Source organism: Citrobacter sp. wls717, assembly GCF_005280955.1.
GTDB lineage: Bacteria > Pseudomonadota > Gammaproteobacteria > Enterobacterales > Enterobacteriaceae > Citrobacter > Citrobacter werkmanii.
This window is the reverse complement of sequence record NZ_SZWW01000001.1, coordinates 115,344-172,140: the sequence shown is the minus strand read 5'-3', so window position 1 is coordinate 172,140 and position 56,797 is coordinate 115,344. Positions and strand designations below refer to the sequence as shown.

57 protein-coding genes and 1 tRNA gene (2 of these 58 only partly in view) are annotated in these 56,797 nt (G+C 50.8%); 27 read left to right on the top strand and 31 right to left on the bottom strand.

Annotation, left to right across the window (positions count from 1 at the left end):
- The 3 genes in view from secB to FDX09_RS00825 are tightly spaced (at most 52 nt apart) and all read right to left on the bottom strand, a layout consistent with a single transcriptional unit that may run on beyond the window.
- Positions 1-256, bottom strand: partial view of a protein-export chaperone SecB gene (secB, locus tag FDX09_RS00835; protein WP_038635313.1) — the 5' portion only. Its footprint begins 212 nt before the window's first position; the window shows 256 of its 468 coding nt (coding positions 1-256); it begins with the start codon at positions 254-256; the stop codon falls past the left edge of the window.
- Between the two features lie 46 nt (positions 257-302).
- Positions 303-554: a glutaredoxin 3 gene (grxC, locus tag FDX09_RS00830; protein ID WP_003024152.1), complete on the bottom strand. Its 252-nt coding sequence runs from the start codon at positions 552-554 to the stop codon at positions 303-305.
- 52 nt (positions 555-606) lie between these two features.
- On the bottom strand, positions 607-1,038 hold the full coding sequence (locus tag FDX09_RS00825) for a rhodanese-like domain-containing protein (protein WP_003024148.1): 432 nt from the start codon (positions 1,036-1,038) through the stop codon (positions 607-609).
- Positions 1,039-1,286: 248 nt separating this feature from the next.
- On the opposite strand from FDX09_RS00825, the gene gpmM reads away from it, so the two are divergent.
- The 3 genes from gpmM to FDX09_RS00810 are packed head-to-tail and all read left to right on the top strand — an operon-like array spanning position 1,287 to position 5,054.
- Positions 1,287-2,831, top strand: a complete 1,545-nt coding sequence (gene gpmM, locus FDX09_RS00820) for a 2,3-bisphosphoglycerate-independent phosphoglycerate mutase (protein WP_137346653.1) — start codon at positions 1,287-1,289, stop codon at positions 2,829-2,831.
- A gap of 33 nt (positions 2,832-2,864) precedes the next feature.
- The gene (gene envC / locus FDX09_RS00815; protein WP_233638112.1) at positions 2,865-4,124 is read left to right on the top strand and encodes a murein hydrolase activator EnvC; all 1,260 of its coding nucleotides are present in this window, start codon (positions 2,865-2,867) and stop codon (positions 4,122-4,124) included.
- 3 nt (positions 4,125-4,127) lie between these two features.
- Positions 4,128-5,054, top strand: coding sequence for a divergent polysaccharide deacetylase family protein (locus FDX09_RS00810; RefSeq protein WP_137346652.1), 927 nt, complete (start codon positions 4,128-4,130; stop codon positions 5,052-5,054).
- Here FDX09_RS00810 and FDX09_RS00805 read toward each other — a convergent pair whose 3' ends face one another.
- From FDX09_RS00805 to kbl, 3 genes are all read right to left on the bottom strand, one after another.
- On the bottom strand, positions 5,055-6,092 hold the full coding sequence (locus FDX09_RS00805; RefSeq protein ID WP_137346651.1) for a glycosyltransferase: 1,038 nt from the start codon (positions 6,090-6,092) through the stop codon (positions 5,055-5,057).
- Positions 6,093-6,285: 193 nt separating this feature from the next.
- A complete protein-coding gene (gene tdh / locus FDX09_RS00800) occupies positions 6,286-7,311 on the bottom strand; it encodes an L-threonine 3-dehydrogenase (protein ID WP_110496513.1) in 1,026 nt (341 codons plus the stop codon).
- A 9-nt stretch (positions 7,312-7,320) separates the two neighbouring features.
- On the bottom strand, positions 7,321-8,517 hold the full coding sequence (kbl, locus tag FDX09_RS00795; protein ID WP_121529704.1) for a glycine C-acetyltransferase: 1,197 nt from the start codon (positions 8,515-8,517) through the stop codon (positions 7,321-7,323).
- Between the two features lie 214 nt (positions 8,518-8,731).
- Here kbl and rfaD point away from each other — a divergent pair, with 214 nt between their 5' ends.
- The 7 genes from rfaD to FDX09_RS00760 are packed head-to-tail and all read left to right on the top strand — an operon-like array spanning position 8,732 to position 16,001.
- Positions 8,732-9,664 (top strand): ADP-glyceromanno-heptose 6-epimerase, encoded by a 933-nt coding sequence (gene rfaD / locus FDX09_RS00790; protein WP_003827312.1) that lies wholly within the window; start codon positions 8,732-8,734, stop codon positions 9,662-9,664.
- 9 nt (positions 9,665-9,673) lie between these two features.
- A complete protein-coding gene (gene rfaF, locus FDX09_RS00785) occupies positions 9,674-10,720 on the top strand; it encodes an ADP-heptose--LPS heptosyltransferase RfaF (RefSeq protein ID WP_069323713.1) in 1,047 nt (348 codons plus the stop codon).
- A 3-nt stretch (positions 10,721-10,723) separates the two neighbouring features.
- Entirely contained in the window at positions 10,724-11,692 is a 969-nt protein-coding gene (rfaC, locus tag FDX09_RS00780; RefSeq protein WP_137346650.1) for a lipopolysaccharide heptosyltransferase RfaC, read from the top strand.
- A gap of 16 nt (positions 11,693-11,708) precedes the next feature.
- Positions 11,709-12,989, top strand: coding sequence for an O-antigen ligase family protein (locus FDX09_RS00775; protein ID WP_137346649.1), 1,281 nt, complete (start codon positions 11,709-11,711; stop codon positions 12,987-12,989).
- Complete coding sequence (locus FDX09_RS00770; protein ID WP_137346648.1) at positions 12,986-13,999, top strand: glycosyltransferase family 2 protein; 1,014 nt, start codon at positions 12,986-12,988, stop codon at positions 13,997-13,999. The genes FDX09_RS00775 and FDX09_RS00770 overlap by 4 nt, the downstream gene beginning before the upstream one ends.
- 1 nt (position 14,000) lies before the next feature.
- The gene (gene rfaQ / locus FDX09_RS00765) at positions 14,001-15,056 is read left to right on the top strand and encodes a lipopolysaccharide core heptosyltransferase RfaQ (RefSeq protein ID WP_121529708.1); all 1,056 of its coding nucleotides are present in this window, start codon (positions 14,001-14,003) and stop codon (positions 15,054-15,056) included.
- A complete protein-coding gene (locus tag FDX09_RS00760) occupies positions 15,057-16,001 on the top strand; it encodes a glycosyltransferase (protein WP_069323710.1) in 945 nt (314 codons plus the stop codon).
- A gap of 27 nt (positions 16,002-16,028) precedes the next feature.
- On the opposite strand, the gene FDX09_RS00755 is transcribed toward FDX09_RS00760, so the two are convergent.
- The 4 genes from FDX09_RS00755 to FDX09_RS00740 are packed head-to-tail and all read right to left on the bottom strand — an operon-like array spanning position 16,029 to position 20,050.
- Positions 16,029-17,039 (bottom strand): glycosyltransferase, encoded by a 1,011-nt coding sequence (locus tag FDX09_RS00755; protein WP_137346647.1) that lies wholly within the window; start codon positions 17,037-17,039, stop codon positions 16,029-16,031.
- A 46-nt stretch (positions 17,040-17,085) separates the two neighbouring features.
- Positions 17,086-18,105 (bottom strand): glycosyltransferase, encoded by a 1,020-nt coding sequence (locus FDX09_RS00750; protein ID WP_087857219.1) that lies wholly within the window; start codon positions 18,103-18,105, stop codon positions 17,086-17,088.
- A 30-nt stretch (positions 18,106-18,135) separates the two neighbouring features.
- Entirely contained in the window at positions 18,136-18,933 is a 798-nt protein-coding gene (rfaP, locus tag FDX09_RS00745; protein ID WP_038635354.1) for a lipopolysaccharide core heptose(I) kinase RfaP, read from the bottom strand.
- Positions 18,926-20,050: a glycosyltransferase family 4 protein gene (locus FDX09_RS00740; protein WP_069323707.1), complete on the bottom strand. Its 1,125-nt coding sequence runs from the start codon at positions 20,048-20,050 to the stop codon at positions 18,926-18,928. The genes rfaP and FDX09_RS00740 overlap by 8 nt, the downstream gene beginning before the upstream one ends.
- Before the next feature lie 396 nt (positions 20,051-20,446).
- Here FDX09_RS00740 and waaA point away from each other — a divergent pair, with 396 nt between their 5' ends.
- Entirely contained in the window at positions 20,447-21,724 is a 1,278-nt protein-coding gene (gene waaA, locus FDX09_RS00735; protein WP_137346646.1) for a lipid IV(A) 3-deoxy-D-manno-octulosonic acid transferase, read from the top strand.
- Positions 21,725-21,732: 8 nt separating this feature from the next.
- Positions 21,733-22,212: a pantetheine-phosphate adenylyltransferase gene (gene coaD, locus FDX09_RS00730; RefSeq protein ID WP_003024099.1), complete on the top strand. Its 480-nt coding sequence runs from the start codon at positions 21,733-21,735 to the stop codon at positions 22,210-22,212.
- Between the two features lie 48 nt (positions 22,213-22,260).
- Here the strand turns inward: coaD and mutM are convergent, their stop codons facing one another.
- The 4 genes from mutM to radC all read right to left on the bottom strand — a co-directional run bounded on the left by mutM (position 22,261) and on the right by radC (position 24,477).
- Positions 22,261-23,070 (bottom strand): bifunctional DNA-formamidopyrimidine glycosylase/DNA-(apurinic or apyrimidinic site) lyase, encoded by an 810-nt coding sequence (mutM, locus tag FDX09_RS00725; protein ID WP_038635364.1) that lies wholly within the window; start codon positions 23,068-23,070, stop codon positions 22,261-22,263.
- A gap of 98 nt (positions 23,071-23,168) precedes the next feature.
- Positions 23,169-23,336 carry a 50S ribosomal protein L33 gene (gene rpmG, locus FDX09_RS00720; RefSeq protein WP_003024094.1) on the bottom strand — a complete coding sequence of 56 codons (168 nt, stop codon included), beginning with the start codon at positions 23,334-23,336 and terminating at the stop codon, positions 23,169-23,171.
- Positions 23,337-23,356: 20 nt separating this feature from the next.
- Positions 23,357-23,593: a 50S ribosomal protein L28 gene (gene rpmB / locus FDX09_RS00715; protein ID WP_003024071.1), complete on the bottom strand. Its 237-nt coding sequence runs from the start codon at positions 23,591-23,593 to the stop codon at positions 23,357-23,359.
- A 218-nt stretch (positions 23,594-23,811) separates the two neighbouring features.
- Entirely contained in the window at positions 23,812-24,477 is a 666-nt protein-coding gene (gene radC, locus FDX09_RS00710; RefSeq protein ID WP_038635368.1) for a DNA repair protein RadC, read from the bottom strand.
- A 171-nt stretch (positions 24,478-24,648) separates the two neighbouring features.
- On the opposite strand from radC, the gene coaBC reads away from it, so the two are divergent.
- From coaBC to slmA, 3 genes are all read left to right on the top strand, one after another.
- On the top strand, positions 24,649-25,869 hold the full coding sequence (coaBC, locus tag FDX09_RS00705; protein WP_121530042.1) for a bifunctional phosphopantothenoylcysteine decarboxylase/phosphopantothenate--cysteine ligase CoaBC: 1,221 nt from the start codon (positions 24,649-24,651) through the stop codon (positions 25,867-25,869).
- Complete coding sequence (gene dut / locus FDX09_RS00700; protein WP_006687626.1) at positions 25,847-26,305, top strand: dUTP diphosphatase; 459 nt, start codon at positions 25,847-25,849, stop codon at positions 26,303-26,305. The genes coaBC and dut overlap by 23 nt, the downstream gene beginning before the upstream one ends.
- Before the next feature lie 116 nt (positions 26,306-26,421).
- Positions 26,422-27,018 (top strand): nucleoid occlusion factor SlmA, encoded by a 597-nt coding sequence (slmA, locus tag FDX09_RS00695; RefSeq protein ID WP_003024060.1) that lies wholly within the window; start codon positions 26,422-26,424, stop codon positions 27,016-27,018.
- An 89-nt stretch (positions 27,019-27,107) separates the two neighbouring features.
- Here the strand turns inward: slmA and pyrE are convergent, their stop codons facing one another.
- Positions 27,108-27,749, bottom strand: coding sequence for an orotate phosphoribosyltransferase (pyrE, locus tag FDX09_RS00690; RefSeq protein WP_061066836.1), 642 nt, complete (start codon positions 27,747-27,749; stop codon positions 27,108-27,110).
- A 65-nt stretch (positions 27,750-27,814) separates the two neighbouring features.
- Positions 27,815-28,531 (bottom strand): ribonuclease PH, encoded by a 717-nt coding sequence (rph, locus tag FDX09_RS00685; RefSeq protein ID WP_003024054.1) that lies wholly within the window; start codon positions 28,529-28,531, stop codon positions 27,815-27,817.
- A 125-nt stretch (positions 28,532-28,656) separates the two neighbouring features.
- On the opposite strand from rph, the gene FDX09_RS00680 reads away from it, so the two are divergent.
- Positions 28,657-29,520, top strand: a complete 864-nt coding sequence (locus FDX09_RS00680) for a YicC/YloC family endoribonuclease (RefSeq protein WP_006687630.1) — start codon at positions 28,657-28,659, stop codon at positions 29,518-29,520.
- A 101-nt stretch (positions 29,521-29,621) separates the two neighbouring features.
- Here the strand turns inward: FDX09_RS00680 and FDX09_RS00675 are convergent, their stop codons facing one another.
- Together FDX09_RS00675 and FDX09_RS00670 are read right to left on the bottom strand one after the other, a co-directional pair.
- Positions 29,622-30,062: a hypothetical protein gene (locus tag FDX09_RS00675; protein ID WP_085049109.1), complete on the bottom strand. Its 441-nt coding sequence runs from the start codon at positions 30,060-30,062 to the stop codon at positions 29,622-29,624.
- Between the two features lie 13 nt (positions 30,063-30,075).
- The gene (locus FDX09_RS00670; RefSeq protein ID WP_137346645.1) at positions 30,076-30,747 is read right to left on the bottom strand and encodes a hypothetical protein; all 672 of its coding nucleotides are present in this window, start codon (positions 30,745-30,747) and stop codon (positions 30,076-30,078) included.
- A 443-nt stretch (positions 30,748-31,190) separates the two neighbouring features.
- On the opposite strand from FDX09_RS00670, the gene FDX09_RS00665 reads away from it, so the two are divergent.
- Entirely contained in the window at positions 31,191-31,808 is a 618-nt protein-coding gene (locus tag FDX09_RS00665; protein WP_038635410.1) for a trimeric intracellular cation channel family protein, read from the top strand.
- Here the strand turns inward: FDX09_RS00665 and ligB are convergent.
- A complete protein-coding gene (gene ligB / locus FDX09_RS00660; RefSeq protein WP_137346644.1) occupies positions 31,805-33,484 on the bottom strand; it encodes an NAD-dependent DNA ligase LigB in 1,680 nt (559 codons plus the stop codon). The two genes, FDX09_RS00665 and ligB, sit on opposite strands and share 4 nt — an antisense overlap.
- A 261-nt stretch (positions 33,485-33,745) precedes the next feature.
- On the opposite strand from ligB, the gene gmk reads away from it, so the two are divergent.
- The 5 genes from gmk to recG are packed head-to-tail and all read left to right on the top strand — an operon-like array spanning position 33,746 to position 39,610.
- Positions 33,746-34,369: a guanylate kinase gene (gmk, locus tag FDX09_RS00655; RefSeq protein WP_038635416.1), complete on the top strand. Its 624-nt coding sequence runs from the start codon at positions 33,746-33,748 to the stop codon at positions 34,367-34,369.
- A gap of 54 nt (positions 34,370-34,423) precedes the next feature.
- Positions 34,424-34,699, top strand: coding sequence for a DNA-directed RNA polymerase subunit omega (gene rpoZ, locus FDX09_RS00650; RefSeq protein WP_000135058.1), 276 nt, complete (start codon positions 34,424-34,426; stop codon positions 34,697-34,699).
- An 18-nt stretch (positions 34,700-34,717) separates the two neighbouring features.
- Positions 34,718-36,829, top strand: a complete 2,112-nt coding sequence (gene spoT, locus FDX09_RS00645; RefSeq protein WP_038635422.1) for a bifunctional GTP diphosphokinase/guanosine-3',5'-bis pyrophosphate 3'-pyrophosphohydrolase — start codon at positions 34,718-34,720, stop codon at positions 36,827-36,829.
- A 4-nt stretch (positions 36,830-36,833) separates the two neighbouring features.
- The gene (gene trmH / locus FDX09_RS00640; protein ID WP_042311553.1) at positions 36,834-37,523 is read left to right on the top strand and encodes a tRNA (guanosine(18)-2'-O)-methyltransferase TrmH; all 690 of its coding nucleotides are present in this window, start codon (positions 36,834-36,836) and stop codon (positions 37,521-37,523) included.
- A 5-nt stretch (positions 37,524-37,528) separates the two neighbouring features.
- Positions 37,529-39,610, top strand: coding sequence for an ATP-dependent DNA helicase RecG (recG, locus tag FDX09_RS00635; protein ID WP_087857223.1), 2,082 nt, complete (start codon positions 37,529-37,531; stop codon positions 39,608-39,610).
- Positions 39,611-39,649: 39 nt separating this feature from the next.
- On the opposite strand, the gene gltS is transcribed toward recG, so the two are convergent.
- Positions 39,650-40,855, bottom strand: coding sequence for a sodium/glutamate symporter (gene gltS, locus FDX09_RS00630; RefSeq protein WP_137346643.1), 1,206 nt, complete (start codon positions 40,853-40,855; stop codon positions 39,650-39,652).
- A 226-nt stretch (positions 40,856-41,081) separates the two neighbouring features.
- Between gltS and xanP the strand changes: the two genes are divergently transcribed.
- Together xanP and FDX09_RS00620 are read left to right on the top strand one after the other, a co-directional pair.
- A complete protein-coding gene (xanP, locus tag FDX09_RS00625) occupies positions 41,082-42,473 on the top strand; it encodes a xanthine/proton symporter XanP (protein WP_038635433.1) in 1,392 nt (463 codons plus the stop codon).
- A 121-nt stretch (positions 42,474-42,594) separates the two neighbouring features.
- Positions 42,595-44,301, top strand: a complete 1,707-nt coding sequence (locus FDX09_RS00620; RefSeq protein WP_137346642.1) for an AsmA family protein — start codon at positions 42,595-42,597, stop codon at positions 44,299-44,301.
- 38 nt (positions 44,302-44,339) lie between these two features.
- Here FDX09_RS00620 and FDX09_RS00615 read toward each other — a convergent pair whose 3' ends face one another.
- The 9 genes from FDX09_RS00615 to FDX09_RS00575 form a co-directional block, all read right to left on the bottom strand.
- Positions 44,340-45,017, bottom strand: a complete 678-nt coding sequence (locus tag FDX09_RS00615) for a D-lyxose/D-mannose family sugar isomerase (RefSeq protein WP_137346641.1) — start codon at positions 45,015-45,017, stop codon at positions 44,340-44,342.
- A gap of 49 nt (positions 45,018-45,066) precedes the next feature.
- A complete protein-coding gene (locus FDX09_RS00610) occupies positions 45,067-45,927 on the bottom strand; it encodes a ketose-bisphosphate aldolase (protein WP_006687642.1) in 861 nt (286 codons plus the stop codon).
- Positions 45,928-46,007: 80 nt separating this feature from the next.
- The gene (locus FDX09_RS00605) at positions 46,008-46,859 is read right to left on the bottom strand and encodes a class II fructose-bisphosphate aldolase (protein ID WP_137346640.1); all 852 of its coding nucleotides are present in this window, start codon (positions 46,857-46,859) and stop codon (positions 46,008-46,010) included.
- 11 nt (positions 46,860-46,870) lie between these two features.
- On the bottom strand, positions 46,871-47,962 hold the full coding sequence (locus FDX09_RS00600) for a PTS fructose transporter subunit IIC (protein ID WP_006687644.1): 1,092 nt from the start codon (positions 47,960-47,962) through the stop codon (positions 46,871-46,873).
- 26 nt (positions 47,963-47,988) lie between these two features.
- Entirely contained in the window at positions 47,989-48,309 is a 321-nt protein-coding gene (locus FDX09_RS00595) for a PTS fructose transporter subunit IIB (protein WP_006687645.1), read from the bottom strand.
- Positions 48,310-48,328: 19 nt separating this feature from the next.
- Positions 48,329-48,799 (bottom strand): fructose PTS transporter subunit IIA, encoded by a 471-nt coding sequence (locus FDX09_RS00590; protein WP_003024008.1) that lies wholly within the window; start codon positions 48,797-48,799, stop codon positions 48,329-48,331.
- Between the two features lie 26 nt (positions 48,800-48,825).
- The gene (locus FDX09_RS00585) at positions 48,826-50,379 is read right to left on the bottom strand and encodes a PRD domain-containing protein (RefSeq protein WP_137346639.1); all 1,554 of its coding nucleotides are present in this window, start codon (positions 50,377-50,379) and stop codon (positions 48,826-48,828) included.
- Between the two features lie 321 nt (positions 50,380-50,700).
- Positions 50,701-53,019, bottom strand: a complete 2,319-nt coding sequence (gene yicI, locus FDX09_RS00580; protein WP_137346638.1) for an alpha-xylosidase — start codon at positions 53,017-53,019, stop codon at positions 50,701-50,703.
- Between the two features lie 10 nt (positions 53,020-53,029).
- Positions 53,030-54,412 carry a glycoside-pentoside-hexuronide family transporter gene (locus FDX09_RS00575; RefSeq protein ID WP_038635456.1) on the bottom strand — a complete coding sequence of 461 codons (1,383 nt, stop codon included), beginning with the start codon at positions 54,410-54,412 and terminating at the stop codon, positions 53,030-53,032.
- A gap of 290 nt (positions 54,413-54,702) precedes the next feature.
- Here FDX09_RS00575 and FDX09_RS00570 point away from each other — a divergent pair.
- Positions 54,703-54,797 (top strand) — tRNA-Sec (locus tag FDX09_RS00570).
- Positions 54,798-54,868: 71 nt separating this feature from the next.
- Positions 54,869-55,444, top strand: a complete 576-nt coding sequence (locus FDX09_RS00565) for a DUF6680 family protein (RefSeq protein ID WP_121529726.1) — start codon at positions 54,869-54,871, stop codon at positions 55,442-55,444.
- Positions 55,445-55,451: 7 nt separating this feature from the next.
- Here FDX09_RS00565 and FDX09_RS00560 read toward each other — a convergent pair whose 3' ends face one another.
- The gene (locus FDX09_RS00560; RefSeq protein WP_137346637.1) at positions 55,452-55,643 is read right to left on the bottom strand and encodes a toxin-antitoxin system HicB family antitoxin; all 192 of its coding nucleotides are present in this window, start codon (positions 55,641-55,643) and stop codon (positions 55,452-55,454) included.
- Positions 55,644-55,779: 136 nt separating this feature from the next.
- Here FDX09_RS00560 and FDX09_RS00555 point away from each other — a divergent pair, with 136 nt between their 5' ends.
- Positions 55,780-56,070: a SymE family type I addiction module toxin gene (locus FDX09_RS00555; protein ID WP_121529728.1), complete on the top strand. Its 291-nt coding sequence runs from the start codon at positions 55,780-55,782 to the stop codon at positions 56,068-56,070.
- Positions 56,071-56,286: 216 nt separating this feature from the next.
- Here FDX09_RS00555 and misL read toward each other — a convergent pair whose 3' ends face one another.
- On the bottom strand, positions 56,287-56,797 hold the end of the coding sequence (gene misL, locus FDX09_RS00550; RefSeq protein WP_137346636.1) for an intestinal colonization autotransporter adhesin MisL. It continues 2,294 nt past the right edge of the window; the window shows 511 of its 2,805 coding nt (coding positions 2,295-2,805); its start codon lies off the right edge, out of view; its stop codon occupies positions 56,287-56,289.

Genomic DNA, 56,797 nt, shown 5'->3' with positions numbered 1-56,797 from the left:
TGGAGAAAATACCGCCCTGCTGAACTTCACACAGGAACGCCGTTTCTTCGCCAAGAGCAGCCGTTACGGTGACACGCAGCACGACTTCATACACGTCATCTGCCAGTTGGGTAGATGCGGTATCAAGATCAAGTTTAACCTCTGGCTGCCAATCTTTCTGGAAAACATGCGGTGCATTTGGCGCTTCGAAAGATACATCCTTGGTATAGATACGTTGGATCTGGAAAGCCATTTCAGTGTTATTTTGTTCTGACATGTTTAGAAAACCCTTAGTGTTGTCCTTTAAATACTTTCAGTACGCCTTATCGCAGCAGGGGATCCAGTCCACCACGCGCATCCAACGCATACAAGTCGTCACAACCGCCAATGTGCTGTGCATCAATAAAAATCTGCGGAACCGTCGTACGGCCACTGCGTTTGATCATCTCTTCACGCTTTACGGCATCGCCGTCAATCGGAAGTTCCTGGAAACTCACACCCTTGCTGTTCAACAGCGCTTTTGCGCGATGGCAAAACGGGCAGGTTGCTTTGGTGTAGATCTCAATATTGGCCATGACTTATCTCCAGTGTTCTTTTTACCCTGCGGCATGAAAGAAGACGGGTAAATTACTTGCCGCGAACCAGTGGCAGATTCTCACCACTCCAGCCCGCTACGCCGTCTTTCAGTACGGATACCTGCTCAAAACCGGCTTTAATCAGCGCAGTTGCTGAATCCTGGCACTGCATGCCTGAACCATCAACCACAATCACAGGTTTGTTTTTGTGTTTTTCAAGCTCGCCAAAATTGTTGGCTTTGATTTCGCTCGGCAGCAGGTTAGTGGAGCCTGCGATATGGCCTTTGCGGAAGTCGTCGCGCTGGCGTAAATCCACAACAACGGCGTCTTCTTTATTGATGAGACGTGTAGCTTCGCCGCGAGTAATCACCTTCACTTTTGAGGTCAGGCTCTTAAACGTGGTAAATAATACAGCCGCCAGTAACGCAATCCAGGCGATACTCAAGACAGGGTGGCGACTAACAAATTGCATAATTTCTTGCATGGGGGGTAACAACTCCCGACTAGTGATTAAAAAAAACCAGGAAAGGAGTATACCTGCGCGTTGGCGCAAATACAGCCAGAGCGTGCATTGGATTGCATTTTTGCGGGGCGCTACGGAAAAAAAAATGTAAATCGGTGTTCCCCATGGCACGCGATCCCCCATTATTTGATCTTCGGGGGCTACTTTATCGATTCAGCTGTAGTAAAATTACGCAATTATTTTTTATCTATGAGTGTGAGGTTGTCGCAATGTCGGTTTCTAAAAAACCTATGGTACTGGTGATTCTGGATGGCTACGGCTATCGCGAAGACAGCCAGGATAACGCCATTTTTACTGCTAAAACCCCGGTAATGGATGCGCTGTGGGCAAAACGTCCGCATACCCTGATTGATGCGTCTGGTCTGGAAGTCGGCCTGCCCGATCGCCAGATGGGCAACTCCGAAGTGGGTCATGTCAACCTGGGCGCGGGCCGTATCGTGTATCAGGACCTTACCCGTCTGGATGTCGAAATCAAAGAGCGTACGTTCTTCGCTAACCCGGTGCTGACCCACGCGGTCGACCAGGCAAAAAATGCCGGAAAAGCGGTACACATCATGGGTCTGCTCTCTGCTGGCGGCGTTCACAGCCACGAAGATCACATCATGGCGATGGTAGAACTGGCCGCTGAACGCGGTGCGGAAAAAATCTATCTGCACGCTTTCCTTGATGGTCGTGATACCCCGCCGCGCAGCGCTGAACATTCACTGCAGAAATTCGAAGAGAAATTTGCCGCGCTGGGCAAAGGTCGCGTAGCCTCCATCATCGGTCGTTACTACGCTATGGACCGCGACAACCGTTGGGATCGCGTAGAACAGGCTTACGATCTGATGACGCTGGCGAAGGGCGAGTTCCAGTTCGCTACGGCGGTTGAAGGCCTGCAGGCTGCTTATGCCCGCGACGAGAACGACGAATTCGTCAAAGCGACCGTGATCCGTGCCGAAGGTCAGGCAGAAGCCGCTATGGAAGACGGCGATACGCTGATTTTCATGAACTTCCGTGCTGACCGTGCGCGTGAAATCACTCGCGCATTCGTTAACGCTGACTTCGATGGCTTCGCCCGTAAGAAAGTCGTTAACCTCAACTTTGTGATGCTGACGGAATACGCGGCCGACATCAAAACTGCGGTGGCTTACCCACCAGCATCTCTGGCCAACACCTTCGGCGAGTGGATGGCGAAGAACGAAAAAACGCAGCTGCGTATTTCCGAAACCGAAAAATATGCGCACGTAACCTTCTTCTTCAACGGCGGCGTAGAAGAGCCGTTCACAGGCGAAGACCGTATCCTGATCAACTCGCCGAAAGTCGCGACCTACGATCTGCAGCCGGAAATGAGCTCTGCTGAACTGACCGAGAAGCTGGTTGCAGCGATTGAGAGCGGTAAATACGACACCATCATTTGTAACTACCCGAACGGCGACATGGTTGGCCACACCGGCGTGATGGCAGCAGCGGTTAAAGCGGTTGAAGCGCTGGACCATTGCGTTGAGCAGGTAGCGAAAGCCGTTGAATCCGTTGGCGGACAGCTGCTGATCACCGCAGACCACGGTAACGCAGAGCAAATGCGCGATCCATCTACTGGTCAGGCACATACCGCGCATACCAACCTGCCGGTTCCGCTGATTTATGTCGGTGGTAAAAACGTTAAAGCGGTCGAAGGCGGTAAACTTTCAGATATCGCCCCAACGATGCTGACGCTGATGGGTATGGAAATCCCGCAAGAGATGACTGGTAAGCCGCTGTTCATCGTGGAATAATCCCTCCCCATGAGGGGAAAGGCGATTAATACCATCACTCGGGCCGTGAAACTGCCAAAGTTTTCAGTCAGGCCCTTGTTCTACGCCAGCGCGCTTAGCGCTGGCGTATTGCTGTGCGCCTTTTCCGCCCACGCGGACGAGCGCGATCAGCTCAAATCTATTCAGGCCGATATCGCGGCAAAAGAACGCGCGGTACGCCAACAGCAGCAACAACGTTCCACTCTCCTCGCTCAGCTTAAAGCTCAGGAGCAGGCCATCGCCGTCGCCGCAAGGCAACTGCGCGAAACGCAAAACTCACTGGCACAGCTGAACGCACAAATCGCTGAGATGAACGCCGCGCTCGCGAAGCTGGAAAAACAGCGGGCAGCGCAAGAGCGCAGCCTGGCAGCCCAGTTAGACGCCGCGTTTCGCCAGGGTGAACACACCGGTCTTCAGCTCATCCTTAGCGGCGAAGAAAGCCAGCGCGGACAGCGTCTGCAGGCCTATTTCGGCTACCTGAACCAGGCGCGGCAAGAAACTATCGCGCAGCTGAAACAAACCCGCGAAGAGGTCGACTCACAAAAAGCCGAGCTGGAAGATAAGCAGAGCGAACAGCAGACCCTGCTGTACGAACAACGCGCTCAGCAGGCTAAGCTGGAGCAGGCGCGTAACGAACGTCAGAAAACACTGTCGGGTCTGGAGTCATCGATTCAACAGGGCCAGCAGCAACTGGGCGAAATGCGCGCTAACGAATCCCGTCTACGCAACAGCATTGCTCGCGCTGAAGCCGCGGCCAAAGCGCGCGCGGAACGTGAAGCGCGCGAGGCGCAGGCCGTACGTGATAAGCAGAAGGATGCGTCACGAAAAGGCTCGACCTACAAGCCGACCGAAAGCGAAAAATCACTGATGTCCCGTACCGGCGGCCTGGGATCGCCGCGCGGCCAGGCATTCTGGCCTGTTCGCGGCCCAACGCTGCATCGTTATGGCGAACAACTGCAAGGTGAGCTACGTTGGAAGGGTATGGTTATTGGCGCATCCGAAGGCACCGAAGTTAAAGCCATTGCCGATGGTCGCGTCATTCTGGCGGACTGGTTGCAGGGCTATGGTCTGGTAGTCGTGGTTGAGCACGGTAAAGGCGATATGAGCCTGTACGGTTATAACCAGAGCGCGTTGGTCAGCGTCGGTACGCAGGTTCGCGCCGGGCAGCCTATTGCGCTTGTGGGTAGCAGCGGCGGTCAGGGCAGGCCGGCACTCTATTTCGAAATTCGTCGCCAGGGTCAGGCGGTCAATCCACAGCCGTGGTTGGGAAGATAAGTTTTGCCTCAATTTCGTCGTCTATTACTCTCTCTTGCCAGCGTGCTGGCCTTCGTAACACCTGTTTTTGCTGGCAAACTCGCCATCGTTATTGATGATTTCGGCTATCGTCCACAAACTGAAAATCAGGTACTGGCGATGCCTTCCACCATCTCCGTTGCCGTTTTACCCAATGCTCCACATGCGCGTGAAATGGCGATTAAAGCGCATAACAGTGGGCATGAGGTGTTAATCCATCTGCCGATGGCGCCGCTGAGCAAACAACCGTTAGAGAAAGATACTTTGCGCCCGGAAATGAGCAGCGAAGAGATTGAACGCATTATTCGCGACGCGGTAAGCAAAGTGCCGAATGCCGTGGGGCTGAACAACCATATGGGCAGTGCGATGACTTCCAGCCTGTTTGGCATGCAGAAGGTGATGCAGGCGCTGGAACGTTACGATCTCTACTTTCTGGACAGCATGACCATCGGCAACAGCCAGGCCATGCGCGCAGCGTCAGGAACCGGTGTGAAGGTCATCAAACGCAAAGTCTTCCTGGATGATACGCAAAATGAAGCTGACATTCGTCGTCAGTTTACTCGCGCCGTCGATCTTGCGCGCCGCAACGGCTCAGCGATCGCCATTGGACACCCTCATCCTTCCACGGTGCGAGTATTACAGCAGATGCTTTATAATCTGCCAGCCGATATTACGCTGGTTCGTCCGAGCAGCCTGCTCAATGAACCGCAGGTCGATACCTCCAGACCTACTAACCTCACGCAACCGAATAACGGCGCACCGCGTAATCCTTTCCGCGGTGTGAAATTGTGCAAACCGAAACAGCCGTTAGAACCCATTTACGCCAGTCGATACTTCACCGTACTCGGTGAAAGCATCGCCCAAAGCACGCTGGTGCAATATATGCGCCTGCAGTGGCAGGGCTGGCAATAATCAGTCGTTAAGATCCAACGTTAAATGGGCCAGGCGGCGCGGCGTCAGTGATTTATCGCGCCACTGGCTAAAGCGGATGGCCCACAGCAGCACCTGATAACCCAGTTTAACGCTGCAGATATTACTCACCATCCGTTTGAACATACCCGACACAAATACTTCAGCAATCATACGCTGGCGGATTTTTTCGTCCGGCTCTTTACGTATGCAATGACAAACGCGTAGCGCTTCGTAAATCACCTGCTGTTTGAATTCCGGGTAAATGGGAATGCGCCCGGCGTACTCATGATTCATTTTGTCGAGCAGGCGGGTAATCTTGATGTAGTGACGCTGATAGGCGAGGTTCTTCAGCCCGGTACGCGGCAGACGACTCACGGACGAGCCGTGCAGGAAGTATTTGTACAATGGGACTTCCGTGTAGCGTGCGCGTTTCGCATTAAACATAAACTCCGTGGTCCAGATGATATCCTGGTGATGCAGGCCAGACAGGAAGGTCAGCCCTGCGTCGCGGATGGTCTGATGACGGTAAACGCCCATCCAGACAACGTGCCGCCAGCGACGACTGGCTAACGCTTTGCGTAACCAATCTGGCCCGGTCATCACGCCGGTAGAACGAATTCGATCGGTAGGAATAGATGTCCAGGTTTTACCCGTCTCGGCAATACACCAATCAGCGTTGCATTGCGCAACATCCAGATTGTCCTGCAACGCCATCTTCATCAACGTTTCATACATTTCCGGATAAGCAATATCATCACCGTCAACATAAGCGATGTACTCGCCCCTGGCGACTTCCATGCCGGTATTACGCGCCGCTGAGACTCCCCCGTTCTGCTGATGCAGTAGATGAACGTGCGGATAACGATCCGCATACGCCTGTGCGAGCTGCGCAGAGTTATCCGTAGAGCCATCATTAACAATGATGATCTCCAGATTTTTCCACGTTTGCGCAATCAGCGAATCCATACACGCAATGAATGGTTCACCCGTATTGTAGAGCGGCATAATGACGCTCAATAGGCCGGGGGTATAGGTCATATCAAATCCTGCCAAACAGTATAATTAACGGCAATTTCTAACATACTTAGTGGTAATTCTTCAGAGAAAATTTCTCAAACCTTTAGCGGAAAATGCGCCTGACGAATGAGCGCAGCAAACAAAAAAAATCCCCGGAGAGTTAACGATAGTCAACATCCGGGGACGGCATGCAGAATCCACTACGTGGATACGGTTAATCCCAGCTCAGGATCACTTTCCCTGACTGCCCTGAACGCATCGCGTCAAAGCCTTGCTGGAATTCATCGATGGAGAATCGATGGGTGATAATTGGCGACAAATCCAGACCAGACTGAATCAGAGCGGCCATTTTGTACCAGGTTTCAAACATCTCACGACCGTAGATACCTTTAATAAACAGCCCCTTAAAGATAACTTTAGTCCAGTCGATGGACATATCAGATGGCGGAATACCCAGCATAGCAATACGGCCACCGTGGTTCATGGTATCCAGCATAGCGCGAAACGCTGGCGGCGCACCGGACATCTCCAGGCCTACATCAAACCCTTCGGTCATGCCCAGCTCAGCCATCACGTCGGTCAGATTCTCTTTCGATACGTTGACCGCGCGGGTGATACCCATTTTGCGTGCCAGCTCAAGGCGATACTCATTCACGTCGGTGATCACCACGTGGCGTGCGCCAACGTGCTTCGCAACCGCCGCCGCCATAATACCGATTGGACCCGCGCCGGATACCAGCACATCTTCTCCCACCAGATCGAACGACAGCGCCGTGTGCACCGCATTACCGAACGGATCGAAGATGGACGCCAGATCATCGGAGATATTGTCCGGGATTTTAAACGCGTTAAATGCCGGGATCACCAGGTACTCTGCAAAGCAGCCAGGACGATTTACGCCGACACCGGTCGTATTGCGACACAGGTGTGTACGCCCACCGCGGCAGTTACGGCAATGCCCGCAGGTGATATGACCTTCGCCAGAAACGCGATCGCCGATTTTAAAGCCTTTAACTTCCTGACCAATGCCAACAACTTCGCCGACATATTCATGCCCCACGACCATCGGAACCGGGATGGTTTTTTGCGACCAGTCATCCCAGTTATAAATGTGAACGTCAGTCCCGCAGATGGCTGTTTTACGGATTTTAATCAGCAAATCGTTATGGCCGACTTCCGGTTCAGGAACGTCGGTCATCCAAATGCCCTCTTCCGCTTTCAGTTTGGATAACGCTTTCATTTCACATCCTCAGGCAATAACGCCCAGTTGTTTACCAATGCGTGTGAACGCCTCAACAGCACGCGTAATCTGCTCAGGGGTATGCGCTGCAGACATCTGAGTACGGATACGCGCCTGGCCTTTTGGAACCACTGGATAGAAGAATCCAGTAACGTAAATCCCCTCTTTTTGCAGCTCACGGGCAAACTCCTGCGCCACCACCGCATCACCCAGCATAACCGGGATAATCGCGTGGTCCGCACCGGCTAAGGTAAAGCCTGCGGCAGACATTTGCTCGCGGAACTGGCGCGCGTTCGCCCACAGGCGATCGCGTAGTTCGCTACCTTGCTCGACCATTTCCAACACTTTAATGGAAGCAGCCACAATCGCCGGAGCCAGTGAGTTGGAGAACAGATAAGGGCGGGAACGCTGACGCAGCCACTCAACGACCTCTTTACGGGCCGCGGTGTAACCACCGGATGCGCCGCCGAGCGCTTTACCCAGCGTACCGGTAATGATGTCCACACGGCCCATCACGTCACAGTATTCATGAGAGCCACGACCATTTTCGCCGACAAAGCCGACCGCATGGGAGTCATCAACCATGACCAGCGCATCGTACTTGTCCGCCAGATCGCAGACGCCTTTCAGGTTCGCAATCACGCCATCCATAGAGAACACACCATCGGTGGCAATCAGGATATGACGAGCCCCCGCTTCGCGCGCCTCTTTCAGACGCGCTTCCAGCTCGACCATGTCGTTGTTGGCGTAACGGAAACGCTTCGCTTTACACAGACGAACGCCATCAATGATTGAAGCATGGTTCAGGGCATCGGAGATGATCGCGTCTTCTGCACTCAACAGCGTTTCAAACAGACCGCCGTTGGCGTCAAAGCAGGAAGAGTAAAGGATGGCATCTTCCATACCAAGGAAAGCCGCCAGTTTTTGCTCCAGTTGCTTATGGCTGTCCTGGGTACCACAAATAAAGCGTACCGAAGCCATACCAAACCCGTGAGAATCCATACCCGCTTTTGCCGCGGCAATCAGTTCCGGGTGGTTAGCCAGTCCCAGATAGTTGTTCGCACAAAAGTTAATAACGTGGCTTCCATCTGCCACGGTGATATCCGCCTGCTGGGCAGATGTAATAATGCGCTCTTCTTTAAACAATCCTTCCGCACGTGCGGTTTCGAGATCGTTGGTTAACTGTTTGTAAAAATCCCCACGCATTTCAATTCTCCAGACTGGGCAAATTTCAGCACATATTACCCAAAGCTATACATTGATACGAGATGACGCATCATCACTTCTTCAAAATGAAGCATAAATCACGCGTACCCGCACAGCTTATCGGTGAATGGCTGAAGCCTGGACCAGGTAGTGATATGATAGAAGTATTCGTGTCTGAGATTGTCTCTGACTCCATAATTCGAAGGTTACATTTATGATCATCGTTACCGGCGGCGCGGGCTTTATCGGCAGCAACATCGTTAAGTCCCTGAATGATAAAGGCATCACCGATATTCTGGTGGTGGACAACCTGAAAGACGGCACTAAATTTGTTAACCTGGTGGACCTGAATATTGCTGACTACATGGATAAGGAAGACTTCCTGATCCAGATTATGGCTGGCGAAGATTTCGGCGATATCGAAGCGATTTTCCACGAAGGCGCATGCTCTTCCACCACCGAGTGGGATGGCAAGTATATGATGGATAACAATTATCAATACTCCAAAGAGCTGCTGCACTACTGCCTGGAGCGCGAAATTCCGTTCCTGTACGCCTCTTCCGCCGCGACTTACGGCGGTCGTACGTCTGATTTCATCGAATCCCGTGAATATGAGAAACCGCTGAACGTCTATGGCTACTCAAAATTCCTGTTCGACGAATACGTGCGTCAGATCCTGCCAGAAGCCAACTCTCAGATTGTTGGCTTCCGCTATTTCAACGTCTACGGACCGCGCGAAGGCCACAAAGGCAGCATGGCAAGCGTCGCTTTCCACCTCAATACCCAGCTTAACAATGGCGAAACACCAAAACTGTTCGAAGGCAGTGAAAACTTCAAACGTGATTTCGTTTATGTTGGCGATGTGGCGGCGGTAAATCTGTGGTTCCTCGAAAACGGGGTATCCGGCATCTTTAACCTCGGCACCGGTCGCGCGGAATCTTTCCAGGCCGTTGCCGATGCAACGCTGGCGTACCATAAAAAAGGCAGCATTGAGTACATTCCATTCCCGGAAAAACTGAAAGGCCGCTACCAGGCATTTACTCAGGCAGATCTGACTAACCTGCGCGCAGCGGGCTATGACAAGCCGTTTAAGACCGTTGCCGAAGGCGTAACGGAATATATGGCCTGGCTGAACCGCGACGCGTAAGAAGTTAGCATGAAAATACTGGTGATCGGCCCGTCATGGGTGGGCGACATGATGATGTCGCAAAGTCTCTATCGCACGCTCAAGGCGCGCTATCCCCAGGCGATAATCGACGTGATGGCACCGGCGTGGTGCCGTCCGCTGCTGTCGCGTATGCCTGAAGTCAACGAAGCCATCGCCATGCCGCTGGGACACGGCGCGCTGGAGATCGGCGAGCGCCGTAAGCTCGGTCATAGCCTGCGTGAAAGACGCTATGATCGCGCCTGGGTGCTGCCGAATTCTTTTAAATCCGCTCTGGTGCCGTTTTTTGCTGGCATCCCCCATCGTACCGGCTGGCGTGGCGAGATGCGCTACGGCCTGCTAAACGATGCGCGCGTGCTGGATAAAGAAGCATGGCCGTTGATGGTCGAGCGCTATGTGGCTCTGGCCTATGATAAAGGCGTGATGCTGACGGCCAAAGATTTGCCGCAGCCTCTGCTATGGCCGCAGTTGCAGGTCAGCGAAGGTGAAAAATCCCTGACCTGTAGTCAGTTCTCTCTTTCTGCCGAACGCCCCATCATCGGTTTTTGCCCTGGTGCGGAATTTGGTCCGGCGAAACGCTGGCCGCATTACCACTATGCGGAACTGGCGAAACAATTAATCGATGAAGGCCATCAGATTGTGTTGTTTGGCTCTGCAAAAGACCACGAAGCCGGAAATGAGATCCTCGCTACGCTGAGCCTTGAACAGCAGTCCTGGTGCCGCAATCTGGCGGGTGAGACACAGCTGGAGCAGGCAGTCATTCTTCTCGCTGCCTGCAAAGCGGTTGTCACCAATGATTCTGGATTAATGCACGTTGCCGCCGCGTTGAATCGACCTCTGGTAGCATTATATGGCCCAAGTAGTCCGGACTTTACCCCGCCGTTGTCGCACAAAGCGCGAGTCGTCCGCCTGATTACGGGCTACCACAAAGTGCGTAAAGGCGATGCAGCAGAAGGCTATCATCAGAGCCTGATCGACATTACTCCTCAGCGCGTACTGGAAGAACTTAATGACCTGTTGTTACAAGAGGAAGCCTGACGGATGCGGGTTCTGATCGTTAAAACATCGTCTATGGGCGATGTGCTGCATACGTTGCCCGCATTAACCGATGCGCAGCAGGCCATACCGGATATTCACTTTGACTGGGTGGTGGAAGAAGGGTTCGCTCAGATCCCCTCCTGGCATTCGGCCGTTGACCACGTGATTCCGGTAGCGATCCGCCGCTGGCGTAAAGCGTGGTTTTCAGCGCCGATTAAAGCTGAGCGTAAAACATTCCGCGATGCGGTCCGTTTACTGCAGTATGACGCGATAATTGATGCGCAGGGGTTGGTAAAAAGCGCAGCGCTGGTTACTCGTCTGGCTCACGGGATCAAGCATGGTATGGACTGGAGCACGGCCCGTGAACCGCTGGCGAGCCTGTTTTATAATCGCAAGCATCATATTGCCAAACAACAGCATGCCGTAGAACGTACGCGTGAATTGTTTGCGAAAAGTCTGGGATATAACAAACCGCAATCGCAGGGTGATTACGCTATCGCTCAGCATTTTTTGACAGAAGTAAATGCTGATGCAGGGCAATATGCGGTGTTTCTGCATGCCACGACCCGTGATGATAAACACTGGCCGGAAGCCAACTGGCGGGAGCTGATTGGCCTGTTAAACAATGCAGGCATACGCATTAAACTGCCCTGGGGAGCCACGCATGAAGAAGCGCGTGCCAGGCGACTGGCGGAAGGGTTCCCTTACGTTGATGTCCTGCCACGAATGAGTCTGGAAGAGGTCGCCCGTGTTCTCGCAGGGGCCAAATTTGTAGTATCGGTTGATACAGGCCTAAGCCATTTAACCGCCGCATTGGATCGCCCAAATATTACGCTGTATGGCCCAACTGATCCGGGACTGATTGGGGGATATGGGAAAAACCAATATACACAACAGAGTCATTCCGGAAAATTGCAGGATCTGAATGCTAGTTTAGTCAACGCATCGCTGGTTGATAATAATTTGCTTTAACTTTAAGAGATGAACCATGCTTCAGCAACACATGTTTTCTCGCTTTATATATAGTATAAAAAATAATCCATTCGATTTTGTATACTGCTTATTTTATGCCGGGATACTTGCTACTCTCGGGATGGTGCTGGTCAATCCAGATGAAGCGCTGAAGATATTTATTTTCTCCACGGCTCTGTCTCTGCCTCTTATAGGTAAAAACTTAAAGTATGTATGTAGTGAGAAAAAGAATCTGGTTTTGCCTTTTATGTTGCTGCTCTTCGGTTTGCTCCAGATTATTTGGGTAGAAATATTTAAACAACCAGGCTCGGCCTTTACCGGAGCCTACCGCTCATATCAGAACGGTGGCAAAGTGATGCTGTTTGCCGCGCTGGTGATGACCGCGCTAACATCGCGAGCACCGTGTGCCAATAAAACCCGCATCACCAGTATCTGGATGATTCTTACGGCAATCGGTTTGTATCTTTTCGCGGGATATGAACTTGTGAATCAGCCTGATTTATTAAGCTATCGTTTGGCACTCGGATTTGAACACCAAACTGGCACCGCTTATGCGCTAACATTGATTGGCTTATTAGCATCTCAGGCCATCATCAACCTGCGTATAAAACATACCGTTTCATTGTATTTGTTACATTTTTTGATATCGCTGGCGGTGATCATTACCACGCAAACTCGGGCGGCTATTTTGGTATACCCGATCCTGAGTATCGGCCTGTTTCTCATGCACTATCGTCATAACCGGGCCATGTTGATCAAAGCATTATTGGGCTTCGTGATGCTGGTAGGTCTGGCGGCCATCCCTTTAAAGTCAGTAGTTGAAAATCGCTACCAGAATTTTATGCTGGATGTACACTCTTACAACCAGAATAATAGTAACACCTCTATTGGCGCGCGACTTGCAATGCAACGAGCAGGTATTGAGGCAGGGAAAGTACATCTCGGAGGACAGTCACTTGAACAACGTGGTGCAGAAATTCAGCAACTTGCTGTGCAAGATACCTCGCTACAAGGGGTACTTGAGTTCCTTAACGTTCATCTGCATAACGAAATCGTTGATACCTTTTCGCTAAAGGGCATCCCCGGAGTTGTTGTGCTACTCTTGCTCTATACCGCTATGTTTTTAAGAGCTTACTGGCAACGTAGTCCTCTGTTGTTTGTCATCTCAGGCGCTATCGCTATCTATGGCCTGAGTGATTTATTATTATATGCCAAAGGTGAAGCCTTGAGCAGCGTACTGGCGTTATGCGTAGCAGTAATGCTGAGTTCGAATTCCGACGAGAGAACAATGCCATGATTAACGCTTCAGATTATTTGCTGAGCATAATTATTCCCACTTATAACAATGCTGAACTCATCACAGCGACGTTGGCGTCTATCCATCAGAGCATTACTGACGAAGTGGAGATAATAATTGTTAATGATGGTTCAACAGATTTAACGGAAGAGCGCATCAAGGCATTTTATCGTGAGCATAACTGCAACAACGTTAAATATATAAACCAAAAAAATCAAGGTGTTGCAATCACCCGTAACGTTGGGCTTGCCCATGCAACGGGAAAGTATATTGGTTTTATCGACAGCGATGACATTGTCTGTAAGGATTATTTCACTATTCTCCTCCCTAAACTGAGGGAGGAAAAATATGATATCGTGGAATTCAACTTAACCAGGGATATCAACAATCTGTATCAGAACAAACCTGGTGAAAAGCATGCTTTAACCGAACACGAAATTATTTTGGCTGATGATAACTATGCTCCCCTGTTGCCAACTTTCCGTGCCGGGCAATGGCATCTTATGACAAAAATCTTTCACCGCGACATTATTGGCAACGATCGATTCGAAGAACATCGTCGATATGAAGACATGATTTTCTGCCCCTTTCAATACTTTAAGTGTCATTGCATATTAAAGATAGAAAATAAATTATATTACTATCGGGTAAATGAAAAAAGTATTACCGAAAATATTATTGATAGCGATGCGGACAGCATCTTCTTTGCTATGCGAAAAATGTATAACTATGTAAATAAAAATAAAGAAAAACGTACTGTCGCCACATTAATGATCATCAATTGTTTTCTGGAAGGCCGCAAACTTTTACGTAAAAAGAAAGGCTACTATCGTTATAACGAAAGTATGTTAAATGACATTCAGAATGCACTTGCATGCTGCGATACCAAAATCGTTAAAAACAAAATAATCCTTAAGATGAAATATCCGCATATCGACCGTTCAATTTCTGAAATAAGATACAAGATACTATCTGCATGCAAAAATTTATTGTTTCGAAAGGGATTTTAACATGTTTGATAAAGTCGACCGTGTTCTTATTTGCAAGCTCAAATTTTATGGTGATGTTCTATTAACAACACCTGTCATTGCCAGCATTCAGGCTCGTTATCCTCATGCTAAAATCGATCTGCTTCTTTATAAAGATACAAAATCAATTTTGGCAGCAAATGAAAGTATTAATGAGTTTTATCTCATTGAGAAAAAGAAAGGCCTTTTAGATACAGTAAAAAATTATCTTTCAGTGCGCCAACAGCTGAAAAAAAACCACTACGACCTGATCGTTAATTTAACCGAGCAGTGGCCGATTGGCGCTCTTATTGCCTCATTACGTCGCCCCTCAATTGCATTTGAGCGTGATAAGAAACAATGGAACAAGCTTTTTTCACGGGTTACACCGCTGACCGGTACGCACATAGTTGAACAAAATCTCTCCATTCTAAAAGGTGTTGGGTTTAGCGAGACCGATCTGAAAAAAGAGATGTCACTGCACTACCGCCGGGATGATTACCACTATTTGGTTTCCCAACTTCCGGCATTACCTTCACAAAAATATGTCGTTATTCAACCTACTGCCAGACAAGAATTCAAATGTTGGGATGATGATAAATTTGCCCATGTGATTGACTATCTGCATCAGCGTGGCCTGCATGTTTACCTAACCTGTGGGCCAGCAGTGAGTGAACAACAGCAAGTCCAGCGTATTGCTGAACAGTGTCAATCATCACCTGACCTGACACTGGCAGGCAAAACAACCTTCCTGCAATTGGCCGCGTTGATCGACCATGCGGTTCTTTACATCGGGGTCGATTCTGCGCCTATGCATATGGCGGCAGCATTAGGAACACCACAGGTTTGCCTGTTTGGGGCAACCAATTATCAGCAATGGAGACCATGGTCAGATAATGCTGTATTGATTTGGGCTGGCGATTACCATCCCATGCCTCCCAGAGATGAACTCGACAGGTCAAAAAAATATTTAACATGGATACCGGAGCAAGCCGTGATTGACGCTATCGATAGGGTACTTCATGATAGTGGCAATAATAAAGGCAATGAGAAAGCATAGATGGACAACAAAAAAAACGTTATTAATATTGCTTACTGTACAGATGCCAATTATCTGGAATATGTAGCAGTGTCCATTATGTCTGTCATAATGAACAACCCTGGACAAGACTTGTCATTTTTCGTTTTTGTCTATGACGTCTCAGACGACGAAATCAATAAACTGCGCGCAACCAGCGATAAAATTCAGGTTATCAATATTGATAAAGAAGAGATTGAGAAATATAACAATGACTTCGCAATCAAACACCTGAACCGTTCAACCTATATGCGCCTTGCCGTTCCGCGCTTACTAAAAGATAAAGTTGAGTACTTTATCTATTTAGATGCAGACACTCTGTGTTTCGATAAACTCAATGATATTAACAGTATTGATATCAGTAACGTCATTTGCGCAGTCAGCCACGACTCGCTCGATATCCATGATACAAAAAATGCCAAACGCTTGGGTCTCAGTACGGGTCATTACTTCAATGCTGGTTTTTTGTATATTAATATCGCAAATTGGATTAAATTCGACATCGAAAACAAAGCAAATACTGTTCTATTTGAACAAGGAAAAACTCTACCTTACTTTGATCAAGATGCTCTGAATATTGCAATGGATGGCAACGTAAAATTTATTGATAATCGATGGAATTTTTTGTTTAACTGGTTTAACGACCAACAAAAAGAGAGTTTCTTCTATCAAAAAGATATCCTGCCACGCATTATCCATTTCACCGGTGGACGAAAGCCATGGTATAAAGAACACACTGGGCTTTCACAGCAACTGTATCTTTTCTACCATCATTTCACACCATGGCAGAACACAGAAATGCGCTCTTATGCTCCACGAATGAGACCTACTGATTATCGGGTTTACTCACGCCAGGAAGCCAAAAGGGGAAATTACTGCGCTTCTATCAAATGGTATCTGAAATATCTCAAGACAAAACTACGCTAAATAAAAAACTCCCTTTCGGGAGTTTTTTTACTTACTTTGTAACTTTGCACGTAAATAGCCGATATAGCTAATTACTGAAGCGAAATACTTTCCTTGTAGCCTTTCATGCCGTGATTTCTTTTTGTATTGCTTTGGTGTTCTGGCTGGTAACAAAGGAACATCAGCCCATGGAGAAGACTTCCACGCTTCAACAAAATACTGTGCTGAAGGATAGTTAGCCCATGAATTCCATGGCTTGGTAACGCCTATATAATGAATCAAAATGGTTTCAGGCGTTATAAACTCTTTATATTTTGAAATATCTTTGCTCTTAAGCTCTTGTTTAATACCATATATTGCATCATAAATTCGTGGTAAGAAAATAGTTTTCCCCAAAAACATGATATTCAAAACATCCTGGTCAAGAAACGCAAATTTCTTAGTTTTATCTAACAGAGTAGAAAATGCTTTAGAGAAAAATTGTTGTTCCTTCCATTCCTTTAAATTAGCAAAAATAACCCCAGCATTAAAATATTGCTCATTAAACTCTGGAACGTTAAGACGAGTAGCGGCATATGAGCGACTATCATCAACATCCTGGATAACGGCAGCAACATGATGCTCAAATTTGATATTCGTTAAATCAATCAACGAACCCTTACATACCACATCGGCATCAATATAGAGCAAACTATCGATTTTTTCACTAAGATATTCAAATGCAATAAATCTAAAATAAGTCGCATGAGACCAGGCATTTCCACATGGCAAGACCTTTAGTCCTTCAGCATTCATTACATAGACAGTTATGTTAGTAGCAAAAATTTTTGCTAGTTTTTCAAGCCGTTGTCGATAATCTGAATCAATATAATCAGTAAAAAGGTGAAAATGAATGCTGATATCTTGATTATGTAGTAAAACGGACGACATCGAAACTGCCGCTCCGAACATAAAATTCTGATCAACCCCCCATGCAATATTCAGCTGCGGGGTATGATCTGTTGGAGCACCAAAGATCTCAATGGTATCCTTGATAGACTGATGACAATCAAAATTCATGTACTACACCTTTTTTATGCTATCTGAAAATTATCTGCACAACAGACTAGTGCGACCGTGCATTATGTAGTTTATTTTTTATATACATAACATGACTTAGCACAGAACGGATATATTTTCGCTGCACTCTTTCATGTCGTGACTTACGTTTATACAACTTGGCTGTGTTTGCGTTTAACAGAGACTTTTCCGCCCATGCGGATTTCTGATATGCATCAATAAAAAACTTAGCCACCGGGTATTTAGCCCATGAATGCCATGGTTTAGTGACGCCCACATAGTGAATTAATACCGTATCATCGGTAATGAAATCCTGATAAATCTTATCGTTTTTATTTTTGAGCTCCTGATCAACGCCATAAATGCAGTTAAAGTCTCTTCTCAGAAAAATAACATTCCCAACAAACAAAATATTGAGTACGTCCTGATCGAAATAAAGCAATTCTTTTTGGCGTTTGTCTAATATAGAAAATGCTTTAGTTAACAACTGCTGCTCACGCCATACTTCGAGATTCGCAAATACAACACCAGAATTAAAATACCCATTACTCAGTTCAGGGATACCGAGTCTGGTACCGGATTTAATTCGCACTTCATCAACATCATTAATGACAGCACCATATTCCCCACAGAAATTAATCTCAGTAAGTTCCCGTAGAGAACCTTTACAAATGACATCGGCATCCAGATACAGTACCGAGCTTAATTCGGTGCTTAAATATTCAAATGCAAAGTAACGATAGTACATTGCATAAGTCCAGGCTTTCGTGCTCGGCAGTTCACGAAATGCCGCATTATCGAAAACAAGGACAGTCACGGTCGTACTGTACATTTGTGTCAGTCGTTTTATGCTTTCCAGATAGTCGTCATCAATATAGTCAGTGGCGATATAAAAATGGATATCAATATCAGGATTATTCACTAATACTGAGGTCATAGAAATGCCAGATCCAAACAAAAAATTACGATCAACGCCATACGCAACGCTTAGTTTTTTACTCTTGTCATGCGTAGAGCTGTCGATGATATGTTTTTGAATGATCAACTTCTGGAAATCGATGTTCATAATAAAATAGCCTCAAACTTCATGTGTAATTTATAGCGCTTTTCTTATTGTTCTTTGTCTTATTTTTTGCGCTTTTGTGACAGCCTGTTCAAACAACCTGACTTCCTGACGAAAGATTTCACGTAATGGCATCGAAAAATAGACACGTAAAAAACGGTAGATATCTCTGGACGTTAGACCAATTTCCAGTGAGGAGAAATAGAGCCCGATCAAATCCTTATCCCGCCAGCGGCGTGGTACCTGCTGACGTATTTGAGCACGATGTAGATCAATCACAGAGAGTTTGATGTCCGCAACATCTGCTGGCATCGGCTGTTGGAGCAGGAAGTGGCAAATATAACAATCCCGATGATTTACCCCACCTCGATGCATTTTACCCACCATTTCCGCCACGCGGGTAATAATGGTCCGTTTTAATACAAAATCGGGCCGTTCAACTCCCCAGTTGGCGCAAAAATCTTCAAGACTGATGGCAGGAGAAAGATCCTCGGTGATAATAAATGAGGTTCGCTCTAACGGATTCAGCCCTTTCTGTCCAAAAGCAACCCCCGTCATTGTATCCACATTCAGTGCTTGCAAACGGTGAATCGCCAGCCACTCCCGGTCCGCGCCAAGCACAGGCATGCGCAGAGAAATCAGGTTTTTCACCACTTCTTTAAGCGTGGTCCCATGATGATATTTAAGAAAGTAACCTTTTCCCATCATCTCAAAACGCAGGGTACGCCGAGTTTCCAGAGCGCGAAAAACCTCGCCATCCAGCTTAGTGACTTCCGTGAACGGGTCTTTTCCTTGCCATTGCGTGGCAAATGGTTCTTTCAATTCAATCATTTTCGAGACCTAAAATGATATCTGCAGCTTTATCTGCCAGACTGTAGAGATCTTCTGTATCAGCAAAATGTCGCGCATTTCCAGCCCAACGACTTCTCTGCTCATTATTTTGCAGCGCATCGAAAAGCGCTGTATTCAAATTTTCCTGCGCAAAAGGTTCAGGAATCACCACGCCGCATCGGGCGGCAGTGATATAACCTGCGTAGCCACATACCTCAGTAGTTAATACTGGCAGCCCGGCTACTACGGCTTCTAGCAAGACAATACCAGCGGCTTCCTGAACTGCCGGGTGAAGCAATAAATCAGCAGCGGACATCAATTCAGCGACATCATCTCGCCCCGAGAAGAATTGCACATGCTTTTCAATACCCAATTGGCGGGCCAGAGCACGATAACGATCGGCCTTATCCTGACCAACAACCATCAACTGAGTACGGTGACGTATAGTCTCAGGTAAAGAAGCCAACGCGTGTAAGCTTCTTGGCACACCTTTACGCTTGAAATCTGATCCGACCTGCAGAAGCAGAAACTGATCGAGAGCAATACCATTCTTTTCTCTGACAATCTGCCTGCTGTTTTCAGGTTGCAGGCTGTATTTTCTGTCTGGGTAGATACCTGGCGGCAGAATACGAAAACGCTGGCTCTCGGTATGATAATGCTGTTTGAAATCACCGATTTGCTTATCGGTTAACATCAAAAGCGTGGTACCGGAACCTTGTTGAAACGTCGCTTTTTCAAATGCAGAGTAGTGCCGATACCGACGCGTCAACTTATAGAAGAAGCCCTTCTCGCGGGCGACCTTTTCCGCATAGCAAACGTCGGCGGCGTAATACACATCCAACCCAGGCATTTTATTAAAACCAACGATACGATCGACGGGATGCTGACTTAAATAATTCTGAACCCACTGATAATATTGCTCGTTTTTCCCATGATTAGTTCTGGCTGTGACGGGTACGAGTATAATTTCGAGTCCTTCCGGACGTTCGCCCTGCCATGACTGGGTAAACACCTGGACATGATGACCTCGTGCAGCAACCGTGAGCGCTACTCGCAGAAAATCACGCTGTAGCCCACCATAGGGGAAATACTTGTACAAACAAAAAGCAATATTCATGCATTAATATCCGCATCGCGTCGCCAGGCATAGCAGGTCTGATACATCCAAAGTTTACCGCCCATGTTTTCGAAACGTTTCTGCCGGCTAGCTACCTGAAATTGCGCAGTAGTATATCATTTATTACCACGCATTCCGAAACGAATATTTTTTGAACAAAATAAAGAAATAAATCATTAAAAACAAAAAGATATAAAATTAACGCATTCACCTTAAAACACGCGCCGCACAAGACGTTAAGCCGCGTCAGTACGTTCATAGGCATTTTTAAAAATGCCGCCGATTAAAACAGTGCCGCGACGATTCCATCGTTTTGCTGCGACCTGGATAAAAATGATGGTAAAGCCATAGTTAAATACATAGAATCCCCAGCACATTCATAAGTTAGCTACCATTATGCTCGAATTGCTTTACACCGCCCTTTTCTACCTTATTCAGCCTTTGATCTGGATACGGCTTTGGGTGCGCGGACGTAAGGCTCCGGCCTACCGTAAACGCTGGGGTGAACGCTACGGTTTTTACCGCCGTCCGCTAAAACCAGGCGGCATCATGCTTCACTCAGTTTCTGTGGGCGAAACGCTGGCAGCTATTCCATTAGTCCGTGCTCTGCGACATCGTTATCCCGACTTGCCGATCACGGTAACCACCATGACGCCAACCGGCTCTGAGCGCGTACAATCCGCGTTTGGTACTGACGTTCAGCACATTTATTTGCCATACGATTTACCGGATGCTTTGAACCGTTTCCTGAATAAAGTTGACCCCAAGCTGGTGTTAATCATGGAAACCGAGCTGTGGCCAAATCTGATCACGGCACTCCATAAACGCGGTATTCCTCTGGTCATCGCCAACGCACGGCTTTCTGCGCGTTCAGCCGCTGGCTACGCAAAATTAGGCAAATTTGTTGGTAAGCTACTGCGTCGAATTACGTTGATTGCCGCACAGAACGAAGAAGATGGCGCTCGTTTTATTACGCTTGGCGCCAGGAGCAATCAGGTCACCGTCACCGGCAGCCTGAAGTTTGATATTTCCGTCACGCCACAGTTGGCCGCCAAAGCGATTACGTTGCGTCGTCAATGGGCGCCTCATCGCCCGGTGTGGATTGCAACCAGCACGCACGATGGTGAAGAAAGCATTATCATTGCAGCCCACCAGGCGTTATTAAATCAGTTTCCTAATCTTTTGCTGATCCTGGTTCCCAGACATCCTGAGCGATTCCCGGATGCCATTAACCTCGTACGCCAGGCTGGGCTAAGCTATACCACACGCTCTTCTGGCGAAGTTCCATCCTCAGATACTCAGGTCGTTATCGGCGACACCATGGGCGAGCTGATGTTGCTTTACGGCATTGCTGACCTTGCTTTTGTCGGTGGTTCACTGGTTGAACGTGGCGGACACAACCCACTGGAAGCCGCGGCACACGCCATTCCGGTACTGATGGGGCCACATACATTTAATTTTAAAGATATTTGTGCTCGTCTCGAACAGGCAAGCGGATTGATTACCGTCACCGACGCAACCACGCTGGTGAAAGAGGTCTCTTCTTTACTGACCGATGCCGATTATCGTAATTTTTATGGCCGTCATGCAGTTGAAGTCCTGTATCAAAATCAGGGCGCGCTACAGCGCCTGCTGCAGCTGCTGGAACCTTATCTGCCACCCAAAACGCATTGAGGCAAATCATGCAAAAACGGGCGATTTATCCAGGAACCTTTGATCCCATAACTAACGGCCATCTTGATATCGTGACCCGTGCGACCAGCATGTTCGATCACGTAATCCTGGCGATTGCCGCAAGTCCCAGTAAAAAACCGATGTTTACCCTTGAAGAACGCGTCGAGCTGGCGCAACAGGCAACGGCGCATCTCGGCAATGTGGAAGTTCTGGGATTCAGCGACTTAATGGCAAACTTTGCCCGTGATAATCAAGCTAACATTCTGATCCGTGGCCTGCGCGCGGTAGCAGATTTTGAGTATGAAATGCAGTTGGCCCACATGAACCGCCACCTGATGCCGCAACTGGAAAGCGTCTTTCTGATGCCGTCTAAAGAGTGGTCATTTATCTCATCGTCACTGGTGAAAGAAGTCGCCCGCCACCAGGGAGATGTGACGCACTTTCTGCCGGAAAACGTCCATCAGGCGTTAATGAGTAAACTAAAGTAATACGTCTGGCCGGATAAGACATACAGCTTATCCGGCCAGCAACGAATGTTATTTCTGACAGCGACGGCAGTAGAACGTCGTACGCTGGGCGTGTTTTGTCGCAATGATCGGCGCGCCGCATACGCGACAGGGTTCGCCTTCTCTCCCATAGACCTGCAGTTCCTGGGCAAAATAGCCCGGCTTACCGTCGCTTTGCAGGAAGTCCTTCAGCGTCGTTCCACCCTGTTCGATCGAACGCAGCAAAACCGCCTTAATGACGCGCACCAGTAGTTCGCACTCATCCTGCGACAAAGATGACGCCAGACGATCAGGATGGATACCCGCTGCAAACAGCGACTCGCTGGCATAGATATTACCTACCCCCACCACCAGCTTGTTATCCATCAGCCAGGGTTTAATCGCGGTTTTCTTCTTCGCGCATTTCTGCTGCAGATAACTGGCGTTGAAATCGTCGCTCAGTGGCTCTGGTCCAAGATGAGCGAGAACATTATGCCCATCGAGCTCTGTCGTCCACAGCCAGGCGCCAAAACGGCGAGGATCGGTATAGCGCAGAACTTTGCCGTTACTCATCACTAAGTCGACGTGGTCATGCTTTTCTGCCGGAAGCTCTTCAGGAAGGATACGCAAACTACCCGACATCCCCAGATGAATGATAATCCAACCATCCGACAGTTCCAGCAACAGGTATTTCGCGCGCCGCTGTACGCTGAGAACGGGTTTATCACTCAACCGGTAGATTTCCTCGGATACCGGCCAACGCAAACGACCGTTACGCACAGTCGCATGCATAATCGTTGCCCCAACCAGATGCGGCTCAATACCGCGGCGGCTGGTTTCGACTTCAGGTAATTCAGGCATAGTATCTCCGGCGATGTATCAGGTCACATTAATATGGGGACGGCCAGAAAACAAAAAACCCCGCCGAAGCGAGGTTTTTTATTACATCAAAGCGAGAATTACTTGATTTTCGCTTCTTTGTAGAGAACGTGCTGACGGACAACTGGATCGAATTTTTTCAGTTCCAGTTTTTCCGGCTTAGTACGTTTGTTCTTCGTAGTGGTATAGAAGTGACCAGTACCAGCAGAAGAAACCAGCTTGATTTTCTCACGAATACCTTTAGCCATGATTTATTTCCTCTTAGTACTTAGTACTTTTCGCCACGGGCACGCAGTTCAGACAGAACTGTTTCGATGCCTTTCTTATCAATAACACGCATACCTTTAGCAGATACACGCAGGGTGACAAAACGCTTTTCGCTCTCAACCCAGAAACGGTGAGAGTGCAGGTTAGGCAGGAAACGGCGTTTAGTCGCGTTCAGTGCGTGGGAACGGTTGTTACCGGTCACCGGACGCTTGCCAGTAACTTGGCAGACTCGGGACATGTCTATTCTCCAAAAATCAAATTAGCTCGAGCTTCGTATGGGGTATCGGCGCCTCGTCAGGCTTTACAGCCCGGTCATCGCGTAGTTCTAAGTGAACTCTCGATTGCCAGGCCCAAATGCCAAACCCGAGATTCTCAAAGGTGGCGTAGTATACGCTGACCCGGCGTTATGCTCAAGTCCCGAACAGACAAAGATCCCGATGGATCGCGTAAAGTGCGTTAAATCCAACCGCGTTCCGCAAAAGAAACGTACTCTCCGCGCCCAATGACCAGATGATCAAGCACCCGGATATCCATGAACTGACAGCATTTCACAACACGCTCGGTGATGAGTTTATCTGCTTTACTCGGCTCTGCACAACCCGAAGGGTGATTATGGGCAAGGATCACCGCTGACGCATTCATTTTTATCGCTTCACGCACAATTTCTCGTGGATGCACCTCAACATGGCTAAGCGTGCCGGAAAAAAGTTTGCTGTGTTTAATCACACGATGTTGAGAATCCATAAAGATCACCAGAAAGATCTCGCGTTCCTCTTGCGCGAGCTGGCTTTGCAGAAATTCTCGCGCCATTTCCGGACTAAGTAACGCGCGCTCTTCCATCACTCGCACGTTATGGTAGCGCCTTGCCAGTTCGGCAATCCCTTTAAGCTGCGCATACTTCGCCAGGCCAATGCCGTGAACGTGGCTAAACGCCATATAGTCTGCTGATAACAGGCCATACAGCGAACCAAAATGCTGGATCAACTCTTTTGCCAACGTCAGCACATCTTTACCCAGAATCCCGGTGCGTAAAAAAAGCGCCAGTAGCTCAACATCGCTAAGTGAACCAGCCCCCTGCGCCAACAGCTTTTCCCGGGGCATCATACGTCCTGTATTTTCCATGCTTTCCCCTCCTTTCGCGTCCGCATAGTGGCATAACGCTTGTCGCGAATCGACGCTCTGTTATCACTTCTTCGTAGCGGCTCGCAAACTGAAGCGCGGGCAAAAGCACGACTCATTGCGGATTGTGATAAAATATCCGCCTTCTGGTGAAACCCAACAGGAAAGATCATGATGAGCCTGGCCGGTAAAAAAATCGTACTTGGCGTCAGTGGCGGCATTGCTGCGTACAAAACCCCTGAACTGGTGCGTCGTTTACGGGAACGCGGCGCTGACGTCCGCGTGGCGATGACCGAAGCGGCAAAAGCGTTTATTACTCCCCTGAGCTTACAAGCGGTTTCGGGTTATCCCGTTTCCGACAGCCTGCTTGACCCCGCAGCCGAAGCCGCGATGGGCCACATTGAGCTGGGGAAATGGGCCGACCTGGTTATTTTGGCGCCTGCTACGGCAGACCTGATTGCCCGCGTCGCCGCGGGGATGGCTAACGATCTGGTTTCAACGATTTGTCTGGCAACGCCTGCTCCTGTTGCTGTGCTGCCAGCCATGAACCAGCAGATGTACCGCGCTGCCGCGACCCAGCACAATCTGAGCATTCTTGCCTCGCGAGGTTTGCTCATTTGGGGTCCTGACAGTGGTAGCCAGGCATGTGGCGATGTCGGTCCTGGACGCATGCTGGATCCGTTGACGATTGTCGATATGGCCGCAGAACATTTCTCGCCTGTCAACGATCTGCAACATCTCAATATCATGATTACGGCGGGTCCGACGCGCGAACCGCTGGATCCCGTGCGTTACATTTCCAATCACAGCTCCGGAAAAATGGGATTTGCTATCGCAGCCGCTGCCGCAAAACGCGGGGCAAACGTCACGCTGGTGTCGGGACCTGTTTCGTTACCCACACCGCCACTTGTGCAGCGCATTGATGTGATGACCGCGCTGGAGATGCAAGCCGCCGTGCAATCTGTGGTGCAACAACAGCATATTTTTATCGGCTGCGCCGCAGTCGCTGATTATCGCGCCGAGACCGTCGCCCCCGAAAAAATCAAAAAACAGGCGACGCAGGGTGATGAATTAACAGTAAAAATGGTCAAAAACCCGGATATTATCGCCGGTGTTGCCGCACTGGATGCTAATCGTCCTTTTGTCGTTGGGTTTGCCGCCGAAACAAATAATGTGGAAGAATATGCCCGGCAAAAACGCATCCGCAAAAACCTTGATGTGATCTGTGCTAACGACGTTTCGCTATCAAATCAAGGGTTTAACAGCGACAGCAACGCATTACACCTTTTTTGGCAGGATGGAGATAAAATCTTACCGCTTGAGCGTAAAGAACTCCTGGGCCAATTATTACTCGACGAGATCGTGACCCGTTATGATGAAAAAAATCGACGTTAAGATTCTGGACCCGCGCGTAGGGCAACAATTTCCGCTCCCGACGTACGCCACTTCTGGCTCTGCCGGACTTGACCTGCGTGCTTGTCTTGATGACGCCGTAGAGCTGGCGCCAGGTGCAACTACGCTGGTGCCAACCGGGTTAGCCATCCACATTGCCGATCCCTCTCTGGCGGCGGTGATGTTGCCACGTTCCGGGCTGGGCCATAAGCACGGCATCGTACTGGGCAACCTGGTCGGTCTGATTGATTCCGACTATCAAGGACAATTGATGGTATCTATCTGGAACCGTGGTCAGGACAGCTTCACGATTGAACCGGGCGAACGTATCGCGCAGATGGTATTTGTACCGGTCGTGCAGGCTGAATTTAATCTGGTGGAAGAGTTTGAAGCCACCGATCGTGGCGAAGGTGGCTTCGGCCATTCCGGGCGCAAGTAACCCGCAGAAAAGTATCCCACAGCGTAATAACGCAATAACACACCGCAAACAGCCGTTTGCGGTCGCTGTGTGGATGCCTGCCTGGCAAGAGCTTATTTTCAGGGGTATTTTGTAACATGGTAGAAAAGCAAACTGCGAAAAGGAATCGTCGCGAAGAAATACTTCAGTCTCTGGCACTGATGCTTGAGTCCAGCGATGGAAGCCAACGCATCACGACAGCGAAACTGGCAGCCTCTGTAGGCGTTTCCGAAGCGGCGTTGTATCGCCATTTTCCCAGCAAGACTCGCATGTTCGATAGTCTGATTGAGTTTATCGAAGATAGTCTGATTACCCGTATCAATCTGATCTTAAAAGATGAAAAGGACACCAGCGCACGTCTGCGTCTGATCGTTCTGCTGATTTTAGGCTTCGGTGAACGTAACCCCGGTCTGACGCGCATTCTGACCGGGCATGCGCTCATGTTTGAACAGGATCGTCTGCAAGGCCGCATTAACCAGCTTTTCGAACGTATTGAGGCCCAGTTACGCCAGGTTCTGCGCGAAAAAAGAATGCGTGAAGGCGAAGGTTACACCGTGGATGAAACACTGCTGGCCAGCCAGTTACTGGCTTTCTGCGAAGGGATGTTGTCCCGGTTTGTACGTAGCGAATTTAAGTATCGACCAACGGATGATTTTGACACCCGCTGGCCGCTGGTTGCCGCTCAATTGCAGTAACACGATTGCCGGATGGCGACTTTGTCTTATCCGGCCTGTGCAACCCGTAGGCCCGGTAAGCTTAACGCCATCGGGCAATTCCGCGACGATTAAACCCCAAACTCTTCTCGGTATGCCCGCACTGCTGCCAAATGTTCTGCCATCTCAGGCTTCTCTTCCAGATACGCAATCAGGTCTTTCAGGGTAATGATCGAAATTACCTTGCAACCATAATCACGTTCCACTTCCTGAATTGCTGAAATCTCGCCACGACCGCGTTCCTGACGATCAAGAGAAATCAGTACCCCAGCAAGCGTAGCGCCATTAGCCTGAATAATCTCCATCGACTCACGAATTGCTGTTCCCGCGGTGATAACATCATCCACCAGCATGACACGCCCCTCAAGTGCGCTACCTACCAGATTACCGCCTTCACCATGGGTCTTCGCCTCTTTACGGTTAAAGCAGTACGGTAAATCTTTATCGTGGTGTTCCGCCAGCGCAACGGCGGTGGTGGTCGCAATCGGAATACCTTTGTAGGCTGGGCCAAACAGCAAATCGAACTCGATGCCGGAATCCACCAGCGCTTCGGCATAAAAACGGCCTAGCAGTGCCAGATCGCGCCCGGTATTAAATAGCCCGGCGTTGAAGAAATAGGGGCTTTTGCGCCCGGATTTCAGCGTAAATTCGCCAAACTTTAGTACCTGCTTGCTAAGCGCAAACTCAATAAACTGGCGCTGATACGGTTTCATGGATTCGCTCCTCATCTCACTTTATTACAGACAAAAAAAAGGCGACTCTTCAGTCGCCTTTAAAATCAATTTTCTAACGCCGCCTTCTGCGTCGCTACAATGGATTCGATTCCCCCTCGGGCCAATGCCAGTAGGGTGAGAAGTTCTTCATGGCTGAACGGCTCACCTTCCGCCGTGCCCTGCACTTCAATAATGCGACCATCTTCAGTCATCACCACGTTCATGTCAGTTTCTGCGGCAGAGTCCTCAACGTACTCGAGGTCACAGAGCGCTTCACCGTTGACAATGCCCACGGAAACCGCGGCAACCATCCCTTTCATCGGGTTAGTTTTCAGCTTACCGCTCGCCACCAGTTTGTTCAGCGCATCCGCCAACGCAACGCATGCGCCAGTAATCGATGCAGTACGCGTACCGCCATCTGCCTGAATAACATCACAGTCCAGCGTAATAGTGAATTCACCGAGCGTCTTCAGGTCAACAGCAGCGCGAAGTGCGCGGGCGATCAAACGCTGGATTTCCATGGTACGGCCGCCCTGCTTACCTTTCGCCGCTTCACGGGCGTTACGGGTGTGCGTGGCGCGTGGCAGCATGCCATATTCTGCGGTGATCCAGCCCTGGCCCTGACCTTTCAGAAAACGTGGGACGCCTTCATCAATAGAAGCGGTACACAGTACTTTGGTATCACCAAATTCGACCAGCACGGAGCCTTCAGCGTGTTTTGTATAATTACGGGTCAGGGTGACGGGACGCACCTGATTGGCACTACGACCTGCTGGACGCATGATAAAATCTCCGGCTTGAAACGAATGTGGCTGCGCATTATACGGACTTCCGACGGTTATTCCTATCCTGACAAGACGTGGATGGCTATAATCCTCCCATCTCATCTTTAAAAACAGGAACGTCTATGATCCGCAGCATGACCGCCTACGCCCGGCGTGAAATCAAGGGTGAATGGGGTAGCGCAACCTGGGAGATGCGCTCGGTAAACCAGCGTTATCTGGAAACTTATTTTCGCCTGCCGGAACAGTTCCGTAGTCTCGAACCCGTGGTTCGCGAACGCATCCGCACGCGTCTGACGCGCGGTAAGATCGAATGTACGCTGCGTTTTGAGCCGGATGCCAGCGCTCAGGGCGAGCTGATTCTGAATGAAAAGCTCGCTAAACAGCTCGTGAGTGCTGCTAACTGGGTTAAAATGCAGAGTGATGAAGGTGAAATTAACCCGGTTGATATCCTGCGTTGGCCTGGCGTAATGGCAGCCCAGGAGCAAGATCTGGACGCCATTGCCGCCGAAATCCTCGCTGCGCTTGACGGTACGCTGGATGACTTTATCGTTGCGCGTGAAACCGAAGGTCAGGCGCTGAAGGCGCTGATCGAGCAGCGTCTGGAAGGCGTCAGCGCTGAAGTGACGAAGGTACGTGCGCATATGCCGGAAATTCTGCAATGGCAGCGTGAGCGTCTGGTGGCCAAACTGGAAGACGCACAGGTGCAACTGGAAAATAACCGTCTTGAGCAAGAGCTGGTGCTGATGGCACAGCGTATCGACGTGGCTGAAGAACTGGATCGCCTGGAAGCTCACGTCAAAGAAACCTACAACATTCTGAAGAAAAAAGAGGCGGTTGGCCGTCGTCTGGACTTCATGATGCAGGAATTCAACCGTGAGTCGAACACTCTGGCATCCAAGTCTATCAATGCCGAAGTGACTAACTCCGCAATTGAACTGAAAGTTTTGATCGAGCAAATGCGCGAGCAAATTCAGAACATCGAGTAATTTTGCGTACCATGCCTATGCTATCATAACGTACTAGATAGCCTGCTCAATGCAGGCTATCCGTACCTCCAGTAAGTACTGGCTTATATAAAATTGAACACTTATTTATCTGGCATATATTTGTCGTTATAAAGACTCTTCAGAATATCAACCCGAACAGCGTTGCTGCTGTTCATCTTCACGACTGTCAGTACTTCATCAGATCCCCTGAGGCGCCAGCATTCTGCCTCTATATCGCATTTTTCCTGTTTTTCATAGCCCACCATTGAGAGATATTCACTAATTTTCCACGTATCCCTGGTATCATGGAACGTCACACTCCATACATCAGCCTTAGGGCCAGAAATGTTCGTATAATTAAAGTCATATACTTGGGATATTCTCGGCATTTTTTTAAAAACCTGGGGAGTGTAATAATCATATTTGGCTTTATCAAACTCTGTATATTGTGCGTTACATGCAAGTCTCATTTTAATATTAGGCCAGAAATAAGAGCTACATATAGCTATTACCATCAGCACTATTATGACTGCCTGTTTCATATGTTTCCCTTTTTTACCAGTTAACGACCGTTCCATCTCTGGAAACTATTTTAACGTTACCAGACCTAAAGTCGCTGTAAGGTATCACTGTTCTCATGAATGAGGGTAAAACACCTTTTACAGGAAGAGCTAAAGCTGATTTCATCGGATCGGGAAATAAAATCGGTTGGAATGAGGTGTTTTTAAAAGAGCCGATTGGACCATAATAATCCCAACGTCTGAGGGCTTCCTCTTTGCTGACGGGTTGCAATAGCGGGAATGGGTTACTATATGAGACTACGCGGTAGAACCCCAGCAAATCGGATACTAAATCCTCACCACTGAAACCGCTGTCGGTGTAAAGATAAAAGGGGAAATTTGACTGTAAACCCTCAAAACGATGAGCAAGCGCCATCATCATGGAAAGCGCTATACTATATCGTTCAAATAAGCTACGCCCTTTTCTAATTCTCCATCTGATGAACTTCCCAATTATAAGCCCTCCTCTTCCCATACTTTGAGTGTATTTTACATCGTAATAATCCTTTCCTGAATGCTCGCCTTGGTGCATATCCGAGAGTAACTTTCTAACATCATCTCCTCGAGCATGTCCCATATCTATCCACCCCAAAACTTCGGTGTAGATTATCCCACTTCTTAAAATTCCAGCCTCTCTGCCATCCTGAATTCCTTCTCTGGCGCTCATATCTACCACTCCGACTGACTAAATGCTGAAGATTTTGCTGTAAATGCCCCTACACACATAGAAGCGATAGCTGAGGGGGCCATTTTTCAGAATAGAGGCCGCTGAATATCAGAGTTTACTCATGATGACTTCCCTAATGGCTTCTGGCGTGTCAACTTGTCCTATGGTCGAGGAGTAATAGCTTGATGAAATATCATACGTAGCCCGCCAGTAAACGGCGGGACTACGTGTTTTTCCCGACGTTTCGCTTCCGCCCCTTCACTTCGAATTATATTTTCTCATCGTTTATTATTACACTCCACACTTTATACAGCATGCCATAAAGCATTTCTGACAAATTCGCATTAGCTGTAGTTATTAAAATCGTTTCACCTTAGAAAATCTCAATCGTGACAATGCGCACAAATCGATAACCTTAGCCCCCAGCACAACAGGGGGAATACATGCTGTTACACGTTTTATATTTAATTGGTATTACTGCCGAAGCCATGACCGGCGCGCTTGCGGCAGGACGTCGCCGTATGGATACATTTGGCGTCATTATTATTGCCACTGCGACCGCCATTGGCGGTGGTTCAGTACGCGACATTCTTCTCGGCCACTATCCGCTTGGCTGGGTAAAGCATCCTGAATACGTCATCATTGTGGCGGCCGCTGCGGTACTCACCACCATTATTGCTCCTGTCATGCCCTACCTGCGTAAAATATTCCTTGTACTGGATGCGCTGGGCCTGGTGGTCTTTTCTATTATTGGCGCACAGGTGGCGCTGGATATGGGTCACGGGCCGATTATCGCCGTGGTCGCTGCGGTCACTACCGGCGTCTTCGGTGGCGTGTTACGCGACATGTTCTGCAAACGCATTCCGTTGGTGTTCCAGAAAGAGCTATATGCTGGCGTTTCTTTTGCCGCTGCCGTGCTTTACATCGTGCTGCAACATTACGTCTCCAGCCACGATGTGGTGGTTATCTCTACCCTACTCTTCGGTTTTACCGCCCGCTTACTGGCGCTACGCCTGAAGTTGGGCCTGCCAGTATTTTATTATCGCCATGAAGGCCATTAAGGCATAAAGCCCGTAATACGCTGAGCAGCCAGCCAGTTGCTCAGCGCTATGACCTCCCTGGCCTCCAGCCACTGAATAATCTGTCGTGCCCGGCGCTCCCCCATTAAAGGGAGTTGTCGCCAGCTTTGTTCATCACGGTCCTGCAATTGTTGCCACGAAGCATCCCGACAGGCATTCAGCGTTGCCTGTGTTAACGGTATTCCCATGGCTATAACCCAACGTGTGAACGGAAGATGGCGCGACAGGTTGAACTGATGCCACATCTTCTCCCCTTTGCTTACGCCTAATGTGGACCGGAGCTGCTCCTGAGTTAATCCGAGCCAGGAAAAGATATGTTCAAAGTGATACGTCTGATGAAGGTTACGCCATCCCGCTTCACCAATACCTTCTAATTCCAGCACTTCTTTCGCGCCCAGCCAAACCAGTCTGGCAATAAATTGCTCATAACACGCCGGCGTGGCATAAAAGCAGGTCATTGAATTGAAATGTCCCACAGGCGGCGTTGGCTTAGTGCGTTGAGTGCTACGCCAGACCACTTCGTCGATACGCGGGATCCCCTGTCCGGCCAGGCTTATCAGGATCCGATCTCCAGGCGCGATATCCCATTCATTCCAGCGGCGTACAGAGCCAATATTGACGCGTTGCACGCGTTTATCATCCAGCATGACGGGTGCCAGCAGCGCGACTACGGCAATTTTCCCACTTTTACCGACTGAAAACTGAATATCTGTGACCTCGGATACCTGAGCCACGGGCGGATATTTCCATGCCGCCAGCCAGTCTCCCTGCCCAGGTAACCAGTATCGCGCCTGCGGTTCTTTCCCCGATCGCACCACGACGCCATCCGTCACAAAAGGGAGTGTCGAAGTCCACCAACGGGTACGGGCATGCTCGACATCGTCCGCATTTTTCACGGGCTGGGTATAGCGTTGCGTGAAACTGAACCCAGCGGCAGTGAGTTGTTCCAGCCTTTCCGACATGACCGCCGGACCATCAGGCCAGGCCCAGATGAAAATAGCCAACGAACGTAACAATTCCGGGTTGCTCTGGCGCATCATCATTCCAGCGACCTTTGAGCGGGCGTTCATTCCCCCACTCTGTTGCTGGATATGCCCTTCCTGCTGTAAAAATATCTCGCCCTGCAACGTACTGTTTGCCAGCAGACCATTGGTCGTGTGTGGTACGGAAGGTATCCGCAGCACCTTTTGCGTCCAGTCTTCACCTTTCAGGCCATTACCTCGGCTAATCGCTCTTACCAGATTGCCATTGCGATAGACCAGCGTGACCGCCACGCCGTCGACCTTTGGTTGTACCCAGAGATCGCTGCGCACACGCATCCATTGCTGTAACGCTTGCTTATCTGCCAGCTTACGGACCCCCGTGTGAGGCACTGGATGTGAGACTGTGCCACTGATTGGGGGCGCAGACAGATCAGGTGGAGCTTCATCGCCAAAACAGCGCTGCCATTGGATGAGTTGCGCATTGAGCTGGTCATAAACGCCGTCATCAACGGCGCTGACCCCTTGTTTCCAGTAACTGTCATTCCACCGTGTTATCTGTTGCTGTAATCGTGAAATTTCCTCGCTTGCCCGAGCTGGAGACCAGACAGGGCATACCGCCCAGACCGGCAAATTCCAGAACAGTAAAACTATGCCAAGGCATTTCCATAGCCCCATATTGCCTCCGCTAACCAATGTGTTTCCCGGCAGGTATAGCGCGGAGTGCAAGCGAAACAGAGCGACAAAAATTCATCGTGCGAGCAGGCTTCCTGACATTTTCACGTGTTGCTGCAAATTGCCGGTAAAACAGGAAACGGGTACGCAAAACGCAATAAACATGCGCAAAAAGTGTGACAAAGGCTACGTCACATAGCGGCTACGTGTATAATAAGCCCGTATGTAGGCTCTCTTTCGACAATCACATACATTAAGATACTCATGGCTCAAGGCACGCTTTATATTGTTTCTGCCCCCAGTGGCGCGGGTAAATCCAGCCTGATTCAGGCTTTATTAAAGACCCAACCGTTGTATGACACCCAGGTTTCTGTTTCACACACCACGCGCGCGCCGCGCCCGGGGGAAGTGCATGGTGAACACTATTTCTTTGTGAACCATGACGAATTCAGAGCCATGATTGGCAGAGACGCGTTTCTGGAACACGCTGAGGTTTTCGGTAATTACTACGGCACTTCGCGTGAGGCCATTGAGCAAGTATTAGCATCCGGCGTAGACGTCTTTTTAGATATCGACTGGCAAGGTGCGCAGCAAATTCGTGAAAAAATGCCGCATGCGCGCAGTATTTTTATTTTGCCGCCCTCTAAGATTGAGCTGGACCGCCGTCTTCGTGGTCGAGGTCAGGATAGCGAAGACGTGATCGCAAAACGTATGGCGCAAGCTGTTGCAGAAATGAGCCATTACGCCGAATATGATTATCTTATTGTGAACGATGATTTCGATACCGCCCTGGGCGATTTGAAAACCATCATTCGCGCCGAACGTCTGCGCATGAGCCGCCAAAAGCAGCGTCATGACGCTTTAATCAGCAAACTGTTGGCAGACTGAACCCACATTCAGTATCATGCCCAGTCATTTCTTCACCTGTGGAGCATTTTAAGTATGGCACGCGTAACTGTTCAGGACGCTGTAGAGAAAATTGGTAACCGTTTTGACCTGGTACTGGTCGCCGCGCGTCGCGCTCGTCAGATGCAGGTAGGCGGAAAGGATCCGCTCGTACCGGAAGAAAACGATAAAACTACCGTTATCGCGCTGCGCGAAATCGAAGAAGGTCTGATCAACAACCAGATCCTCGACGTACGTGAGCGCCAGGAACAGCAAGAGCAGGAAGCCGCTGAATTACAAGCCGTTACCGCTATTGCTGAAGGTCGTCGTTAATCACAAAGCGGGTCGCCCTTGTATCTGTTTGAAAGCCTGAATCAGCTGATTCAAAACTACCTGCCGGAAGACCAGATTAAGCGTCTTCGGCAGGCGTATCTCGTTGCACGTGACGCTCACGAGGGCCAGACACGTTCAAGCGGTGAACCTTATATCACGCACCCGGTAGCGGTAGCCTGCATTCTGGCCGAGATGAAACTCGACTACGAAACGCTGATGGCTGCGCTGCTGCATGACGTGATTGAAGATACCCCAGCCACCTACCAGGACATGGAACAGCTTTTTGGTAAAAGCGTTGCAGAACTGGTAGAAGGGGTATCTAAGCTTGATAAGCTTAAGTTTCGCGATAAGAAAGAGGCGCAAGCTGAAAACTTTCGCAAGATGATTATGGCGATGGTGCAGGATATCCGCGTCATTCTCATCAAACTTGCCGACCGTACCCACAATATGCGCACGCTGGGCTCATTACGCCCCGATAAGCGCCGCCGCATCGCCCGTGAAACCCTCGAAATCTACAGTCCGCTGGCGCATCGTTTAGGTATTCATCACATTAAAACCGAGCTGGAAGAGCTGGGTTTTGAAGCGCTGTACCCGAACCGCTATCGCGTGATTAAAGAAGTGGTAAAAGCCGCCCGCGGCAACCGCAAAGAGATGATTCAAAAAATCCTCTCGGAGATCGAAGGGCGTTTGCAGGAAGCAGGCATTCCGTGTCGCGTAAGCGGTCGCGAGAAACACCTGTACTCGATCTACTGCAAAATGGTGCTCAAAGAGCAGCGTTTTCATTCGATCATGGACATTTACGCTTTCCGCGTCATCGTTCATGACTCCGATACCTGCTATCGCGTACTCGGCCAGATGCACAGCCTGTACAAACCGCGTCCAGGTCGCGTGAAAGACTATATCGCCATTCCCAAAGCGAACGGATATCAGTCTTTGCATACCTCAATGATCGGCCCGCACGGCGTGCCTGTTGAAGTACAAATTCGTACCGAAGACATGGACCAGATGGCGGAGATGGGGGTCGCGGCACACTGGGCGTACAAAGAGCATGGCGAAACCAGCACCACGGCACAAATCCGCGCACAACGCTGGATGCAAAGCCTGCTGGAATTGCAGCAAAGCGCCGGTAGCTCGTTTGAATTTATTGAAAGCGTTAAATCTGATCTCTTCCCGGATGAGATTTATGTTTTCACACCGGAAGGGCGCATTGTCGAGCTGCCTGCCGGTGCGACACCTGTCGACTTCGCCTACGCGGTACATACCGATATCGGTCATGCCTGCGTTGGCGCACGTGTCGACAGACAGCCTTATCCGCTTTCCCAACCGCTGTTTAGCGGTCAGACCGTTGAAATCATTACCGCGCCGGGCGCCCGGCCGAATGCGGCATGGCTCAACTTCGTCGTCAGCTCGAAAGCACGAGCAAAAATTCGCCAACTGCTGAAAAACCTTAAGCGCGATGATTCCGTCAGTCTGGGGCGTCGACTGCTTAACCATGCCCTGGGTGGTAGCCGTAAACTGGCTGAAATCCCGCAGGAAAGTATCCAGCGTGAGCTTGAGCGTATGAAGCTCGCTACGCTTGACGATCTGTTAGCGGAAATCGGTCTGGGCAACGCCATGAGCGTGGTGGTAGCGAAAAACCTTCAGCAGGGCGAAGCATCGGCGAACGTTCCTGCGCAATCTGGTCATGGTCATTTGCCGATCAAAGGCGCAGACGGCGTACTGATCACCTTTGCCAAATGCTGTCGTCCAATTCCTGGCGATCCGATCATTGCCCACGTCAGTCCGGGTAAAGGTCTGGTGATTCACCATGAGTCCTGCCGTAACATTCGTGGCTACCAGAAAGAGCCAGAGAAATTTATGGCGGTGGAATGGGATAAAGAGACAGAGCAGGAATTCATCACCGAAATTAAGGTGGACATGTTTAACCACCAGGGTGCTCTGGCGAACCTGACGGCGGCAATCAACACGACGACCTCCAATATTCAAAGTCTGAATACTGAAGAGAAAGACGGTCGTGTTTATAGCGCCTTTATTCGCCTGACCGCTCGCGATCGCGTGCATCTGGCGAATATTATGCGCAAAATCCGCGTCATGCCGGACGTGATTAAAGTCACCCGCAACCGAAACTAGAGATATGAACTCAAAACGCTATGAGCGCATTTGCGAAATGCTTGCCAGGCGTCAGCCCGATCTGACCGTCTGCATGGAGCAGGTCCATAAACCTCATAACGTTTCTGCGATCATTCGTACCGCAGACGCAGTCGGCGTACACGAAGTCCACGCCGTCTGGCCGGGTAGTCGTATGCGTACCATGGCCTCTTCTGCCGCGGGCAGTAACAGTTGGGTGCAGGTTAAAACCCACCCGACCATTAGCGATGCGGTTACGCAGTTAAAAAGCCAGGGCATGCAGGTTCTGGCGACCCACCTCTCTGATAAAGCCGTCGATTTCCGCGAGATTGATTACACGCGACCGACCTGCATCCTGATGGGCCAGGAAAAAACCGGCATTACTCAGGAAGCACTCGCTCTGGCGGACCAGGACATCATCATTCCGATGATTGGCATGGTGCAGTCACTGAACGTTTCAGTTGCCTCTGCGCTGATTCTGTACGAAGCACAGCGTCAGCGACAAAATGCTGGCATGTACCGACGAGAAAACAGCATGTTGCCGGAAGATGAACAGCAGCGCTTGCTGTTTGAAGGCGGTTATCCGGTGCTGGCGAATGTCGCTAAGCGCAAAGGACTTCCCTACCCTCACGTAAACACGCAGGGCGAAATTGAAGCCGATGCAACGTGGTGGGCCACTATGCAGTCTGCGAAATAATCGCGATGAAAGGCCGTTTACTGGATGCCATCCCGCTCAACTCTCTGACGGGCGTTGGCGCAGCACAAAGCAGTAAACTGGCGAAAATTGGCTTGCACACCGTGCAGGACCTCCTGCTCCACCTCCCTCTGCGCTACGAAGACCGTACTCATCTGTACCCCATTGGCGAACTGCTGCCGGGCGTCTATGCCACCGTTGAAGGCGAAGTGCTGAACTGCAATATCACTTTTGGTGGCCGCCGGATGATGACCTGCCAGATAAGCGATGGCTCCGGCATTCTCACTATGCGCTTCTTCAACTTCAGCGCAGCAATGAAAAACAGCCTCGCCACCGGGCGTCGGGTACTGGCCTATGGCGAGGCGAAACGTGGCAAGTACGGCGCAGAAATGATCCACCCGGAATACCGCGTACAGGGCGATCTCAGCACGCCGGAACTGCAGGAAACGCTCACGCCGGTGTATCCGACCACGGAAGGCGTTAAGCAGGCAACGCTGCGCAAGTTGACCGATCAGGCGCTGGATCTGCTCGATACCTGCGCCATTGCCGAGTTGCTCCCTCCGGAGTTACTACAAGGCATGATGAGCCTGCCGGAAGCGTTGCGCACATTACACCGTCCGCCGCCGACGTTACAGCTTAGCGACCTTGAAACCGGACAACACCCGGCTCAGCGACGCCTGATTCTGGAAGAACTCCTGGCGCACAATCTCAGCATGCTGGCGCTTCGCGCCGGGGCGCAACGTTTTCACGCCCAACCGCTGAGCCCTGACAATCGGCTGAAAGATCAACTGCTGGCGGCGCTCCCCTTTAAACCAACCGGCGCACAGGCCCGGGTCACTGCCGAAATTGAACGCGATATGGCGCTGGATGTCCCAATGATGCGCCTGGTGCAGGGCGATGTCGGTTCCGGTAAAACGCTGGTTGCAGCACTTGCCGCCCTGCGTGCGATTGCGCATGGTAAGCAGGTGGCGCTGATGGCCCCCACTGAATTACTGGCTGAACAGCACGCAAATAATTTCCGCAACTGGTTCGAACCTTTGGGCGTTGAAGTGGGTTGGCTGGCGGGTAAGCAAAAAGGTAAAGCACGCCAGGCACAGCAGGAAGCCATCACCAGCGGTCAGGTGCAGATGATTGTCGGCACACACGCAATTTTCCAGGAACAAGTTCAGTTCAACGGGCTGGCGCTGGTGATTATCGACGAACAGCACCGTTTTGGCGTGCATCAGCGTCTGGCGCTGTGGGAGAAAGGCCAGCAGCAGGGTTTCCACCCACACCAGCTCATTATGACCGCCACCCCGATCCCGCGTACGCTGGCCATGACCGCCTATGCCGATCTCGACACGTCTGTCATTGACGAACTGCCGCCGGGGCGTACGCCGGTCACCACAGTGGCGATTCCCGACACCCGCCGTAGCGATATCATTGACCGTGTGCGCAACGCCTGCACCCACGAAGGGCGTCAGGCGTACTGGGTTTGTACACTAATCGAAGAGTCTGATTTATTAGAAGCGCAGGCGGCAGAAGCCACGTGGGAAGAACTTAAGCTTGCCTTACCAGAGCTGAATATTGGCCTGGTGCATGGGCGCATGAAGCCCGCCGAGAAGCAGTCGGTGATGGCCGCCTTTAAGCAGGGTGAATTACATCTGCTGGTCGCCACCACGGTGATTGAAGTGGGTGTGGACGTGCCGAACGCCAGCCTGATGATCATTGAAAACCCGGAGCGATTAGGCCTGGCGCAGTTGCACCAGTTGCGTGGCCGCGTAGGCCGCGGCGCCGTGGCTTCCCACTGCGTCCTGCTCTACAAATCGCCGCTGTCAAAAACGGCGCAGAAACGCCTGCAGGTTCTGCGGGACAGCAATGACGGGTTCGTGATTGCACAAAAAGATTTAGAGATCCGCGGACCCGGCGAGCTGTTAGGTACGCGCCAGACCGGAACGGCAGAATTCAAAGTAGCGGATTTATTGCGCGATCAGGCCATGATTCCGGAAGTTCAGCGTATAGCCCGCCATATTCACGAACGTTATCCGCAACAGGCTGCCGCGCTGATAGAGCGCTGGATGCCGGAAACCGAACGTTACTCCAACGCATAATCGATTTATCGCGGCGGATGTTACTCCGCCGCACAGCCGTTATTGCGCAAAAATCGGCAGCAGCAGATACAGCTTAATCACTAACGCGTTGACGATATCGATAAAGAACGCCCCCACCATCGGCACCACCAGAAACGCCATATGGGATGGCCCGAAACGTTCGGTAATTGCCTGCATGTTAGCAATCGCCGTTGGCGTCGCGCCGAGCCCAAAACCGCAGTGGCCGGCTGCCAGTACAGCGGCATCGTAGTTTTTGCCCATCATGCGCCAGGTAACAAATACCGCGTACAACGCCATAAAAATCGTCTGCACAACCAGTATCGCCAGCATCGGCAGCGCCAGAGATGCCAGCTCCCACAGTTTCAGGCTCATCAGCGCCATCGCCAGGAACAGCGACAGGCTCACGTTGCCCAGCACTGAAACCGCCCGTTCGAACACCCGATAAAAGCCCATGAGCGCCAGGCCATTACTGAGGATCACACCAACAAACAGCACGCAGACGAAGGTCGGCAGTTCGAGCACCGTTCCGACCAGCATTTGCGCAACGATTTTACCTACCGTCAGACAGATAGCGATCAGCGCGATAGTTTCAATCAGCACCAGCGAGGTGATTATGCGTCCAACGTCCGGCTTTTCAAACGCGGTCGGTACAGCCTGATCGTCCGGCATACCGTCAGGCGTGGTGGAGTGTTTAACCAGATAGCGCGCCACCGGGCCGCCAATCAGCCCCCCCAACACCAGACCAAAGGTTGCGCAAGCCATTGCAACTTCAGTCGCATTGGTAAAACCGTAGCGCTCAATAAACAACTTGCTCCACGCAGCCCCGGTTCCGTGTCCGCCAGAGAGCGTGATCGAACCGGCAATCAGGCCCATCAACGGATCCAGGCCCAGCAGGCTCGCCATACCGATACCGATGGCGTTCTGCATCAACAGCAGTCCCACAACGACAATCAGAAAAACACCCACCACGCGGCCACCGGCGCGCAGGCTGGCGATATTAGCGTTCAGGCCGATGGTAGCGAAGAACGCCAGCATCAGCGGATCGCGCAGGGTCATATCGAAGTTTACTTCCCAGCCCATGCTTTTTTTCAGCACCAGCAACGCAATCGCCACCAGCAATCCACCGGCTACAGGTTCGGGAATGGTGTATTTTTTCAGGAAGGAGACAGACTGGACGAGCTTACGTCCCAGCAGCAATACAAGGGTTGCCGCAACCAGAGTAGATAACGTATCGAGATAAAACATTTACAGCTCCATTAGTGCGTTTAGCACAATCACGCACGATGCATTCCAGACCGATTTTTTAGCTCTTATTGAGTTTTCGGGGTGGATTTTAAGCAGAAAATGATGAAAAGTTATATAAAAAAGTTTGTTTATCCGTTTTAAATATTAAGAATAACTGCTGGCAAACGTTTGCTTTTCCGCCCTGGTCAGATAAAATCACCGCTTTTCCACCATGGGATTGCCTCTGATGTCCGTTAACGCCGTAGAGTCAACAAATGCGCAACCGGTTGCGCAGACTCACAACAGTGAACTGATTTACCGTCTTGAAGATCGCCCCCCGTTAGCCCAGACCCTGTTTGCCGCCTGTCAGCACCTGCTGGCCATGTTCGTCGCGGTGATCACCCCGGCGCTGTTAATTTGCCAGGCGCTCGGTTTGCCGGCTCAGGATACTCAACACATTATCAGTATGTCGCTGTTCGCTTCCGGCGTAGCTTCTATCATTCAGATCAAAGCCTGGGGGCCGGTTGGTTCCGGGCTGTTATCTATTCAGGGCACCAGCTTTAATTTTGTTGCGCCGCTGATTATGGGTGGCACGGCGCTAAAAACCGGTGGCGCAGATGTCCCAACCATGATGGCGGCCCTGTTTGGTACGCTGATGTTAGCGAGCTGCACTGAAATGGTTATCTCGCGTGTACTGCACCTGGCGCGGCGTATTATTACCCCGTTGGTCTCAGGCGTGGTGGTGATGATTATCGGCCTGTCGCTGATTCAGGTGGGTCTGACGTCGATTGGCGGTGGTTATGCCGCAATGAGCGATAACACCTTTGGCGCACCGAAGAATTTACTGCTGGCTGGCGTTGTGCTGGCGCTGATCATCCTGCTTAACCGCCAACGCAACCCGTACCTGCGCGTTGCGTCCCTGGTGATTGCGATGGCGGCAGGCTACCTGCTGGCATGGTTTATGGACATGCTGCCGCAAAATACCGCACCGGTAAGCCAGGACCTGATCATGGTGCCAACGCCGCTGTATTATGGCCTCGGTATCGACTGGAGCTTACTGCTGCCGCTGATGCTGGTCTTTATGATTACGTCGCTGGAAACCATCGGTGATATTACGGCGACCTCCGATGTTTCCGAACAGCCGGTTTCTGGTCCGCTGTATATGAAACGCCTGAAAGGCGGCGTGCTGGCGAACGGTCTAAACTCGTTTGTTTCCGCCGTGTTCAATACCTTCCCGAACTCTTGTTTTGGTCAGAACAATGGGGTCATTCAGTTAACGGGCGTAGCCAGTCGTTACGTCGGTTTTGTGGTGGCACTGATGCTGATAGCATTGGGCCTGTTCCCGGCAGTTAGCGGTTTTGTACAGCATATTCCTGAACCGGTATTGGGCGGCGCAACCTTGGTAATGTTCGGTACTATCGCCGCATCTGGCGTGCGTATTGTCTCTCGCGAGCCGCTGAACCGCCGCGCTATTTTAATTATTGCGCTGTCGCTGGCCGTTGGCCTGGGCGTCTCCCAGCAGCCGCTGATTCTGCAATTTGCCCCGGATTGGGTGAAAAATCTGCTCTCCTCAGGCATTGCCGCAGGCGGTATCACCGCTATCGTTCTGAATCTGGTGTTCCCACCAGAGAAGCAATAAGCAAAATGCGGCGTTGGTTCTGAATCAACGCCGCTGTAACGCTCTTTCACCATTCCTGCCTTGAGCATTGCCTCTAAATCGTGCATAACTTGACTATGTGCACTTCGCGGGATGGAAGACCATGAAATTTATTGGAAAGCTGCTTCTTTACGTGCTGATCGCCTGTGCAGTGGCGATTCTCGGCCTTTATTTTCTACTGCAAACCCGTTGGGGCGCAGAGCACGTCAGCGCCTGGGTCTCAGAGAACAGCAGCTATCATCTGGCATTTGATGCTATCGATCACCGGTTTTCTTCCCCTTCCCATATTCTGCTGGAAAACGTCACCTTTGGTCGCGATGGTCAGCCCGCAACGCTGGTCGCTAAAACGGTCGATATTGGGCTGAGCAGTCGCCAAATCACCGACCCGCGGCACGTAGACACTATCCTCTTGCAAAACGGCACGCTGAATCTTTCCCAGCAAACCGCACCGCTACCGTTCCAGGCCGATCGCCTGCAGTTACAGGATATGGCGCTCAACAGCCCCGGTAGCGAGTGGAACCTGAGCGCCCAGCGCGTGAACGGCGGCGTGATTCCCTGGAGCCCTGAGGCAGGTAAAATTCTCGGCAGCAAAGCACAAATTCAGCTCAGCGCCAGCTCATTGACGCTGAACGATGTCCCAACCACCAACGTATTGATTGAAGGCAGCATTGACCATGGTCGGGTGACGCTAAGTAATATTGGCGCAGACGTCGCGCGTGGCGCATTAACCGGCGTGGCGCAGCGCAATACCGACGGTAGCTGGGTGGTAGAGAATCTGCGCCTGAACGATATCCGGCTGCAAAGTGACAAATCGCTGGCCGACTTTTTTGCGCCGCTAACCACTATTCCATCCTTGCAAATTGGTCGTCTGGAAGTGACGGATGCCCGTCTGCAAGGTCCTGACTGGGCGGTCACGGACCTTGATCTGAGCTTGCGCAACATGACGTTTAGCAAAGATGACTGGCAAACACAGGAAGGAAAACTGTCGATGAACGCCAGCGAGTTTATCTACGGTTCACTGCATTTCTTCGATCCGATTCTGAACGCCGAGTTCTCGCCGCAGGGCATTGCGCTGCGCCAGTTCACGACCCGCTGGGAAGGGGGAATGCTCAGAACATCCGGAAACTGGATGCGTAACAACAAAGCGCTGGTTCTCGACGATGCCGCGATTGCCGGCCTGGAATATACGCTACCGGAAAACTGGAAACAGCTATGGATGAAGCCTCTGCCAGCCTGGCTAAACAGCCTGACGCTGAAGAAATTCAGCGCCAGCCGTAATCTGGTGATCGACATTGACCCGGCCTTCCCGTGGCAACTCACCGCACTGGACGGTTACGGCGCTAACCTCGGGCTGGTACAGAACAACCAGTGGGGGATCTGGAGCGGTAACACCACGCTCAACGCCGCTGCTGCCACCTTTAATCGCACCGACGTGCGCCGTCCTTCGCTGGCGCTAACGGCGAACGGCAGTACCATCAATATCAGTGAACTAAGCGCCTATACAGAAAAAGGGCTGCTGGAGGCCACCGCCAGCATTTCGCAACTGCCTCAGCGTCAGGCACAGGTCAGCCTGAACGGGCGCGGCGTGCCAATGACCATCCTGCAACAGTGGGGCTGGCCAGCACTGCCGCTTTCCGGCGACGGTAACATTCAACTCACCGCCAGCGGCAACATTCAGGCCGATACGCCGCTCAAGCCCACAGTCAACGGTCAGTTACATGCGGTGAATGCAGAGAAACAGCAGGTCACGCAGACCATGCAGGCGGGTGTGGTATCAGGTAGTAACGTTGCCTCACCCGTTACGCAGTGATTATTGCCCGGTGGCGCTTCGCTTACCGGGCCTACCGCTCATAAACGCTTATATTCACTGCATAACAACCACTTCACCGGCTCGTCTTCTTCTATCGTCGGGAAACGACCGCCCGGTTCAAGGAAGTGATTGTCATGCTGGTCGTCATTGACCATCGAGATTTCCCAGCCCAGAACAAAGGCTTTCTCAGCCCAGAAACGATGATACAGTCGCGGCGGCAGACACACACCCTGCCCCGGTTTTAGCACCAACGTATCACCGGATTTAACGGTACGCCGCTGACCATCGACGCTAACCTCAACAATGCGCCGGGTGTCATACCCGTCATCGGGCGTGGACCACGCCAGCTGCATACACAAATCACCGCCGCCGCGGTTAACGATATCTTCCATCTTATGGCGATGAAAATGCCACGGTGTTTGTTGTTCCTGCTGAATTTGCAGCATCTTTTCGGCATACGGTTTGGGGTAATCGGCTGACCCCATCAGACCATTGCGCAATGTCAGTAACGTCAGCCCGGTTTGCGCAAAATCCCTGCGTCCAAAGTCGGTAACGTCCCAGCCCAGTTGGAGATCGCGCACTTCACGCCACAAAGAGTGGTCCTGTTGTCGCCAGGCGTCGACCGTTAAATACGCAAAATCAGGCAGACAGACCCGAAAGGTCTCGGCGATGGCATGCGCTTTATCGATGACATAATTAATATGTGAACGCTTCATTGCACTTTTCCTTGTTGCGAAAGAGGCGGGTCACCCCGCCTGCATGCCGTTAGTAAAGTGACGCTTTGCCGGTTGAGCCAAACAGTTTCATTTTGTGGCGAATCACGTCCCGCGCGGCGCTGATGGCTTCCGGGTAGATGACGTTCGGGTCCCACCAGGTCTCTTTTGCCAGGATTTCGCGGACTTTCTGGAAGTAGGCATATTTCATATCGCTGGAAATGTTGATTTTGCCCACGCCGAGCGTAACGGATTCAGCGATTTCCGCATCCGGATTCGCGGAACCTCCGTGCAGCACCAGCGGAATGTCCACCCGCCCGGCGATATCGCGCAGGATGTTCATTTGCAGCTCTGGCTGCATCCCTTTCGGGTAGATCCCGTGCGCGGTACCAATCGCCACTGCCAGCGTATCGGCCCCGGTACGGGCGATAAAATCCTGCGCCTGGGCGGGATCGGTGTAAGTAACCTTCGACACGCCGCCTTCCACGGACGTTCCGGTCTGACCAATCGTACCCAGCTCACCTTCAACCGAAACGCCTACCGCATGCGCCAGCTTGACCACTTCACGGGTCAACGCCACGTTCTCTTCATACGGCAGCAGCGAGCCATCAATCATCACCGAGGTAAATCCACACTGAATTGCCCGCAGGACATGCTCTACCGAAGCGCCGTGATCCAGATGCAAAGTAAAGGGGACCGGGCTACGCAGGGTGATATCTCGCACATAGCTAAAGAACGCATCGCCGAGGAAATCATGTTCGCTGGGGTGAATGGAGATAATCGCTGGGGTGTTGGTCGCTTCCGCTTCTTCCACCACCGCACGCACAAAGCAGCTATCTGCTACGTTGAATGCGCCGATGGCAAAACCGTGCTGACGGGTCGGTTGCAGTAATTCTTTCATCGAAACTAACATGTTAATTCTCCAGTTTCAGGGTGTAGAAAGCCCTGCCAATGCGTCATCGCAGAGGCATAAAAGGCGTTACAGAAAATGAATCAGGCCTGGTCGATAGCGCCGCTGGCCTGTAGATATGGAATAATGGCTTCCTCGCAGGCCTGCTCCATCAGGGCCAGGGCATCAACAAGTTCGCAGGATGTGTCGCGACACAAGGTGTGCAATAGCGCGGCCTTTCCGGCTTCGAAGACCGCCGCGCCAACATTAATCTTGGCGACGCCAAACGTCGGGCAACGCTGTAGCTGGTCAAACGGCGTCCCGCTACCGCCATGCAGCGCCAGCGGCACCGTTGATAAACGGGCAATTTCCTCCAGCCGTTGAAAATCAATGGCTGGCGTTACGCCCGGCGCGTACATACCGTGCGCCGTACCGACCGACACCGCCAGTAAATCAATCCCGGTCTGTTGGATAAATGGCTCCACGTCAGCGGCCTGAGTCATCAAATCAGCGTTAGCGGCATGGTCATAGCGCGGGGCGTCGGCCAGGTGGCCCAGCTCGCCTTCCACGCACAGAGAAACGCTGGCTGCGAGCTCGACCACCGCCCGGGTCTGGCGAATGTTTTCTTCCAGCGCAAAGGCGGAGGCGTCGATCATTAACCCGCTGAATCCGGCGCGAAAAGCCTGGCGAATGCGTACAGGATCCTTTCCATGATCTAACGCCAGCGCGATCGGCACCGAAGCTTCCTCTGCCAGCGCTTTGACCACCGCCACCGCTATCGGTGCCGGAAAATGGTCCAGATGCCCCTGATACAGATTCAGAATAATGGGCGCACGGTGTTTCTCTGCCACCCGCACCGCCGCACGGGCGCTTTCCAGGTTCATACAGTTGATAGCCAGCAGCGCATACCGCCCGCGCCAGGCTTTCGTCACCATGCTTTTCATATCGGCAAACATACGGCCTCCGGTTATTCCAGGGTGAAGGTGATCTCTTCGTCTTTCAGCTTTTGATCGCTGAGCTCATCAAACTCTTCGTCACGCTCGGTCACCGGTTTCTTCCACAGCGATAGCATGACGCCGCAAATCACCGTCCCGATCCCCAGCGCCAGGCAAAACAGCAGCGGATGCGTAAAGAGTGGAACCACAAACATGCCGCCGTGCGGTACCGGGCTTTCGACGCCCCATACCATAATCAGGCCACCCGCTATCGCCGAGGCCACCACGCAGGAGCCCACCACGCGCAGCAGATCACGCGCCGCAATCGGAATAACCCCTTCGGTTATCATGCAGATCCCCATCGGGAATGCCGCTTTCAGCGCCTCACGTTCCGCACGGGTGTACTTGTGACGCGTGAGCAGGAAGGAGAGCGTAATGCCGAACGGAGGGATTATCGAACCGACAAACTTCACCGCTTCGGGGCCATACACGCCGCTGACCAGCATGCCGTCAGCGAACAGTGACATGGTTTTATTCACCGGACCGCCGAAGTCGAATGTCGCCATTGCGCCGAGAATGGCCCCCATCAGGAAGCGTGACCCGCCTTGCATGGACTCCAGCAGATGAATTAGCGCGTCCTGCAGCCAGGCTATCGGCTTGCCAATCAGCGTCATCATCAGCAACCCGCCGATGATGGTGCTCAATACGGGCAGCACCATGATGGGCATCAGACCCTGCATCGACTGCGGTAAACGGATATAGCGTTTGAGCAGCAGGACGGTATAGCCAACCAGAAAGCCGCCCAGCATCCCGCCAATAAAACCGGTATGAATTTCGCCGCAGACAAAGCCGACAATCAGACCCGGCGCAAATCCGGGGCGATCGGCAATGGAGTACGCAATCGCCGCGCTAATCAGCGGCACGATTAACCCCATCCCCCAGCCGCCAATCTGATTGAGCATCCAGGGGATAGTTCCTGTTTTTTCGCCCACGTTAGTACCGCCAAGTATTTGTCCGAGGGCAATACAGATCCCGGCGGCTACAATTAACGGGATCATCCACGAGATCCCCGTTAATAAATGTTTTTTTATTTCCTGAGATAGCGGAATTTTATTTTCACTCATGTGAAATCCCTCCAGAATGAGGATCGCTACTGGTTATTATTAACTAATGATTTTTCGACCTTTTCAAGAAACTGAATGGGCGATTTTATGACAATTTCGGTTTTTACTCGCACAATACGTTTGTTTGAGAAGCGTTCCTCCCCTTTTATTTTGACATCGACGGCAAGAATCACGACATCCGCGGCAGAAATATCATCTGCCAGCAGTTCGTTTTCCGTACCGATGGTGCCCTGGGTTTCAACTTTTATATTATGCCCAAGCGCTTTAGCACCTTTTATTAATTTTTCACGGGCAATATAGGTGTGCGCAATACCCGCCGTACAGGCGGCAACACAAACAATATTCATAACATGCTCCACATTTTATTTAGCAGACGTTGGATTCAGCATATTGGCTAAACAGCTCAATAATTTTCTGTGGACTACTTTCAACTAAGAGTTGTTCAATAATGTCATCATCCGCTAGCGCGCCGGCAACCTGCGAGAGCAGACGAATATGAGTAGTGTTTTGATCTTCAAGACGTACGGCAAACAGAATGATGCAGCGCACATTGCTGCCGTCCAGGGTTTCCCAGGGAATATCCTGACGGGTACGACCAATCGCCAGGGTGGTATTAACCACCGCCGAGGATTTCCCGTGGGGGATCGCAATATGATTTTCGAAGCCGGTCGAGCCTTCGGATTCACGCTGCCAGACATCCTGAATAAACGTTTCCCGGCAGCTAATTGCCCCATCCTTTTGCAGAATATCAGTAAGTTCCTCAATAGCCTCCGTTTTGTTCGTAGCCTTCATATCCAAAATAACGCGATTTGTATTGAGAATTTTCGTGATGTCCATCAATCATACCTCATGGAGTTCAGACATTAATTTTCAACGACCAGCGACGTCGCCCGATGTAATTTTTCCGTAATAACCGTTTCCGTTACCCGCTTAATATCCGCATCATTGAAAAAGGCGGTGACATAGACGACCGGCATGGCAATGGCGGGTAAATTAATGGTCGATACCACCAGCTCAATATCGTCCGTCAGTACGGAGGGCAAACTGCCAGCTGACACCACGCCGACAATTGTCCAGTCCGGAAAGGCGCGCAGAATGCGGCTCTTGAGTAAATGCGAAGTGCCAATCCCGGTTGAGCAGACTAACAACACCCGCTTACGCGCTATCTGGCGCTCCATTGCTGCCTGAAAATGGACGGTTAAGTATCCCACCTCATCTTCCGAAACGGCCCGCTCGCCCCAACCGCAAAATACCCGATTCACCGCACATTGGGTCAGACGCCAGACGTCCTGCAACTCGCCTTTGATATCCTCCAGTAGCGGATTACGAATGCGGATCTGGTAGTTCAGGCGGTTAATCAGCGGCTTAATATGGATCAGCAACCCGTCATACAGTGCAGTATCCTGGCTGAGATCGCTGTCGACCATCTCGGCGAAGATGGCAATCAGTCGATGGGTAATCAAGCGCGCTTCGTCGCTGGAGTGCATATGACCAATCACGCTCACATCATTATGTTCCTCAATCACCACGCCGGACGAGATAATGTATTGATAGATAAACCAGACCTCGTCTTCCGGCAGCGGGTGAGCGATACGTTTTTCGATATGCTGAATCATACGACTGGCAATAGAAAAAATATTCTCGTCGCATGAGGTGATGTTTTCATCTTTTCTCGGCAGCGCATTTCCGCGTGTGATGCGGTACATCATGATCAAAATATGGGTGAAGATATTGACGTAATAAGGCTCCCCCAATGACCAACACAGGTCGTTCTCCATTTCCTGCAGCAGCATCTGGACAAATAAAACGTCTTCCTCGCCGAAGTAATGCACCAACGCTTTATAGCTGCCGGGATCAAGACGCGAATACACCATGCTGCCGGGTTCATTATGGTTAATCACACCGTTAATCAGCGATGCCATCGCCTGGCGCACGCTGCTCTCACTACCTTCAATGTGCGTGCCGCTTTGACTGCGGATAAGCGATAACCCCAATGGCGTTATCCAGGATTCAATCACTTTCAGATCGTTAACAATCGATGCGCTACTAATAAAATAACGCTCAGATAATTTACTGATCGACGTTTCATGCGGCGTTTCGCTTAATAATTGCGATGCTATCTTAACGCGCCGCGAATTACTCATCATACCGTCAGTATCATCACCCTCGTTCCCTAATAACTGGTCCAGATACAAAAGGTCTGTAATATTATCGGCACTTAATATTACGCCTGCGCCAGTACGTTTATCGATGGCTATTTTCCATTCCGCTAACCATGGTTCCAGTAACCGCAGATCGCGCTGCACGGTTTTCTCTGAAACCGATAAATATTCGGCAATTTTCAGCAGCGTGACATATTCCTTCCGGGACAGGAGGAATTTTAATAATCTGTTTTGTCGCGAGGTAATCATTTGCATTATTTACCCTTATCACACACCAGATTAAATATCTAAAGAAGCGTTTATGCTCCACGTGTAATCCGTGATGATAAATATAAGAGGACTACGATGCGCCAACAATACTAAATCGTGTCCTGTATTCCGGACAGAAATAAGACAAAACGGGGAAATAGTGAGATATTTACGGCGCAGATCACAATTTTTACGGGAATTAGAGTGATAGCGCTCGCAAATATGGGTAGGTAAAATTTTAAGTCAGAATATTTTTGATTTTCAGATCTGGAACGCTGCTCGCAGCGTGGGCCGGATAAAACACATCCGGCACCACGTAGACTGAATTTACAGGGTTATCGTCAGAGTATCACCTTCAGGCGTTACCACTACGCCCTGCTCACTGCCGGCATATGAACCGCCCTTCACGCCGCTAATTTGCGGGATATTACGCAGGCACAACGTCCAGTTACGCGCTTCACCGCGACCTTGTACGGTGATGGTTTTACCCGTACGTATCGCCTTCAGCGTGAAGATAACCGACCCGTCAGCAGCCGGGACCTCACAGACCGCTTCCCTATCCTCTTGCAAATGGAACAACTGGAATGCGGTCCCTTCATGCCAGGCATAGTCCGGCTTCTGGTTATTACTGCCCAGCGCCAGCAGGGTGTTGTCGCGCACGTACACCGGCAGACTGAGGAAGTCATGCTGCTGTTTGTACCAGCGGCAGCCCTGTACTTCGTCGTTGTGCCACAGATGCGTCCAGCGGCCTTCCGGCAGATAAAACTGCACGTTACCGGCTTCGGAGAAGACTGGCGCCACCATTACCGAATCACCCAGCATATACTGGCGATCGAGATAGTCGCATGCAGGATCGTCCGGGAACTCCAGCATCATGGCGCGCAGCATCGGCGTGCCGTGTTCGTTCGCCAGCGCGGCCTGACGATACAAATACGGCATCAGGCGGCACTTCATTTCGGTGAAATAACGCACCACATCGCAGGACTCTTCATCGTACGCCCATGGCACGCGGTAGGATTTGCTGCCGTGCAGGCGGCTATGGCTGGAGAGCAGCCCGAATGCACACCAGCGCTTGTAGACGTCCGCCGGGGCGGTGTTTTCGAAGCCGCCAATGTCGTGGCTCCAGAAGCCAAAGCCGGAGAGACCAATGGATAAGCCGCCGCGCAAGCTTTCGGCCATGGATTCATAGTTGGCGTAGCAGTCCCCGCCCCAGTGCACCGGAAACTGCTGCGCGCCCACGGAGGCGGAACGGGCGAACAGCACCGCCTCTTCTTCTCCGACGGTCTCTTTCAACACGTTCCACACCAGTTCGTTGTAGATGTAGGCATAATGGTTGTGCATTTTCTGCGGGTCTGAGCCATCAAACCACTGCACATCCGTTGGAATGCGTTCACCGAAATCAGTTTTGAAGCAGTCCACGCCCATCTCCACCAGACCTTTCAGCTTGTTGGCATACCATTCGCAGGCTTGCGGGTTGGTGAAGTCATAAATTGCCAGCCCCGGCTGCCATTTATCCCACTGCCACAGGGAACCGTCCGGGCGTTTGAGCAGATAACCTTTCTCTTTCAGCTCCTTGAAAACAGGTGATTTCTGACCGATGTACGGATTGATCCATACGCAGACTTTCAGCCCTTTCGCTTTCAGGCGCTGAATCATCCCTTTCGGGTCCGGGAAGGTCACCGGGTCCCACTCGAAGTCACACCACTGGAAAGCCTTCATCCAGAAGCAGTCGAAGTGGAAAACGTGCAGCGGTAGATTGCGCTCGGACATGCCGTCGATAAAGCTGTTCACCGTCGCTTCGTCATAGTTGGTGGTAAACGAGGTGGTTAGCCACAGGCCGAACGACCAGGCGGGCGGTAGTGCTGGACGACCGGTAAAGCGGGTATAGCGATCCAGCACCGCTTTCGGCGTCGGGCCGTCGATGACGAAATATTCCAGATACTCGCTTTCGACGCTGAACTGCACTTTCGATACTTTCTCAGAGCCGATTTCAAACGATACGCACTGCGGATGGTTCACCAGCACGCCGTAGCCACGGTTGGTGATATAGAACGGGATGTTCTTGTAAGACTGCTCGGTACTGGTGCCGCCATCGCGGTTCCAGGTCTCTACCGTCTGCCCATTACGCACCAACGCGGTAAAGCGCTCGCCCAGCCCGTACACCGTTTCACCGACGCCCAGATCCAGGCGCTCGAACATGTAATTGCGTCCGCTGTTGGCGTCCTGTACATAGCCGTTGTTTTTCAACTGGCTGCCGGTAATGCGTTCACCGTTACGCAGGAAATCCAGCGACCAGAACTCGCCTTTGGTGACGCGAACGCTCAAATTACCGCTCTTCAGCTCAGCGAACTCAGCGGTGTTCTGCATCTCAACGTTTACGTCCTGCTGCACGTTCAGCGGGTAATGCGGACCGGTATCCAACGCGCCCTGGAAGTGTTCCATCCGGACACCCACCACGCCTTCCTGCGGCGAAAAAAGGCGCAGCGTGAACAACGGGGTATCGAGTTGCCAGGTCCGTTCACGTACGTCACGCGGCGCAACGTAGACCAGCATCTCATTACCTTGCTGTTCAACCTCGAACACCTGGATTGGGTTAATCACATTCAGGCCGGGCTGAATCAGCCAGTTTCCGTCGCTAATTTTCATAATCGGTTCCTTAGTTCTGTAATTCTTTCGTCGTAAAATCTTGCTGATTACGGTGCGCACCCTGCGCCAGCTGACGCATAATTTCAGTCAGATACGGTGTTTTCAGGGTGTAGAAGCGTTTGGCAATCACGGCACTCAGCAGATAGCAAATAGCCGGAATAAGGGTGAACAATGCAATGATGATGGTGATGGTGGCGCTGTTTTGCGTTTTCGCCGCGGCATCGTAGCCACCGCCTGCCAGCATCCAGCCGATCAGCGCCCCGCCAAGCGCCAGACCCAGCTTGAGCACGAACAACGTTCCCGCAAAACTGATGCCCGTCAGACGTTTGCCGTTACACCACTCGCCGTAATCAACGGTGTCGGACATCATTACCCACTGGATTGGCGTTACGAGCTGATGCAGGACGCCAATCACGAAGATAAAGACGAACATGGTGATGTTGGCATGCATCGGCACGAAGAACATCGCCACGCTGATGACGGCCAGCAGGGCATTCGTCCACCAGAAGACGCTGACTTTGCATTTCCAGTCAGTCAGCGGTTTTGCCAGCGCAGAGCCAATCAGATTGCCGACGCAATAGGTGGTAAGGAAAGCGACAAATACTTCCGGTGTGCCCAAAATCCAGGTGACGTAATACATCATCGCACCGCCGCGAATGCAGACCGCCATAATGTTGAGGATGGTGAGCAAGCCGACAATGCGCCACTGGTCGTTCTGCCAGATATCACGCAGGTCTTCACGCATTGAATTGTTGGTTGGCGGCGCTTCAACACGTTCTTTGGTGGTGAAAAAGCAAAATGCGAGCATCAGGAACGCCACAACCGAGAGCACTGCGATTCCCCCCTGGAAGCCCAGCGCCTTGTTTTCACCGCCAATCAGCTTTACCAGCGGCATCATCAGGACGGTGGAGAGCATGCCGCCCGCAGTTGCCAGCACAAAGCGCCACGATTGCAGGGAGATGCGCTGCGTCGGGTCATTGGTGATCACGCCGCCCAGCGCGCAATAAGGGATATTGACCACGGTATAAAGCAGGGTTAGCAGCGTGTAGGTGATGACGGCATAAATCATTTTGCCGTGCAGGCTGAAGTCCGGCGTGCTGTAGGCAAGCACACAAACCAGACCAAACGGCAGCGCGCCAAACAGCACCCACGGACGAAATTTCCCCCAGCGTGAACGGGTTCGGTCAGCAAGCAGCCCCATGCAGGGGTCTGAGATGGCATCCAACGCGCGGGCCAGTAAGAACATGGTGCCGACAAATCCGGCGGGGATACCAAAGATATCGGTATAAAAGAACATCATGTATAACATGACATTATCGAAGATGATGTGGCTGGCGGCATCGCCCATGCCGTAGCCAATCTTCTCCTTAACAGACAGAATCTCACTTTTCATTACGCATCCTTGTTTGCACTTTCACACGCACTGGTACCGGTTACAGTTCTTGTAAACCATCCCTGTGAGCACGGGTATTGCGATATCTCGTTATCAAATTACGATTCTTGTTTTCTGTGATCAGGGTAGCGTCTAAAAATGTGTCCAAGTGTAAGTAATGGATTTTGCGAGGATTTATTTGAAACGGGTCATGGTATGGAGAAACGGAAGTTAAAAAAGTGAGTGAGGGGGTGTGGAAACCCGAGGAAGTAGCTATAATGCGCCCCGCCTCCATGTAGCAATCGAGGCGCGGAAGATCGTCATCTCCGGTGAGGTGGCTGGACTTCAAATCCAGTTGGGGACGCCAGCGTTCCCGGGCAGGTTCGACTCCTGTGATCTTCCGCCAAAATTCTCATATCATCCTCAAAGATTTTATTTCGTTTCAATTGTCATAACCTTCAGAATTAAGGAAAAGACATGAGTTGGGCACTAGCTATCGCTACTATTTTTGCTACGCTTTTAAGTCCTTTGCTCGCAGTCAGAGTACAAAAGCTTATCGAAAAACATTCAGAAAAGAGAAACATAAAAGTTAATATATTTACCGAACTAATGGCAACAAGATCGACCGCAGCTCGCCTTTCTAATGAGCACGTTAGAGCACTGAATATGATCGACTTAGCATTCTATGGTGATATAAAAGGAAGTATAAGCAAAAGGACAAAATCCGAAAAAAAAGTCCTTGATGCCTGGAAAGAATATTTCACTCATTTATGCACACACTGTCCAGAAAGTGAGAGTGGTAACACGATGTGGAATCAGACTAGCGATAGATTATTTGTGAATTTACTTTCTGCTATGGCTGAAGATATAGGCTACGATTTTGATCGAGTTCATTTGCAGAATGCTATTTATATACCAGTTGCTCACGGACAAATGAATTTAGAAAATCAAAAAATTCGCAAAGGCCTAGCTTCAATTTTCTCTGGTGAAACAGCATTAAAAATGGATGTAGTTTCTTTTCCCGAATCTTCTGACACTCAAAATTCTCAATAGAACTAACCTACATTTCTGGCTCAATACCTAATTTACGTAATTCCTTTCTCCCCAAGGTTTTGAGCCAATTCCCCAAACTCATCCCCTCAGCTTTTGCAGCAGCCTCGAACTGCGCCTTTAACTCAGGCGTGATACGAATCTGGAAAGTCGGCGCTTTTCCGGATTTAGACTGATTTGGGTCGCGTTTAGTCGTTGACATGTACGTACCTACAAGAGCAATATATCACCAATCAGGTACGTACCTTTTTCTCTGCCGACCTGACTTATAAACGCCCTCGCCCGGTATTCGCAGTACCCGACGAGAGCTAACCTCACCAACTATCAAGGAGTTGATTATGGCTGATTCGCATTCTACCCCAGACACCGACCAATCCGGAACCGAGCGTTCGGTAATTGTGGGATATCGCCCGAATGTTTTCGACAAATCCACGCCAAAAATTATTCTTTCCGGCAAGTGGCTACGCGACGCGGGGTTTGATACCGGCCAACAGATTACCGTAAAAGTGATGAATGGCTGTATCGTCCTGATGGTCTATGGCGAGCAGGAACAACGGTTGCAGGATGAACTGAAAGAGGCCAGTCAGAAGCTGAACAGAATCGAGAGCACACTGGCGACTCTCCAGTGAAATACGGCTGAACCTGCAAGCGGTACTTACAGGTTCAATTGGTGCCGGATGGCGCTTGCACTTATCCGGCCTACGGGCTGCATGCAACAAGTGACAACATTGCGGCTTTTTATTGCAGTTGTTCGGTTTTACCGAACAACTGCAATAACCATCATATTTCATACGTAATAAAGCCGCCGATCGGTTAATCAGCGGCTTTTCCATTACTCACTTACATCAGAAATTATATTTCACGCCAAGCATACCGCGGGTATCGCTGTAGCCTTTGTCGCCAACCTGTTGGGCCACGTTGCTCCATACGTTGAGGCGCGGAGTGATTTGACCTTCAACACCCACTTTCAGCTCGCCGATGTTCTTCGTGCCGCGCATGTCGTTTCTCACATCGTCCATCTTCACGCTGGCAGTCTGCGTGTTATGGATCCAGTTGGCTTCGACAAACGGCTGGAACTCGCGAGATTTACCGTCATCGATGGCGTTATGGCCGTTGATAAAGGCTTTCACGCCCAGACGAGTCATCAGGTTGCCATCGGTGTCATCCTTCACGCGGGTCCCGTTCGCTTCGCGATGGCTGTCGGCCTGAACGTCCATCCACACCACCTGCGCTTTCGGTTGCAGCCAGTAGCTATTGCGCTCGCTTTCGCCCAGTTTAAAGCTGTAACCGGCTTCGACCGAGGCGGTGATACCGCTGGATTTATATTTCTCTGTCGCCTGCTCCTGACCCATCACT

What these genes read in the sequence shown, in the direction of transcription:
- grxC (WP_003024152.1), bottom strand. Translation starts at nt 554, where the DNA reads ATGGCCAATATTGAGATCTACACCAAAGCAACCTGCCCGTTTTGCCAT.
- FDX09_RS00825 (WP_003024148.1), bottom strand. Translation starts at nt 1,038, where the DNA reads ATGCAAGAAATTATGCAATTTGTTAGTCGCCACCCTGTCTTGAGTATC.
- gpmM (WP_137346653.1), top strand. Translation starts at nt 1,287, where the DNA reads ATGTCGGTTTCTAAAAAACCTATGGTACTGGTGATTCTGGATGGCTAC.
- FDX09_RS00805 (WP_137346651.1), bottom strand. Translation starts at nt 6,092, where the DNA reads ATGACCTATACCCCCGGCCTATTGAGCGTCATTATGCCGCTCTACAAT.
- tdh (WP_110496513.1), bottom strand. Translation starts at nt 7,311, where the DNA reads ATGAAAGCGTTATCCAAACTGAAAGCGGAAGAGGGCATTTGGATGACC.
- kbl (WP_121529704.1), bottom strand. Translation starts at nt 8,517, where the DNA reads ATGCGTGGGGATTTTTACAAACAGTTAACCAACGATCTCGAAACCGCA.
- rfaD (WP_003827312.1), top strand. Translation starts at nt 8,732, where the DNA reads ATGATCATCGTTACCGGCGGCGCGGGCTTTATCGGCAGCAACATCGTT.
- rfaF (WP_069323713.1), top strand. Translation starts at nt 9,674, where the DNA reads ATGAAAATACTGGTGATCGGCCCGTCATGGGTGGGCGACATGATGATG.
- rfaC (WP_137346650.1), top strand. Translation starts at nt 10,724, where the DNA reads ATGCGGGTTCTGATCGTTAAAACATCGTCTATGGGCGATGTGCTGCAT.
- FDX09_RS00775 (WP_137346649.1), top strand. Translation starts at nt 11,709, where the DNA reads ATGCTTCAGCAACACATGTTTTCTCGCTTTATATATAGTATAAAAAAT.
- FDX09_RS00770 (WP_137346648.1), top strand. Translation starts at nt 12,986, where the DNA reads ATGATTAACGCTTCAGATTATTTGCTGAGCATAATTATTCCCACTTAT.
- rfaQ (WP_121529708.1), top strand. Translation starts at nt 14,001, where the DNA reads ATGTTTGATAAAGTCGACCGTGTTCTTATTTGCAAGCTCAAATTTTAT.
- FDX09_RS00760 (WP_069323710.1), top strand. Translation starts at nt 15,057, where the DNA reads ATGGACAACAAAAAAAACGTTATTAATATTGCTTACTGTACAGATGCC.
- FDX09_RS00755 (WP_137346647.1), bottom strand. Translation starts at nt 17,039, where the DNA reads ATGAATTTTGATTGTCATCAGTCTATCAAGGATACCATTGAGATCTTT.
- FDX09_RS00750 (WP_087857219.1), bottom strand. Translation starts at nt 18,105, where the DNA reads ATGAACATCGATTTCCAGAAGTTGATCATTCAAAAACATATCATCGAC.
- rfaP (WP_038635354.1), bottom strand. Translation starts at nt 18,933, where the DNA reads ATGATTGAATTGAAAGAACCATTTGCCACGCAATGGCAAGGAAAAGAC.
- FDX09_RS00740 (WP_069323707.1), bottom strand. Translation starts at nt 20,050, where the DNA reads ATGAATATTGCTTTTTGTTTGTACAAGTATTTCCCCTATGGTGGGCTA.
- waaA (WP_137346646.1), top strand. Translation starts at nt 20,447, where the DNA reads ATGCTCGAATTGCTTTACACCGCCCTTTTCTACCTTATTCAGCCTTTG.
- coaD (WP_003024099.1), top strand. Translation starts at nt 21,733, where the DNA reads ATGCAAAAACGGGCGATTTATCCAGGAACCTTTGATCCCATAACTAAC.
- mutM (WP_038635364.1), bottom strand. Translation starts at nt 23,070, where the DNA reads ATGCCTGAATTACCTGAAGTCGAAACCAGCCGCCGCGGTATTGAGCCG.
- rpmG (WP_003024094.1), bottom strand. Translation starts at nt 23,336, where the DNA reads ATGGCTAAAGGTATTCGTGAGAAAATCAAGCTGGTTTCTTCTGCTGGT.
- rpmB (WP_003024071.1), bottom strand. Translation starts at nt 23,593, where the DNA reads ATGTCCCGAGTCTGCCAAGTTACTGGCAAGCGTCCGGTGACCGGTAAC.
- radC (WP_038635368.1), bottom strand. Translation starts at nt 24,477, where the DNA reads ATGGAAAATACAGGACGTATGATGCCCCGGGAAAAGCTGTTGGCGCAG.
- coaBC (WP_121530042.1), top strand. Translation starts at nt 24,649, where the DNA reads ATGAGCCTGGCCGGTAAAAAAATCGTACTTGGCGTCAGTGGCGGCATT.
- dut (WP_006687626.1), top strand. Translation starts at nt 25,847, where the DNA reads ATGATGAAAAAAATCGACGTTAAGATTCTGGACCCGCGCGTAGGGCAA.
- slmA (WP_003024060.1), top strand. Translation starts at nt 26,422, where the DNA reads ATGGTAGAAAAGCAAACTGCGAAAAGGAATCGTCGCGAAGAAATACTT.
- pyrE (WP_061066836.1), bottom strand. Translation starts at nt 27,749, where the DNA reads ATGAAACCGTATCAGCGCCAGTTTATTGAGTTTGCGCTTAGCAAGCAG.
- rph (WP_003024054.1), bottom strand. Translation starts at nt 28,531, where the DNA reads ATGCGTCCAGCAGGTCGTAGTGCCAATCAGGTGCGTCCCGTCACCCTG.
- FDX09_RS00680 (WP_006687630.1), top strand. Translation starts at nt 28,657, where the DNA reads ATGATCCGCAGCATGACCGCCTACGCCCGGCGTGAAATCAAGGGTGAA.
- FDX09_RS00675 (WP_085049109.1), bottom strand. Translation starts at nt 30,062, where the DNA reads ATGAAACAGGCAGTCATAATAGTGCTGATGGTAATAGCTATATGTAGC.
- FDX09_RS00670 (WP_137346645.1), bottom strand. Translation starts at nt 30,747, where the DNA reads ATGAGCGCCAGAGAAGGAATTCAGGATGGCAGAGAGGCTGGAATTTTA.
- FDX09_RS00665 (WP_038635410.1), top strand. Translation starts at nt 31,191, where the DNA reads ATGCTGTTACACGTTTTATATTTAATTGGTATTACTGCCGAAGCCATG.
- ligB (WP_137346644.1), bottom strand. Translation starts at nt 33,484, where the DNA reads ATGGGGCTATGGAAATGCCTTGGCATAGTTTTACTGTTCTGGAATTTG.
- gmk (WP_038635416.1), top strand. Translation starts at nt 33,746, where the DNA reads ATGGCTCAAGGCACGCTTTATATTGTTTCTGCCCCCAGTGGCGCGGGT.
- rpoZ (WP_000135058.1), top strand. Translation starts at nt 34,424, where the DNA reads ATGGCACGCGTAACTGTTCAGGACGCTGTAGAGAAAATTGGTAACCGT.
- trmH (WP_042311553.1), top strand. Translation starts at nt 36,834, where the DNA reads ATGAACTCAAAACGCTATGAGCGCATTTGCGAAATGCTTGCCAGGCGT.
- recG (WP_087857223.1), top strand. Translation starts at nt 37,529, where the DNA reads ATGAAAGGCCGTTTACTGGATGCCATCCCGCTCAACTCTCTGACGGGC.
- gltS (WP_137346643.1), bottom strand. Translation starts at nt 40,855, where the DNA reads ATGTTTTATCTCGATACGTTATCTACTCTGGTTGCGGCAACCCTTGTA.
- xanP (WP_038635433.1), top strand. Translation starts at nt 41,082, where the DNA reads ATGTCCGTTAACGCCGTAGAGTCAACAAATGCGCAACCGGTTGCGCAG.
- FDX09_RS00620 (WP_137346642.1), top strand. Translation starts at nt 42,595, where the DNA reads ATGAAATTTATTGGAAAGCTGCTTCTTTACGTGCTGATCGCCTGTGCA.
- FDX09_RS00615 (WP_137346641.1), bottom strand. Translation starts at nt 45,017, where the DNA reads ATGAAGCGTTCACATATTAATTATGTCATCGATAAAGCGCATGCCATC.
- FDX09_RS00610 (WP_006687642.1), bottom strand. Translation starts at nt 45,927, where the DNA reads ATGTTAGTTTCGATGAAAGAATTACTGCAACCGACCCGTCAGCACGGT.
- FDX09_RS00605 (WP_137346640.1), bottom strand. Translation starts at nt 46,859, where the DNA reads ATGTTTGCCGATATGAAAAGCATGGTGACGAAAGCCTGGCGCGGGCGG.
- FDX09_RS00600 (WP_006687644.1), bottom strand. Translation starts at nt 47,962, where the DNA reads ATGAGTGAAAATAAAATTCCGCTATCTCAGGAAATAAAAAAACATTTA.
- FDX09_RS00595 (WP_006687645.1), bottom strand. Translation starts at nt 48,309, where the DNA reads ATGAATATTGTTTGTGTTGCCGCCTGTACGGCGGGTATTGCGCACACC.
- FDX09_RS00590 (WP_003024008.1), bottom strand. Translation starts at nt 48,799, where the DNA reads ATGGACATCACGAAAATTCTCAATACAAATCGCGTTATTTTGGATATG.
- FDX09_RS00585 (WP_137346639.1), bottom strand. Translation starts at nt 50,379, where the DNA reads ATGCAAATGATTACCTCGCGACAAAACAGATTATTAAAATTCCTCCTG.
- yicI (WP_137346638.1), bottom strand. Translation starts at nt 53,019, where the DNA reads ATGAAAATTAGCGACGGAAACTGGCTGATTCAGCCCGGCCTGAATGTG.
- FDX09_RS00575 (WP_038635456.1), bottom strand. Translation starts at nt 54,412, where the DNA reads ATGAAAAGTGAGATTCTGTCTGTTAAGGAGAAGATTGGCTACGGCATG.
- FDX09_RS00565 (WP_121529726.1), top strand. Translation starts at nt 54,869, where the DNA reads ATGAGTTGGGCACTAGCTATCGCTACTATTTTTGCTACGCTTTTAAGT.
- FDX09_RS00560 (WP_137346637.1), bottom strand. Translation starts at nt 55,643, where the DNA reads ATGTCAACGACTAAACGCGACCCAAATCAGTCTAAATCCGGAAAAGCG.
- FDX09_RS00555 (WP_121529728.1), top strand. Translation starts at nt 55,780, where the DNA reads ATGGCTGATTCGCATTCTACCCCAGACACCGACCAATCCGGAACCGAG.